Annotated in this window: 39 protein-coding genes; 36 read left to right on the plus strand and 3 right to left on the minus strand. The window is 37.9% G+C overall.

What is annotated here, in order from left to right:
* Positions 1 to 912: 912 nt before the first annotated feature.
* The 3 genes from MMU05_RS21245 to MMU05_RS21255 all read left to right on the plus strand — a co-directional run bounded on the left by MMU05_RS21245 (position 913) and on the right by MMU05_RS21255 (position 4,773).
* Positions 913 to 1,416 (plus strand): winged helix-turn-helix domain-containing protein, encoded by a 504-nt coding sequence (locus MMU05_RS21245; RefSeq protein WP_241143667.1) that lies wholly within the window; start codon positions 913 to 915, stop codon positions 1,414 to 1,416.
* A gap of 351 nt (positions 1,417 to 1,767) precedes the next feature.
* The gene (locus MMU05_RS21250) at positions 1,768 to 3,225 is read left to right on the plus strand and encodes a hypothetical protein (RefSeq protein WP_241143668.1); all 1,458 of its coding nucleotides are present in this window, start codon (positions 1,768 to 1,770) and stop codon (positions 3,223 to 3,225) included.
* Positions 3,226 to 3,849: 624 nt separating this feature from the next.
* Positions 3,850 to 4,773 carry a hypothetical protein gene (locus MMU05_RS21255; RefSeq protein WP_241143669.1) on the plus strand — a complete coding sequence of 308 codons (924 nt, stop codon included), beginning with the start codon at positions 3,850 to 3,852 and terminating at the stop codon, positions 4,771 to 4,773.
* 107 nt (positions 4,774 to 4,880) lie between these two features.
* Here MMU05_RS21255 and MMU05_RS21260 read toward each other — a convergent pair whose 3' ends face one another.
* Together MMU05_RS21260 and MMU05_RS21265 are read right to left on the minus strand one after the other, a co-directional pair.
* The gene (locus MMU05_RS21260; protein WP_241143670.1) at positions 4,881 to 5,231 is read right to left on the minus strand and encodes a four helix bundle protein; all 351 of its coding nucleotides are present in this window, start codon (positions 5,229 to 5,231) and stop codon (positions 4,881 to 4,883) included.
* Between the two features lie 157 nt (positions 5,232 to 5,388).
* Entirely contained in the window at positions 5,389 to 6,081 is a 693-nt protein-coding gene (locus MMU05_RS21265) for a hypothetical protein (protein ID WP_241143671.1), read from the minus strand.
* 1,462 nt (positions 6,082 to 7,543) lie between these two features.
* Here MMU05_RS21265 and MMU05_RS21270 point away from each other — a divergent pair.
* The 26 genes from MMU05_RS21270 (at position 7,544) to MMU05_RS21395 (ending at position 34,769) form a co-directional block, all read left to right on the plus strand.
* On the plus strand, positions 7,544 to 8,464 hold the full coding sequence (locus MMU05_RS21270) for a hypothetical protein (RefSeq protein ID WP_241143672.1): 921 nt from the start codon (positions 7,544 to 7,546) through the stop codon (positions 8,462 to 8,464).
* Between the two features lie 184 nt (positions 8,465 to 8,648).
* Positions 8,649 to 9,719: a hypothetical protein gene (locus MMU05_RS21275; RefSeq protein WP_241143673.1), complete on the plus strand. Its 1,071-nt coding sequence runs from the start codon at positions 8,649 to 8,651 to the stop codon at positions 9,717 to 9,719.
* A 21-nt stretch (positions 9,720 to 9,740) separates the two neighbouring features.
* On the plus strand, positions 9,741 to 10,583 hold the full coding sequence (locus MMU05_RS21280; RefSeq protein WP_241143674.1) for an FkbM family methyltransferase: 843 nt from the start codon (positions 9,741 to 9,743) through the stop codon (positions 10,581 to 10,583).
* 11 nt (positions 10,584 to 10,594) lie between these two features.
* On the plus strand, positions 10,595 to 11,548 hold the full coding sequence (locus MMU05_RS21285; RefSeq protein ID WP_262917721.1) for a GDP-L-fucose synthase family protein: 954 nt from the start codon (positions 10,595 to 10,597) through the stop codon (positions 11,546 to 11,548).
* A 7-nt stretch (positions 11,549 to 11,555) separates the two neighbouring features.
* Positions 11,556 to 12,671, plus strand: coding sequence for a GDP-mannose 4,6-dehydratase (gene gmd / locus MMU05_RS21290; protein WP_241143675.1), 1,116 nt, complete (start codon positions 11,556 to 11,558; stop codon positions 12,669 to 12,671).
* 162 nt (positions 12,672 to 12,833) lie between these two features.
* Positions 12,834 to 13,754 carry a glycosyltransferase family 2 protein gene (locus MMU05_RS21295; protein WP_241143676.1) on the plus strand — a complete coding sequence of 307 codons (921 nt, stop codon included), beginning with the start codon at positions 12,834 to 12,836 and terminating at the stop codon, positions 13,752 to 13,754.
* Positions 13,754 to 14,434 (plus strand): GNAT family N-acetyltransferase, encoded by a 681-nt coding sequence (locus tag MMU05_RS21300; protein ID WP_241143677.1) that lies wholly within the window; start codon positions 13,754 to 13,756, stop codon positions 14,432 to 14,434. Before MMU05_RS21295 ends, MMU05_RS21300 begins: the two co-directional genes overlap by 1 nt.
* A gap of 8 nt (positions 14,435 to 14,442) precedes the next feature.
* Positions 14,443 to 15,582 (plus strand): dTDP-4-amino-4,6-dideoxygalactose transaminase, encoded by a 1,140-nt coding sequence (gene rffA / locus MMU05_RS21305; protein ID WP_241143678.1) that lies wholly within the window; start codon positions 14,443 to 14,445, stop codon positions 15,580 to 15,582.
* Positions 15,542 to 17,182, plus strand: coding sequence for a hypothetical protein (locus MMU05_RS21310; protein WP_241143679.1), 1,641 nt, complete (start codon positions 15,542 to 15,544; stop codon positions 17,180 to 17,182). The genes rffA and MMU05_RS21310 overlap by 41 nt, the downstream gene beginning before the upstream one ends.
* Positions 17,183 to 17,190: 8 nt before the next feature.
* Positions 17,191 to 18,087, plus strand: a complete 897-nt coding sequence (locus tag MMU05_RS21315) for an O-fucosyltransferase family protein (RefSeq protein WP_241143680.1) — start codon at positions 17,191 to 17,193, stop codon at positions 18,085 to 18,087.
* Between the two features lie 99 nt (positions 18,088 to 18,186).
* Positions 18,187 to 19,158: a glycosyltransferase gene (locus tag MMU05_RS21320; RefSeq protein WP_241143681.1), complete on the plus strand. Its 972-nt coding sequence runs from the start codon at positions 18,187 to 18,189 to the stop codon at positions 19,156 to 19,158.
* 2 nt (positions 19,159 to 19,160) lie between these two features.
* Complete coding sequence (locus MMU05_RS21325) at positions 19,161 to 19,748, plus strand: serine O-acetyltransferase (protein ID WP_241143682.1); 588 nt, start codon at positions 19,161 to 19,163, stop codon at positions 19,746 to 19,748.
* A gap of 12 nt (positions 19,749 to 19,760) precedes the next feature.
* Positions 19,761 to 20,657, plus strand: coding sequence for a glycosyltransferase family 2 protein (locus MMU05_RS21330; RefSeq protein WP_241143683.1), 897 nt, complete (start codon positions 19,761 to 19,763; stop codon positions 20,655 to 20,657).
* Positions 20,654 to 21,805: a glycosyltransferase family 4 protein gene (locus MMU05_RS21335; protein WP_262917722.1), complete on the plus strand. Its 1,152-nt coding sequence runs from the start codon at positions 20,654 to 20,656 to the stop codon at positions 21,803 to 21,805. The genes MMU05_RS21330 and MMU05_RS21335 overlap by 4 nt, the downstream gene beginning before the upstream one ends.
* Positions 21,786 to 22,700 carry an ABC transporter permease gene (locus MMU05_RS21340; protein ID WP_241143685.1) on the plus strand — a complete coding sequence of 305 codons (915 nt, stop codon included), beginning with the start codon at positions 21,786 to 21,788 and terminating at the stop codon, positions 22,698 to 22,700. Before MMU05_RS21335 ends, MMU05_RS21340 begins: the two co-directional genes overlap by 20 nt.
* Positions 22,700 to 23,914, plus strand: a complete 1,215-nt coding sequence (locus MMU05_RS21345; RefSeq protein ID WP_241143686.1) for an ABC transporter ATP-binding protein — start codon at positions 22,700 to 22,702, stop codon at positions 23,912 to 23,914. Before MMU05_RS21340 ends, MMU05_RS21345 begins: the two co-directional genes overlap by 1 nt.
* A gap of 32 nt (positions 23,915 to 23,946) precedes the next feature.
* Positions 23,947 to 25,734: an asparagine synthase (glutamine-hydrolyzing) gene (gene asnB, locus MMU05_RS21350; protein ID WP_241143687.1), complete on the plus strand. Its 1,788-nt coding sequence runs from the start codon at positions 23,947 to 23,949 to the stop codon at positions 25,732 to 25,734.
* The gene (locus MMU05_RS21355; RefSeq protein ID WP_241143688.1) at positions 25,725 to 26,624 is read left to right on the plus strand and encodes a class I SAM-dependent methyltransferase; all 900 of its coding nucleotides are present in this window, start codon (positions 25,725 to 25,727) and stop codon (positions 26,622 to 26,624) included. The genes asnB and MMU05_RS21355 overlap by 10 nt, the downstream gene beginning before the upstream one ends.
* A gap of 3 nt (positions 26,625 to 26,627) precedes the next feature.
* Positions 26,628 to 27,290, plus strand: a complete 663-nt coding sequence (locus MMU05_RS21360) for a hypothetical protein (protein WP_241143689.1) — start codon at positions 26,628 to 26,630, stop codon at positions 27,288 to 27,290.
* Complete coding sequence (locus tag MMU05_RS21365; protein ID WP_241143690.1) at positions 27,287 to 28,258, plus strand: hypothetical protein; 972 nt, start codon at positions 27,287 to 27,289, stop codon at positions 28,256 to 28,258. Before MMU05_RS21360 ends, MMU05_RS21365 begins: the two co-directional genes overlap by 4 nt.
* A gap of 11 nt (positions 28,259 to 28,269) precedes the next feature.
* Positions 28,270 to 29,520: a glycosyltransferase family 4 protein gene (locus tag MMU05_RS21370; RefSeq protein ID WP_241143691.1), complete on the plus strand. Its 1,251-nt coding sequence runs from the start codon at positions 28,270 to 28,272 to the stop codon at positions 29,518 to 29,520.
* A 2-nt stretch (positions 29,521 to 29,522) separates the two neighbouring features.
* Entirely contained in the window at positions 29,523 to 30,230 is a 708-nt protein-coding gene (locus MMU05_RS21375) for a class I SAM-dependent methyltransferase (protein ID WP_241143692.1), read from the plus strand.
* On the plus strand, positions 30,227 to 31,336 hold the full coding sequence (locus tag MMU05_RS21380; RefSeq protein WP_241143693.1) for a glycosyltransferase family 4 protein: 1,110 nt from the start codon (positions 30,227 to 30,229) through the stop codon (positions 31,334 to 31,336). Before MMU05_RS21375 ends, MMU05_RS21380 begins: the two co-directional genes overlap by 4 nt.
* On the plus strand, positions 31,333 to 32,403 hold the full coding sequence (locus MMU05_RS21385; RefSeq protein ID WP_241143694.1) for a glycosyltransferase family 2 protein: 1,071 nt from the start codon (positions 31,333 to 31,335) through the stop codon (positions 32,401 to 32,403). Before MMU05_RS21380 ends, MMU05_RS21385 begins: the two co-directional genes overlap by 4 nt.
* Positions 32,400 to 33,503, plus strand: coding sequence for a glycosyltransferase (locus MMU05_RS21390; protein WP_241143695.1), 1,104 nt, complete (start codon positions 32,400 to 32,402; stop codon positions 33,501 to 33,503). Before MMU05_RS21385 ends, MMU05_RS21390 begins: the two co-directional genes overlap by 4 nt.
* Before the next feature lie 18 nt (positions 33,504 to 33,521).
* Positions 33,522 to 34,769: a hypothetical protein gene (locus MMU05_RS21395; protein ID WP_241143696.1), complete on the plus strand. Its 1,248-nt coding sequence runs from the start codon at positions 33,522 to 33,524 to the stop codon at positions 34,767 to 34,769.
* A gap of 590 nt (positions 34,770 to 35,359) precedes the next feature.
* On the opposite strand, the gene MMU05_RS21400 is transcribed toward MMU05_RS21395, so the two are convergent.
* A complete protein-coding gene (locus MMU05_RS21400) occupies positions 35,360 to 35,758 on the minus strand; it encodes an endonuclease domain-containing protein (protein WP_241143697.1) in 399 nt (132 codons plus the stop codon).
* Between the two features lie 95 nt (positions 35,759 to 35,853).
* Here MMU05_RS21400 and MMU05_RS21405 point away from each other — a divergent pair, with 95 nt between their 5' ends.
* From MMU05_RS21405 to kdsB, 7 genes are all read left to right on the plus strand, one after another.
* Positions 35,854 to 36,924, plus strand: coding sequence for a glycosyltransferase family 4 protein (locus tag MMU05_RS21405; protein ID WP_241143698.1), 1,071 nt, complete (start codon positions 35,854 to 35,856; stop codon positions 36,922 to 36,924).
* Between the two features lie 338 nt (positions 36,925 to 37,262).
* Entirely contained in the window at positions 37,263 to 38,483 is a 1,221-nt protein-coding gene (locus MMU05_RS21410; RefSeq protein ID WP_241143699.1) for a glycosyltransferase family protein, read from the plus strand.
* A 25-nt stretch (positions 38,484 to 38,508) separates the two neighbouring features.
* Positions 38,509 to 39,705: a hypothetical protein gene (locus MMU05_RS21415; RefSeq protein WP_241143700.1), complete on the plus strand. Its 1,197-nt coding sequence runs from the start codon at positions 38,509 to 38,511 to the stop codon at positions 39,703 to 39,705.
* Positions 39,706 to 40,146: 441 nt separating this feature from the next.
* Positions 40,147 to 41,127 carry a polysaccharide deacetylase family protein gene (locus tag MMU05_RS21420; RefSeq protein ID WP_241143701.1) on the plus strand — a complete coding sequence of 327 codons (981 nt, stop codon included), beginning with the start codon at positions 40,147 to 40,149 and terminating at the stop codon, positions 41,125 to 41,127.
* 1,596 nt (positions 41,128 to 42,723) lie between these two features.
* Complete coding sequence (locus tag MMU05_RS21425; protein ID WP_241143702.1) at positions 42,724 to 43,539, plus strand: polysaccharide biosynthesis/export family protein; 816 nt, start codon at positions 42,724 to 42,726, stop codon at positions 43,537 to 43,539.
* Positions 43,536 to 45,992 carry a GumC family protein gene (locus MMU05_RS21430; RefSeq protein ID WP_241143703.1) on the plus strand — a complete coding sequence of 819 codons (2,457 nt, stop codon included), beginning with the start codon at positions 43,536 to 43,538 and terminating at the stop codon, positions 45,990 to 45,992. Before MMU05_RS21425 ends, MMU05_RS21430 begins: the two co-directional genes overlap by 4 nt.
* 567 nt (positions 45,993 to 46,559) lie before the next feature.
* Positions 46,560 to 47,291 (plus strand): 3-deoxy-manno-octulosonate cytidylyltransferase, encoded by a 732-nt coding sequence (gene kdsB, locus MMU05_RS21435; protein WP_241143704.1) that lies wholly within the window; start codon positions 46,560 to 46,562, stop codon positions 47,289 to 47,291.
* Positions 47,292 to 47,570 lie beyond the last annotated feature (279 nt).

Genomic DNA, 47,570 nt, shown 5'->3' on the forward strand with positions numbered 1-47,570 from the left:
TGGAAAATGTGTGACAAACTCGAAGATGTTCATGGCTTTATGTATTTTTATCCAAGAAACATCATCGAATCCACTCACAAAAACCTTTGACACCAGTTGACAAACTATATTTGGATACGTGTAGGATTCCGAAGAGTCAGAATTTTTTTTTAGTTTACGATTGAATGTGCTTTCTAAAATTAACTTTATTGATGTTCTCAAGGCTTCAGGAAATCGATCATTCATTTTAACAGCTACTTTTTTTCTTGGCAAAAAAAGTAGCCAAAAAAGTCAAGACGGCAGAATCCTATCCACTCACAAGGCCCATGCCGGCCCGGTCCGCCGTCATTCCTCCCCGCTTCGTAAATATTGGATTCAGTTGTAATTATAAAATTTCGAAAACAGACGTACAGATACAACAATAAAGATGCTCATCTTATTTATAGCAGTTATCGTCAAAGACAATAGGCGCTGGAATTGACCTTCATCATTGATGGATGACAAGCTTTATTAATTTGCCAAAAAATTACATTCTTTGGTTGGTTTAGATTAATGAAAAAGGGAATCAATCTGATTCCCTTTATTTTTTTTTAATATTTTTTATTGATCGGGTTTTGAGACCAAATCCATTTATTTCAGGCTGAATTTCATTTTTTATTTCATTTAACTATTCATTTATAAAATATTATTTATCAGTGACTTATGATGGTTTGATAAATCTTTTGCTGGCACTTGTTTTTTTATTTTCCCCGAGTAATTTTGTTACTCATGAGTAAAATATTTACTCGGTTTTGCAAGGTCTTTTGCTGGGACTGAAAGGGCGAAGCTGGGTTGTTTTGGCTAATAGCTAATGGTTATTGGTTACTAAAAACCTTGAACAGTTTCATTTTTAAATAGTGGCATTGTTGCCCTTAACATTATTTTATCAACAAAATGCTTGACTCACTCGTCACCTCCAAAACACGCGTCAAACTTCTTCTGAAGTTTTTTTCACACAACAATTCGAGTTACCTGCGTTCTCTTGCCAAGGAGTTTGATGAATCCACCAATGCTGTCCGTGTGGAACTTAACCGGCTGACAGATGCCGGATTGCTGACTTCTGGGGATGAGGGAAAAACCAAAATGTACCGGGCCAACAATGCGCATCCTTTCTCTCAGGAAATCAGAAACATGGTATCGAAATTCCTGGGATTGGATCAATTGCTGGAACAGGTCGTACAAAGGCTGGGCAATGTGGAGAAAGCATATATCATCGGGGATTATGCGAAGGGGATTGATTCGGGAACCATAGAATTGATCTTGATCGGCAGGGATATAGACTTGGAATACCTTGATTTTCTTGTGAACAAAACTTACGATAAAGTAAAAAGGAGGATTAAGGTTTCTGTATTGGAAGAGGAAATAGAAGAGGTGGGGGGATTGCTGGTGTTTGGGTAAAAAATAGATATTTGTGGATATTGGATATTGATTGATATTAATTCGACAGTGGATACTTGTGGATATTGGATATTTATTGATATTAATTTGAAATTGGATATTTGTTGATATTGGATATTCGTGGATATTGGTTGATATTAATTTGAAAGTGGATATTGGTTGAAATTGGATATTGATTGATATTAACTTGAAAAGGGATATTAGTGGATACTGGATATTCATGGATATTATTGGGAAGGGGAACGGACAACAGAATTGAAAAAATAAACTGGATTTGGAATTCAGGCCTATATGGGTCATTATTGCAAAGCCCAAATTCAAAGATTACGACCAAAATAACCCAAGCATAACTTGATAAGATTTACGCTGATTGCAGTTCTGGCCACGATTGTCGTGTTTCAGATTACCGGAGAAAAAGTACCTGTCAACGAAGGAGCGATGGGAGATGGGGTGTTTTTCAGGGAAGTGGCAAGAAACTTTCTGGAAGACGTAGAGGAAGGGGGTTACAATGTTTTTCAGATGCAAAGGGTAATGCCTTTTGCTTTTGTCAATGTCTTGTTTGGTGCCCTGGAAATCCTCAAAAGCAATGACAACCTCATGCGTGGCATGTTGGTGTTGCATTTTGTGTTTTTAGGTTTTGGGGTATATTGGTACTTCTCTTTGGCCAGCAAACTCCGGCTTGGAGATGGCCTTACTATCCTGGGGTTTGTATTGGTTTTTGCAAACTTTGCCGTGCTTAAGGATCCTTGGTACAACCCTTTTTCCACCGATTTGGCCACTTTGGTACTTGGTATAGCCCAAGCCAATTATTTCATCAAGTTTAACAGACAAAAACTCTTTTTGGTCTCCATCATTGCAGGATTTGTATGGCCCACGATGATGCTGACAGGCTTGTTGCTGATCTTTTTACCAAGTGATCCGCTGGTGGTTTTCATTAAGGAAAGGCCAAAGTCTTTCTTTCCTGTGCTTGCCTCGCTCGTCATGCTGGTGTTTTTGGCAGTTGTCAGCGTGATAACAGGGAGGTTTGATTGGGAGAATACTTGGGTTACACTCTTGCATGTTGCTTCGATCTTCACGCTTGTGTTCTTTGTTTTTGCCATTATGGTCAGGAATCCGATCGACTGGTCGAAGAGTTATACCCTGGTTTTGCAAAAAATAAAATCCCAAAAAATGTGGCGGTTTGCAGGGATACTATTTATGTATCTCCTTGTAGTTTTCCTATTGTCAGGGAGCAATGGTTCTTTGAACATGGTGGCGATGGTGCAGTCCCTGGTCAAGGATACGTTGCGGTTTCCGGGGGATTTTCTGTTTGGCCACATGATGTTCTATGGATTTTTGATTCCTCTGTCTCTTGCGTTTTTTCCGAGGATGATAAAGGAAGCCGCGAAGTTGGGGATGGGGATGATGGCGGTGAGTATCCTGATGTTGTTATTCTTTGTTCATCCAGAGTCGAGGCTTTTGCTGGCTTTTTTACCATTTATGGTGGTACTGTTATTGAAGTCGGTCAGGCGGTATAGGATTGTGAACAAGGATGTGATTGTCATCAGTGTGGTCAATATTTTGATGTCGGCTTTTTGGCTGCCGCTGAATGTGGCCGGAATGGAGGAAGCTTTGGGGCTCGGCCACCAAGAAATGTATGATTTTCCCGCCCAAAGGTATTGGATGCATTTTGGGAATATGATGTCTTTTGAAGTGTATGTAGTGGCAGGTCTGGTTTTTGTGGGGCTGCTGATATTGGCTTATAGGGGCAAAGTCAGGTATAAGCGAGAGGAATATGTGAGGGGACGGTCGGTTGCTGCTAAAATTTAAGGCCACAGAGGTGAATTCCTGAGAACTCGCAAAAAGTTTCTCACAAAGACACAAAGGCACAAAGGGTAATTTCTCGCAAAGACGCGAAGGCGCAAAAAGTATCTCACAAAGACACAAAGGATTGTTTCTCGCAAAGACGCAAAGACGCAAAAAGTATCTCACAAAGACACAAAGGCACAAAGGGTAATTTCTCGCAAAGACGCTAGAAGTAATTTTCCCGCAAAGGCACAAAGACGCAAAAAGTATCTCATAAAGGAGCAAAGAGTAATAAAATGAAATGTATGTACACAATTATGCCAGTAGATTGGATATCCATTTAAATTTTTGTCTGAAGACTGAAATATCCGGTACATCCCTGCCCGATGACAGGCGGGGGTCTTCCGACTTCCGTCTTCCGTCTTCCGTCCCCATGAAGAAGAAAATAGGGTTACTGGCAAAGAAGCGTATATCCATGTAAATTGAACCACAAAGGAACAAAAACTAAAAGTTCTGATTTTTTTAGCTGAACCACTTGAATTTAATCATCATCTCGCAATCGCAGCAACCGGACTTCACCTGTCCTGAATGCTGATTTTCATCAATACCCTTATGCAAAGCCATTTCCATTCTAAATCCCCCATTACATTGTTAGAAATAAAAACATATACCCCATCAGATTTTGATGCCTGGAATGAGCTGGTTGAAAACAGTTCCAATGGGGTATTTCTTCATTCCAGAAACTTTATGGATTACCATAAAGACCGATTCACGGATGTTTCTCTTATGGTCTACCAAGGAGGGGAACTTCGCGCTGTACTTCCCGGCAATCGCCATGAAAAGAATTTCTTGTCCCATCAGGGGCTGACATTCGGCGGTTGGATATTCCAAAGAGGAATTGGTCCCACTATCCAAGAGGAGATCATCCAAATATCCTTAAATTACCTGTTTGAACAGGGATTTACCCGGGTTCGGGTCAAGCCTGTACCGGAATTTTACCATGCCGAAAAGCTTGACAACGATGCCCTGATGCTCTCTGCAGGAGGGGCCTTGGTCGATGAGGATCCCAACTATGCCATCGAATTGCCCAAGGTTATCTCTGACCGGGGCAAAAGATGGGGAGTCCAAAAGGCCATGAACAAAGGCATCCACATCGAGGAGGATGACGGATTTGTGACTTTCTGGGATGAAATCCTGATGCCATACCACAGGCAGGTTTTGGGTTATGAACCTGTCCATACTTTGGCCGAAATAGAATACCTGGCTACGAATAATCCCACCAAGATCCGGCAGTTCAATGCTTATCACAAAGGCGAGATACTTGCCGGTGTAACCGTTTTTGTCCATCCTGAGGTGGCACGCACCCAATACATCGCCTCTACTGATGAAGGCCGTAAAAATAGGGCTGTGGATCTGCTGATAGGGTATCTGATGCGCAATATCGGTGAAAAATACATTGACCTCGGTGGCGTGACCGACCCAAAAACAGGCTTACCAAAAGAAAGCCTCGTGCAATGGAAAGAAAGTTTTGGCGGGGAGTTGTATGTGGGGAAGGTTTGGGAATTTTGTTAATTCAGAATTATGAATTATGAATGTAGAATTATCAGTGAAGAATGAATAATAAGGAATTAGGAATGAAGAATGCAGAAAGCAGAATTATGAATTAATAATGAAGGGGATTAGCGGTTGTTTTTGGAGGAAATGAGGATTGAGTTCAGAATCTTGATGATCTCTTCAATTTCAGATTGCAAAAAGATGAAGTCTGGATGGTCACGGATTAATTCTTTCCGATTTAGTAATTTAATCCAATAGGCTGTTTCCCGTGCTTCCTTGGAGGCAATAGAGATTTTTGAAATAAAGTCATTTTTTGATTGCGCGGCTTGGGCTTCCACCACATTTGCACCAATGGAAGTACCTGAACCAACAATTTGGTCCGCTAACCTGTTATGGTTTTTTTCGCGAAGGAAGAAATATATATTCAGTATTTTTTCAGCAAAAATAAAGCTTTTGTCAACGATAGGATTTTTCATATTAGGAAGTTATCCCACTAAAATAATAAACGCACAATCAAGCATTGATCAATTAAACGTTTAAAATCGGATAATATCATTCCTCATTCTGAATTTATCACTCATCATTCTTAATTGATCACTCTTCATTCATCATTCTGAATTCATCATTCTTGATTCACCTAAGTTCCATATTAATCTCATCCCCCTTATGGATTTCGGCGGCGAGTTTGAAGTAGAGGTGGCGGTTGTATTTGTCGTTGATGAGGATGCTGTCTTCCACTTTTTGGGCATTTTCCAGGTCGTCAATGGACAGGGTGTCGAGCCATTTGGAGGCATTGATTTCAAAAATGATGGAAGGATTGATGGTCCTGTCGGAGGTGAAGGAAAGCATAGGCGAATTGTCAGTGTTCATTTCCAAGTCGAATCTTGGCTTTGCTCCGAAAAGTTCGATCGTCACAGGAATCAGTTCACAGGTGCTGCTGTAGTAAGAGGCGGTGATGTAGACGGATGGGTTGTCAAGATGGTCTGACAAGTGGATGCCAAATCCCAACCTGTCGTAATTGCCTTCGGGGATATTGAGAAAAAAATCCTCTGTGTCATCGGATTTGTCGAAATACACTTTTTTGACTTCATTGAATTCAATCTCCAGGTTCTTTTTGAATTTACTGGTTTCATTCTCCCCGCCCACATTGAGTTCTAATTTTTTGATGCAGATAAACCCTTCATGGATGATGATTTTGGGTTTGTGCGGTGGAAAAACATCCAAATCTCCCTCATACTTGTCTGTCAAGACAAAGGCTAGGCCTATAAAGCTTTCGTCAAGCTGGTGCTGAAAGTAATCGTGGGCACGGTACTGGATTATGAGCATATTAGGGGAATTAAGTCGGAATTACGATTTACGAAGTAGGATTTACGAATTACGAAGTGGTAGGTAAGAAGTAAAAGGTGAGAGGTGGGGAGTCCGATGACGGATGACCGATGTGACGGAGCGCATATCTAGGGTTTCCGAAAAGGAATTAGGAAGTTGGAAGTCAGAGGTAAGAAGTAAAAGTTGAGAGGTGGAGAGTCCGATGACGGATGAAACAGAGGTCTTAAAATCGAGGATGTCGGAAAAGGGATGCGTGTGTGAAGTGCGGTCATAGCTTTGCGAGATGAGGGTAATGGATTCATAATTATCTTCCTGCGAATACAACTCTATAACAACGAAGGGAAAACATTATTCGCATAAAACTTCGAATTTAAAAGTTCAATTTTGGTGCCAAGAAATAGTAATTATCTCACATTTAATAATTGGAATTGACCTGTAAGCAATTCTGAAAGGCATTTTTGGGAATGGGGTTTTTGGACAAAAAAATATTCAATAAAAGTCTGAAAAATAATTGATTATATAATTTTTGATAAAAATCCATTTAATGGTGTGAAATACATTTTAGAAATATCCACTCGCATTTTATTTAGGACAAAGATTTTATCAAAAAAATGGGCCTGATGGCAGGTATTTTTTCAGCGGCGAAAATGTTTTTTGAGGGTTTGCAAATCCCGATTGCCCGAGTAATTTTGTTACTCATGAGTAATTTTTGTACTCAGTCGGATGTCCTTGGATGGGATTGAAGGGGCGAAGCTGTGTTTAAGGGGAATCTTGTGAGGTAGGGGAATCCGTTGGGGGGTTGTAATTGTTGTCGGGTTGTCAAGTTGTCTGCTTCGCGTTGTCAGGTTGTCGGGTTGTAGCGTCACCCTGAGGTACGAAGGGTCTCCTTCCAGTGGTTGTAATTGTTCTAGTTGTTGTAATGGTTGTCGCGTTGTCAGGTTGTCAAGTTATCGGCTTGGTACTTGGTACATGATACTTAGTACTAACTGTTGTCGGGTTGTCGGGCGTCACCCTGAGGAACGAAGGGTCTCTTGGAGGTGGTTGTAATGGTTCTAGTTGTTGTAGTGGTTGTAATGGTTATAGGGTTGGGGCTTGGTACTTGGTACATAATACTTGGTTCTAATTGCCCTTTTTTCTCGCTTTTAGACACCCTTTTAAGATTCTTAGAAAAGTGATACGTTTTCTAGGAAATTGGTCGAAAGGTAACGAATGGGTAAGGAGGGGGTAACGTATGGGTAGGGGAAGGGTAGGAGAAGGGTAACGGAACATTCCCGAAAAAGGCCAGATTTGGCGAAAAAAATATGGTTATTTATAAAAAAGTATGATTTTTTAAATTTAGGGAATTTTGAAAATCTAATAGAAAATTTATAAAAAGAAGTCTTTTTACCCTGATAAACCTAGCTTGTTTAAATTTTGTTGATGAAAGCCGATAGAACACTTTTCTGAACTGAAAGATATTCAAATGGCAAAAAGATCCTCCATAGATAACAACAGGTTAGAGTTATTAAAATCTAAAGATATTGTTTATTTGATTACCTGTTTTCAATCTGAATACTATTGCGAAGACCACCATGAAGGCAGATGCCAGAGAGGTTTCTTTTCACTTTTTCTTCAGGCAGTATATGGAATTCAGTTTGCAAAGAGGTTGAATCTAGACTATTATATAGATTTTGGTAATTTGAATTATAGCTACAGTGAGGCTGAAAAATTTAACGGCAATCAAAATTTTTGGGAGTATTATTTTAAACAGGCTCCTAAGAATCCAACTTCGGAGGGTATTTTTAATTTGAGATTTGAAAATTACCCTTTGAGAGTTTGGAATAAGTCTTTTTTCCGGGAGCTTCATCAGGTTGTGATTTCGAATCTTCAATTCCGCAATGAAATTCAGGAAACAATTGATGCAACAAAGGAGCGTTTCAATAAACTTAGGGTTCTTGGAATCCATTTTCGAAAAACAGACCATTACGTAGAAGTGAAACCCGTCAAAGATTCATTATTCCTAAAATTGGTTGATAAACAAATAGCTTCCTTTGATAGACTTTTTTTGGCAACTGACGATGCGCAGATTCTTGAACTTTTTGAGAATAGGTATGGTGATAAACTCATGTACAATTCTTTTGTTCGGTCATCAGGAAAAGTTGCAATTCATAAAATTGGTGACTGTTCCAATGGATATGAAATAGGTAAAGAAGCACTTTTGGATTGCTTATCCCTGTCCTTATGTGACCATGCAATCCTATCACCCTCCAACCTTTCTTATTGTGCTTTGGTATTCAATCCTGAATTACCTTATCAGATTGCGGAAAGCAGTTCGGCAAAGCGGTACAGGTTAAAAACTTTGGGAGCATATTATCTTAATAAATGGGGCATTAGAAAATGGTGAGACATTGATAGCAATCAAGCCGAAACCGGATTTTCATGTTGACTGTCCTAAGTGTTCCTCAACCCAATCAAAAGCAGATGCTTGGTTTTTTCAAGGCATGCATTTTTTGGCTGAGGTTGCTTGCCTGAATTGTGGTTTTGAATTTTACCAAACCTTGCCAATTGGCCATGACTTACTGTTTCCCATGCAAATATCAAAAGACGGGAAACAAAGTTTTATTCCCTCAAGGGCAAAAGGATGGCTTGCTGAACCATTGATTCAATCCTTAATTCAAAAAGATGCAAAGGTATTTAAAATTGAAAAACAGGTAAATAGAGAGTTTGATAAAGTAGTCATTGTAAACTGTCTTGATAGCTGCTTTGGTCATATTTTTTCAAAAGTTTGGAATACCTATACCTTAATTGAAAATAAGCCAGACTGGGGTATCATTGCCATCATCCCGGAGAGATGTAAGTGGTTATTGCCTGAAGATATTGCAGAGGTGTGGTCAGTATCTATCGGATTGAAACAATGTGATCAAACGATAGGCGGACTGGATGAATTTGTCAAAGACCAACTCAGCAGATTTGAAAAGATATCCTTTAGCCGTACCTACACCCATCTGGACCATACCAAGTATATTGATATGGGAAAAGTTCTTAAAATCCCCCGTTTTAATTTAGGTAATTTCCTGACTACAGCTCCGCAGATCACTTTTGTGTTAAGGGAAGATCGTTTTTGGCTTAATAGCCATCTTATGGATTTCCTGTATAAAGCTTCCCGCAAATTTAAAGTTGAGAAATTGATTTTTCCATTACTTCTTTGGCGTCAGAGACAATTGGTCAATCAAACAGGAAAAATGATTTTTGATAGTGTTCCCAATGCCAAATTATCTTGTACTGGACTTGGGACTTCTGGGAAATTTTTAGACCTGATGGATGACCACAGAGTAGACCATATTTTGTCTGAGACAGAAATTCGATGGAATGCTATTTATTCCAAGAGTCATCTCGTAATTGGGGTACATGGTTCTCATATGTTGATTCCCAGTGCATTGGCAGCCGGTTTTGTAAATATTGTGCCAAGGTATAAGATTGAACATTTGGTGGAGGATACTGTGCTTCCTTATACCAATAGGATGTTGCAATTTCTTGGAAGGTTTCTGGATGAGTTTTCGTCCCCAAAGTTGGTATCAAAACATATCAGCAGTATGGTCAAGGATTTTGACTATGTGAACAGAAATCTGGAACAGGAACCGGAGGGGAAATATTATTAAAATTTCGGTATATCCATCATTGTGATAAAATCTCTCCTTCGCTTTATCAAGATGGCTATAGGGTATGCAGGGATGGCGATGAGGCATTCAAGGATAAAAGGGAAAAAAGCACGATTTGAGATTTTCAAAACATTGGTACTTCTAACTTATAAATCCAAGTATCATCCCGAATCAGAAGTAATGCAAGAATTTTTTGGGTTTAAAGTATCTGCAAATTCACCCCAAACACTATTGTCGCTCTATAGAGAAATATTTGTCGATGAGGTATATTATTTTGATTCAAATCATGCAAGTCCTAAAATCATTGATTGCGGTGCCAACATGGGGATTAGCATGCTTTATTTTAAACATTTATTTCCCAATGCTCAAATAATTGCCATCGAACCCAATCCCATGGCATTGCAATACTTGGAAAAAAACATCAAACAAAACTTCCTAGAAGATGTCCATGTGGAAAAGGCCTGCGTCTCGGATAAGGTTGGAAAGGAAAAGTTCTATTATTCCAACAAGATAAATATTGCGAATGCATCTTTGTTTCCTGAGATAGGGAAACATTATCTTATGGAAGTGGATTCCTTGCAATTGTCCGATTACTTGTCTAAAGATATTTACGACTTGGTAAAAGTCGATGTGGAGGGAGCAGAACGTCAGGTATTAAAGGAATTGAAGACCTCAGGTCAATTGCAAAAATCCAAGCGTTATATCATCGAATACCACCATGCCCCTGAATACTTGGAAGATACCCTACAAGAAATCCTAGAGACTTTCTCAGAGGCTGGGTTTAGCTTTAGTATTAGCGGAGATGAGGGGGATAAAGTATTGAATTTTGAGTATTCACCCAATTTCAGGGAAAAAAATCCCTAAATCTTTCAATATTGAAAAATCAAGATCTTAAGATATTTATAGCAGGCCATAAAGGAATGGTAGGGTCAGCTATCTGGAGACATTTAGAAAAAAAAGGATACACCAATTTAATTGGCAGGTCAAGTCATGAACTGGATTTGAGAAATCAAGGTGCAGTAATTCGATTTTTTGAGCTTGAAAAACCTGAAATTGTAATCGATGCAGCTGCAAAAGTCGGAGGTATATGGGCAAATCAAGAGCATCCCTATACCTTTCTGATGGAAAATTTACAAATCCAAAACAACCTTATAGAAGCATCTCACCGATTTGAATGTAAAAAATTCATATTTCTAGGGTCTTCCTGTATATACCCTAAAATGGCCCCACAGCCGATCAAGGAGGAGTATTTATTGACAGGAGCTTTGGAACCAAGTAATGAAGGATATGCTATTGCAAAAATCGCCGGTGTCAAAGCCTGTGAAGCCATAAGGAAGCAGTTTGGCAAGGATTTTATTTCCTTGATGCCTTCTAACTTATATGGTTCTTATGACAACTTTGATTTGGAATCATCACACGTATTACCTGCCATGATTCGCAAGTTTCATGATGCAAAGGAAAGTCATAGACCGGTACAATTATGGGGGACTGGAAGTCCTTTAAGAGAGTTCCTGCATGTGGAGGACCTTGCAGATGCGGTTTATTTTACAATGAATAGCGACATGGAAGGTCATTTATACAATGTTGGATCTGCCACTGAAATCAGCATCAAAAATCTGGCAGAATTAATCCAATGGATTGTGGGCCATCAAGGAGAGATATTATGGGACTCAAGTAAACCTGATGGGACTCCCAGGAAATTGATGGATTCCTCTCGGTTTTTTGAATTGGGATGGAAGCCAAAAATCGATTTGGAAACCGGGATAACCAATACTTACAAATGGTTTTTGAGTAATAGAGACCAATTAAAGGAAGTAAAATTCAAATAACATTGCTTTGAAAAAAACCGCATTGATTACCGGGATTACCGGTCAAGATGGTGCCTATCTGGCAGAACTCCTCTTAGAAAAGGGATATACTGTCCATGGTATCAAAAGAAGATCTTCTTCATTGAATACTGATCGGATAGACCATTTGTATCAAGATCCACATGACCCTAAGGCAAGACTTTTTCTCCATTATGGAGACCTTACTGACTCCATGAATATCACCCGAATTATTCAAGAGACCCAGCCTGATGAAATCTACAATCTTGGGGCGATGTCCCATGTGAAGGTGAGTTTTGAAACTCCTGAATATACAGCCAATGCCGATGGGATAGGGGCGCTAAGGATTTTAGAGGCTATAAGGCTTTTGGGACTGGAGAAAAAAACGAAGTTTTACCAAGCATCCACCTCTGAATTGTATGGGATGGTGCAGGAAGTCCCCCAAACGGAAAATACACCTTTTTATCCAAGGTCACCTTATGGGGTGGCTAAGTTGTATGCCTATTGGATCACTGTCAATTATAGGGAAGCTTATGGAATATATGCCTGCAACGGAATCCTCTTCAATCATGAGTCCCCCCGAAGAGGAGAGACTTTTCTTTCGAGAAAAGTTACCCAAGCTGTTGCCCGCATTGCTATGGGTTATCAGGATAAACTTTTTGTTGGAAATCTTGATGCAGAAAGAGATTGGGGACATGCCAAAGATTATGTCGAGGCCATGTGGCTGATGATGCAACAAGACCATGCGGAAGATTTTGTGATTGCCACAGGAAAGACCACCAAAGTCAGGGACTTTATTCAGATGGCTTTTGGAGAAGTAGGAATGAAAATACAGTGGGAAGGAAAATCAATCCGCGAAGTTGGAGTTTTGGTTGAGATTGATGGAAAGCAATTTGAAAATGCAGTGGGATTTGGATTGGAAAATTCAAAAGTAAATATGATACTTAATCAACCTATTATTTTGATTGATGCTAATTATTTCCGACCGACAGAAGTAGATTTATTGATAGGAAATCCTGCCAAAGCCAAAGCTAAACTAGGGTGGAAGCCTTCCATTACTTTGGAAAAGTTGGTCAATGAGATGGTTTTCAGCGATATCTATGAACTTAAATCTAGAAACCTTTAAAAATTAACGGTATCATTTATTCACACCGCCTTTTTCGATACCAAAAACTTTTAGAAAATTCTTTGGATCGGATCAAAATAAGGAGGAAGGAAACCACTCCAATCATTTTTTTAAGAAGTTTAATTAAAGTTTGGAATAAATTTTATTGAGAAATAAAAAATTATGTTGTTATCAATAGTTTCTCCTGTATATAGGGCAGAATTCCAATTGGAAGAATTGGTAGAAAGGATCAAGACTTCTGTGGAAAGCATTCAATTGGATTTTGAAATCATTTTAGTGAATGACCATAGTCCTGATCAATCATGGACAAAAATTGTGGAACTCAGTAGAAAACACCCGTTTGTGAAGGGCGTTAAACTAAGCCGAAACTTTGGACAGCACTACGCAATTACTGCTGGATTGGATCAGGCAAAAGGGGATTGGGTTATAGTGATGGATTGTGATTTGCAGGACAGGCCTGAAGAAATCCCGAACTTATTTCATAAAGCGCAGGAAGGTTTTCATGTAGTTTTGGCAAGGAGAGTAATAAGGAAGGATGGTTTTTTTAAAAAACTTGGTTCTAAAATATTTTACAGGACGCTCGCATACTTGACAGGTTCAAAGCAGGATGAATCTATTGCTAATTTTGGGATTTATCATCAGGATGTGGTCCGTGAAATTTGTGCAATGAGAGAAAGTATCAGGTATTTTCCCACTATGGTTAAATGGGTTGGATTCAAACAGACTGCCATTGATGTTGACCATGCCTCCCGGGAAATAGGTCAATCCTCTTACAATTTTAAGAAGCTATTTAATCTTGCCTTGGATATCATGTTGGCATTTAGTGATAAGCCTATTCGGTTGACAGTGAAGTTAGGGTTATTGGTCGCTCTGACAGGGTTTTGTTTTGCGATTTACACCCTTATCAGGTACTTCCAAGGCGACATCATAGTCGCAGGTTATGCAAGCATGATCATTTCTTTGTGGATGTTGTCAGGATTTATTTTGATCACTTTAGGAATGGTTGGGCTTTACGTTGGGAAAACTTTTGAGGGGGTCAAAAATAGACCCATTTACATAGTCGAAGAGAAACTCAATTTTTAATGAGAATTAATGACTTACAGTGGGATTCACAACTTTTCGGTTATTCGGTTGGTAAAATTGAAATTGATAATTCTGAATTTGATCCTTTAAGGTTTTTGGAATTTTCTGCAAATTATAAACTTGTCTATCTTTTTTCTTCGAAACCGATTGACACTTTGCCAGAAAATACAATTCTTGTGGATACTAAGGTTACACTTGTCAAGGAATTGGGAGGCATACAAGATTGGGATGATGTTGAATTTTTTGAAGGAAAGCTTTCCGAAAGCTTAATCTCATTGGGATTTCAAAGCGGAGAACTTTCAAGGTTTAAAATTGATAAGAGGTTATCAAAGAATGAATTTGAGAAACTGTATATCAAGTGGCTAGAACGGGACTTGAATTCTGGAAAAATTATTATCCAAAAAATTGAAAGGAAGATGGCAGGATTGATTACGCTAAGGTTTAGCGGTGATCAAAGTTCTATTGGTTTGTTTGCTGTAGACAATGCTTATCGTGGAAAAGGGATAGGATATAAACTTTTACAAGCCGCACAATATATTTCCGTGAAGAACGGAATAAAGAAAATTAGTGTACAAACACAGTTTCAAAATAAAAGGGCTATCAGCCTCTATGAAAAATTTGGATTTGTGCAACAGAATAAAAAATACATTTATCATTATGTCAATCCAAAAAACACTTAACATCTTTCATGTCGGTACCCAACATCCGCATTCCTTTTAATAAACCTTTTCTTACAGGTAATGAACTCCATTACATTGAACAGGCTGTAAAAACAGGTAAAATTTCCGGTAATGGCATTTTTACCCAAAAATGCCATCATTTTTTTGAATCGAAGTATGGTTTTAAAAAATGTCTTTTAACCACTTCCTGTACAGATGCCTTGGAAATGGCGGCCATTTTATTAAACATTCAGCCTGGGGATGAGGTGATTATGCCTTCCTATACTTTTGTATCCACAGCCAATGCCTTTGTATTGCGGGGCGCCAAAATTGTATTTGTTGATAGTCGTCAAGACCACCCTGGGATGGATGAAAACAAAGTAGAAGAACTGATTACCTCCAAGACCAAAGCGATCGTGGTAGTGCATTATGCAGGGGTGGCCTGTGACATGGATATCATCATGGATATTGCATCGAGGAACCAACTCTTCGTGGTGGAGGATGCGGCACAAGCCATAGATTCTTATTATAAAGGCAAGGCATTGGGAAGTATCGGGCATTTGGCAGCATTTAGTTTTCATGAAACCAAAAACATCCAATGTGGTGAAGGGGGGATGTTGGTCATCAATGACCCACAATTTGAAAAACGAGCTGAGATTATCTGGGAAAAAGGCACCAACAGGTCTGCATTTTTCAGGGGTGAGATAGATAAATATGGTTGGGTAGATATAGGTTCTTCGTTTCTTCCTTCTGAGGTTACAGCAGCATTTTTATGGGCACAATTAGAAAATTTAGATGAAATTCAGTTAAAAAGAAATAAAATATGGAATGAATACTTTTTACAATTAAGTTCGGAAAATGGTGAGCGCTTTTTCCGTTTACCCATAATACCTGAATATGCATGTAATAATGCCCATATGTTTTACTTGGTTTTTGAAAAGTCCGCGGACAGGGAAATTTGTATTCAAAATTTAAAAGCTAATGGGATTTTATCTGTGTTCCACTACCTTTCTCTCCATAGAAGTTCCTTTTATAAGAATTTAAATAATTCCAAGAATGAGCTATCTCATTCAGACTTTTATTCTGATTGTTTGCTAAGACTACCTCTTTATTTTCAATTAAATCCAGATGAAGTTAGATTCATTACATCAATTATCAAAAAACATTAGTATCTCTTTGGATCTACTATATAAAAGTAGTACTGCAAGGATTGGTTTCATTTTATCGGTGCTAGTCATGCTTGCATTGATTATCTGGAGTTTGGACAAAGGCCTTATTTTTTTAGATGAGGCTTTTTATTTACTGCATTTAAGGGATGGTAGTAATCCTTTGGCGTTAAGTAACTGGTTTGTAATTTTTCAAAAAACTAATATAACAAACCTCAATCATATCAGATTACTGATATTTGCTTCAATGGTTTCCTCCTCATTTTTTCTTGGATATGCTTTTTCATTTTTTTATTTCAGAATTTGGCCAGCTTGGTTTGTGGGTTGTGTTGCTGTTTTTTTTACTTTTTTACTTCCTATACCAGTTCAATTTGTACCAAATAACTTCACGTTGAACTTAGTTTTCATTTATATCAGTATAGCATTTCTGTTCTTGGGTTTAGGCAATAAGACTAAGCTTTCCAAAAATTCATTGATGTATTTTTCAGGTCTATTATTTGGGCCTGTTCCGTTTATTATGATAACAAATCTTCCCCTGATCGGAGCTATATTTTTGTTCGTTATTTTGATTGAGAAAAAGACAGCTTTTCAGCTATTGGTTTTTTGGATACTGGGTTTTTTAAGTACCCTAATTGTTTTTTTTCAATTTTTTCAATCCTTTGAAGAATTTATAACCAAGTTTCAAGATGCGGTTGAATTTTCGAGTTTTATAAGTTCACATGGTATCAAACCCTTATTAAAATGGCATTATAATACCATTATTTACTACTTGGGATTACCACTTAATCTTTTGGTTCTTATGTTGTGTTTTTTCTATTTGAAAAATTCGGTTAATACCAGGTTGAAAATAATTTCATTTATTTCATTTGTCATTATATTTTCAATTCAATTCGGATTTGACATCACCAACCCGTTAGCAATCTTTCCTTCAACTTTATTTCTTATAATTTTTTTCTATTTGTTTTTTGTTAATTGGTTAGATAATATCCTCAGCACTAATGACACTCTGGTTGCAATTTTTTTAGTTTCAATCCTTTATTTTGCAACATTGGGAACTGATGTCCCTTTCCGGTATCGTTCTTCTACTTATCTCTCAGGATTAGTTCTAGCCATCCTGATTATGGCAAAGAATAATAAATTCGGTTTTCTGGTTTTTGCAGCATTAACATTTTTATGTTTTCTTAATTTTTTAACTTACCCCATTCAAAATGGATGGCATAGATATAAAATGGTCGAACAGAAGCACGAAGTCAAAATCCCAAATGGAGAGGGTTATGTTAAACTTGATCAATTAACCAAAAACACAGTTGAAAAATTGATCCCTATCCTAGCAAATAGAGAAAATGTATTGATATCTGATGGAAAATTATGGGGATATATATATTTAACCAATGCGCAGGCACCTTATCTCAGCTTCTGGGAAAATGAAGCTTATTTTCAGTTTTATAGAAAGAAGAGGGAATTAGGTTTAGAGGATTTTACGTTTTTTGAAGGAAAATACCGGAAATTTTCTCCCGGTTTAATTGAGGAAATTGTTGATTCCAATTTATTTGAGATGGTTGAGGTAGAAGATTTCCGTCTCTTCATTCCAAAACAAAATTAGTACCCACTATGCTTTCCAACATTTCAGAAATGATTTATATAGAGCCTTTCGGCGGAATCTGCAATAGGCTAAGAGCCATTGCATCAGCAGTTTGGCTTAGTAAACAGTTAAATAAGCCGCTAACTGTAATTTGGCAAGTTAATGAGGATTTAAATACATCTTTTGAATCATTGTTTCAACTCCCAGGTGAGTTTAGAGTTGTCGAAAATTCAAGAAGTTTTCAGAACATAAAAAACAGTAAACAAAATAATGCCCTTAAAGCCGGTCTAAGTAGCATTATTAATAAATTTTATGGGGTGGATTTCTGTATAAAGGAAATAGAGATTAAGAACTACAGTAATTCCTACTTTACCGAGTTGAAAAAATATAAGAATATTTACATCAACACATGTGAACAGTTTGGTGAGCCATCAGCTTATTTTTCGTTATTTAAGCCCGTACCCAAAATCCAAAAACAAATAAATGAAATTTCTGGCCATTTCGATAGTTATACAGTCGGACTTCATATTCGAAGAACAGATAATGCAATGGCGATTTCAAATAGTCCGATTGAACTGTTTTTTGGGAAGATGGATGAAGAAATTAACGACAATCCATTAGCAAATTTTTTCTTGGCGACAGATGATCAAGAGATAGAAGAAGAGTTGAAAAAAAAATACCCTGGGAAAATAAGGTTTCTCGAAAGTAAAGAAGGTAGAATTTCGAAAATTGGGTTGGAACAGGCGGTGGTAGATTTATTTTGCTTGGGAAATACCGGGAAGATTTTTGGCTCATTTTATAGTTCATTTTCTTTCGTTGCTTCCAAATTGAATGGTAATCAACTATTAATATTAAAAACAGATACCTTAAATGTTCCAATAAAATATAAGAAAATGGCTAAAGATTCAATTGAAAAGTATTTGTAACATTGTTTTAGAATTCAAATATTCATTCATGTTTCTTTGTAGAAAAAGGAGGATTGTCAAAAATATTGGATTTAGTTTAAATCTTTTTAAAAAATAAGGGTGAAGGGTGTCTCTATTATAATTTGTACTTTCAACGGTTGCTCTAAACTTCAAACCACATTAGAATATATTTCGAAATTAATTTTCGATGGACCATGGGAATTATTAGTTATTGATAACAACAGTACAGATGGAACTTTTGAATTTCTTCAAGAGCAATCCAAAAAACTCTGTTTCGACCATACAATTTTAAGTTGCCCTATTCCAGGAAAAATGTTTGCTTTTTGGGAAGGGATTCACCATTCTAAGTATGACTTTATTTTGGATTGTGATGATGATAATTGGCTTGAAATTGATTATTTGAAAATTGGATTTTCCGTAATGGAGCAAAATCCAAAAATTGGAGCTCTAGGGGGCAAAGGGCAACCTGTTTCGACAATAGATTTACCCAATTGGTTTCAGCAATATTTCAAAGTGTATGCTGTTGGCGCTCAAGGAAAGAGTATAGGTGATCTTGGTATTTCGGGGGAATTGTATGGGGCAGGAACTTTTTTTCGGAAGAAACCTCTTCTCGAATGGAACTTTACAGGTTTAACCAATTTTCTCACTTGCAGAAAGGGGGACACATTATCTTCCGGTGGTGATACCGAACTTTGTGAAATCCTAAAATTAAAAGAATATGAGATATGGTATTCCGATGATCTAAAATTCAAACATTTTATTGCTCCTGAAAAACTCACTATTCAATATTTATTGAGGTTAAAAAAGGGAATTGCCACATCATTCCCTATCCTAGAAGCTTACCGTAGGCAAAGCAAAAAAACTACTTTGAATTTTCATCTTTCTTTGTTCAGACTTTTTGCGATTACAGCTAAATCTGCAGCACTCTCTAATATCGTTTATTTAGTCAAAAGAAATTACAAAAACAAAATTTTTAAGACAACCTACAATACCATGATTTTTTCCTTTATTAAAAATTATCCTTATACGCTGAGGGTTTACAAAGAATTAAAAAGCATAAAGCAAAAATAAATATGGTTAAACAGTTTTTTTTCTTATTAGGACATTTTCGTTGTTTTCCTCATTGGTTACTCTTTGGGATTTCTAAAAATAAATCAATTATTGAGTCCGATATCAAGCGTTGGATGGAATTTGAGGGTATTCTAAAAAAAAATTTAGTCCAAGGATTAATTTATTTACTTGTATTCTATCCTGAATTTAGAAATTTATTTTACCATAGGATAGGAAGTAGCTCTGTTTTTATTAACTGGCTATGTAGGAAAAAATCGAACTTGTATCTGCCAACACCGAAAATTGGTCCGGGTCTTTTCATTCAGCATGGAGATTCTTCCATTATCGGGGCTAAATCAATTGGTTCCAATTGTTGGATTAATCAAGAAGTTTCTGTCGGATATTCTGATAAGGGAAAAACCCCTGTTGTCGGGAATAATGTCACATTTGGTCCGGGATCTAAAGTCTTTGGAGACATTACCATAGGAAATAATGTGATCATAGGGGCAAATGCGGTAGTATTGAAAAATGTACCGGATAATTGTATCGTTGTTGGAGTTCCTGCCTACATTGTGAAAAGAGATGGGATAAAGGTAAGAGAAGAGCTTTAAAAATTTTTAATCTTGATTTCAATCATTATCCCCACCTTTCAAAGGGCCCATATCTTGGAACGGGCATACCTTTCGGTAGCCAATCAGACATTTACAGATTGGGAGCTATTGATCATAGATGACGGATCCAATGATGGAACAGAAGAGTTGGTCAAAAAATGGCAGGAAGAGGATTCAAGGATTTTCTTTTTCAAAAGACCCATAGATAGGATCAAAGGGGCGAGTACTTGCCGGAATATCGGTATTGAAAAAGCAAAAGGTACTTATGTGGCTTTCTTGGACTCTGATGATATTTGGAAGTCAGAAAGGTTGGAGAAAATCTGGGTTTTTATTCGTGAAAATATAGCTGACGGTGTTTATTCCGGAGCTGTAGTAAACGGTACTAAAGGGGAGTTTTTAAGAAAGTCAAGAGTTATTTCTGAAGGCGAGAGCCTTTTTGATTTTATTCTGAAACCTGATACCTTTTCACAGACCTCTACATTAGTAGTCAAGAAAGAAGTTGCTCTTAAGGTAAAATTTAATGAATCACTTACCCATCATGAAGATTATGATTTTTTTATTCGCGTAGGAAAATTTATCAATTGGAAATTTTATAGTGGCTTTGATGTAATTGTGGATTGGAAAGATAATGCTTCAAGAAAGCTTAATTATGATAACTGCCTTTGGTTTTACAATCGATATAAATCTGAAAGTAACGAACAAGGTGTAAGGGTCCAATATTTGAAATATATGGTTGATGACATGGTAACACGATCTAATTTCTCAAAGAGGTATTTTTATGAGTATAAGGAATTATTGATGGATGAGAAAGTTAATTTTAGCAAAAGACAGAAGTTTTTGTTTCATTATCCCGTGATATTCGGAATGTTCAATAAAATCAAGCGAGGAGTTAAAGGAATGATCAGATGAAAAAAATCCTGTTTGTTATTGATACTGTGTCATTTGGAGGAGCGGAATTGTCGGTGTTGGAAGTTGCCAAAAACCTTAAACAATTTCAACCCATGGTTGTAGTTGTATATGAAGCTCCCAATGGGCTGAGAGAAAGTTTTGAACAGGCCGGTATTCCATTAGTCTTTTTTGGAATAACCAAGAGATTTGGTTTTGGAGAAGGGATCAAAAAACTAAAAACTTTAATTAGAAAAGAGAAACCCTCCATCGTGCATGCTACAAATTTTAAATCTGAAATTATCTCAAGATTTGCGGTTCCTTCCTTTGGTATTCCTTTAGTAGGATCTATCATCAATGATACTTATGGAAAAGAAAGATATTCTTTGGTAAGTCAAAGAGAGAAGGTAAAACTTGAACTTTACCGTGCTCTCAATAGATGGACCTCCCATAAGATGGATAAATACATTTCTGTTGCCGAATGTATTATTCAACCTAATTGCAAGTATTTGAAGATACCTGCAGAAAAAATGGTCGTTGTCCAAAATGGAAGAGATCTGAAAAAATATTTGCCTGCAATTCCGTTGGAAAAGACCAAAATCAATCCTGATTATCTAGAAGGAGATATCTTGTTGGTTTCCAATTCGCGGGTAGTAAGGCACAAAGGTTTTGAAGAGATGTTTGGTGCTTTTGATATTTTATCTGAAAGATATCCAAGGTTGTTCTTAGTGGTAGTTGGTAATGGGTTTGATTGGGAGAAGTACCAAGAAAGAGCAAAAAATATGAAAAATGGTGGGAGGATAATTTTTCTGGGACCTAGGCTAGACATGCCAAACATCCTTAAGGCCTGTGATATTTTCTGGTTTCCATCTTATTATGAAGGTTCACCTGGAGTAGTAATAGAAGCGATGCTTTGTAAAATCCCTATAATTGGAAGCAATATTCCATCTATTTTAGAAAATATCGAAGACGGGGAAAACGGAATTATCTGCGAAAAGGGAAGCATAGCCTCCTTAATTGAAAAAACAGAATATCTAATTAAAAACCCTGAATTAGGAAAGCTTTTGGCAGAACAGGCATACCAATTAGGAACAGAGAAGTTTGACATTGAAAAACTAACTGCCAAACAGGAAATTGTTTATTTGGAGTTGATTGAAAAAAGTAAAACTTAAATGTTTTAAAAATAGGGAAGCAGTTAGCTCCAAGAATAATTTAACAAAAGTAATTTTGAAAACTACAATATATACCTCTGATAATAAATACTCTCTAAAGAAAATAGCGGTTGAGATTTGGGAGGGATTTCTAGAAGGCCAGGGTTTGGCGTATCAGCTATTTAAAAGAGACTTAAAAGCAAGCTATCAAAAATCTCTGTTGGGAGTTTTGTGGCTATTTATCCCTCCATTTTTTACAGCTGGTATTTGGATTTTTTTGAATGATCAGGGAATTGTGGCAATACAAGACACTCCAATGAGATATGCGGCCTTTGCACTTTGTGGGTCTATTCTATGGAGTCTATTTGCAGAAGCAATGAATAAGCCTATGGTTAGGTTTCAAACTGCCATGAGTATGTTATCCAAGTTAAATTTCCCCCGAGAGGCACTAATTCTTAATGCATTTTATGAACAGCTTTTTAGTTTGTTTTTAAAATTGCTGGTACTTATCCCCGTTTTGATGTTTTTGGGCTATTATCCCAATTGGACTTGGGTTTGGGGATTGCTTGGAATATTAGGTCTTATATTGGTGGGCTTTACTTTTGGATTATTGATTTGCCCCTTGGGCTTACTATATATGGATATTGGTAAAGCCTTACCCTTGGTATTGCCTTTTGCCATGTATTTAAGTCCTGTAATATATCCTTTAAGATCGGATGGGGTTTTGTTGAAACTTCAAAACTATAATCCTGTAACTCCATTTTTGGAACTAGCCAGAAGCAGCTTTGGAGAATATGATTTTGTTATGTGGGATGCTGTAGGTATTTGGACAATAGTTTTGCTTTTTGGATTTGGATTATCTCTTGTAATTATGAAAATATCAATGCCTGTAATTGTTGAAAGGAGCGGGTTCTAATGGAAAAATCAGAAGAAGTATTGATTAGGGTGGAGGGAGTATCCAAGAGGTTTTGCAAGAGTCTTAAAAGAAGCTTGGCTTACGGTATGATGGATATTACCAAAAGTGTTCTTGGTATTCCTTTATCCAAACAACTGCGCAAACAAGAATTCTGGGCGGTAAAAGATGTTTCATTTGAGCTTCGAAGGGGAGAGTGTATGGGGATAATAGGGCATAACGGCGCGGGAAAAAGTACCCTTTTAAAGATGATCAATGGTTTGATCAAACCAGATGAAGGCAGGATTGAACTAAAAGGAAAAATTGGAGCTTTAATTGAGCTTGGTGCAGGGTTTAGTCCCGTTCTCACAGGTAGAGAGAACATTTATAATAATGGCGCAGTTTTAGGATTTTCAAAAGCTGAAATTGACAAAAAGCTTAACGAAATTATTGCTTTTTCTGAACTCGAGGAATTTATTGATATGCCGGTGCAAAATTATAGTTCAGGTATGAAGGTAAGATTGGGTTTTGCAATTGCTGCACAGTTGGAACCAGATGTTTTGATCTTGGATGAAGTGTTAGCTGTGGGAGATGCTACATTTAGAATGAAATGCTTTAATAGAATTTCAGAAATGTTGAAAAATACTGCTGTCATTTTTGTTTCCCACTCAATGGCTCAAGTAGCAAGAATTTGCGATAGAGTAATTCTACTGAAAAAGGGAGAAATGATTTCTGCAAAAAGCTCTAATTTAGCCATTACTGATTATCTCTCAAGTATCAAACTTTCAATAGATACCCGATCTCAGGAATCAAGCATGATTTCAATATTGAAAGGTTATTTGGCAGATGAAAGTGGGAATGAGTTAAGGGATATTGTCAGTGGGCAAACATTTCAATGTGTTATTCATTTTGATGTAAAAAATTTTCAAGAATTAGACAGGGCAAGATTTATGGCTGTTTTCGTTGACTATGAATTGAATAGTGCCATTCAAGTTGATCAGGATTTAGCATTTGATTCTAATGGGATTTTTGAATTAAAGTTAAATTTTGAAGACTTGTGTTTGAAATCAGGGAAATTTTACATCAATACAGTAATCTTAAATGGTGCAAGAGGGGAGTTTATCGCTGCAAAGGATAATTTAATAAATTTCACATGCACTCATAAAAAGGATGGATATGCTCCTGTCTTTGTAAACCCGATAGCAAGTTGGTCTAAATCCATAGAAGTAGGTAATTAGTAATTTCTCACCTTGAATTTAAGGTTGTATATATGTGTGGAATTGTAGCTTATATAAGCAATAAGGAGTCAGTCTCAATAGATGAATTTAATAATGCTAGAGATACTTTATCACATAGAGGTCCTGACGGAGTAGGTTCTGACTTTTTTGAATATAATAAAATAGCTTTAGGGCACAGAAGGTTGTCTATTATAGATTTGTCTGAAACAGGAAGGCAACCGATGACAAATGAAGACGGTAGTATCTGGATAACTTTTAACGGAGAAATTTACAACTATCAATCCATCAAGCAGTCACTTCAAAAATTAGGACATTCTTTCAAATCTAATTCAGACACAGAAATTCTTATTCACGGGTATGAAGAATATGGACCTAAAATTCTTGATAGGCTCAAAGGCATGTTTGCTTTTGTTCTTTATGATAAACAAAAAAATAAAATTTTTGCAGCGAGAGATAGGTTTGGAATAAAGCCACTTTATATGCATCAGGATGAAACCAGAATTGTATTTGGATCTGAATTGAAAGCTATTGTTAACTTTTCCTGGTTTAAAAAAGACGTAAACCCATCAGCTTTACGAGATTTTTTTACTTATGCTTATATTCCAAATCCAAAATCAATTTGGAAAAGTGTTAGGAAAATTAGACCAGCAGAATATGTAATAATTGATATCAATAACCTTAATTGTTCTTTTAACACTTATTGGAGCTTACCTGAAAGTAAGAATTTAAAAATTGATTTTAATTCTGCCTTAGAAGAATCTAACAGGCTTTTAAATACTGCTGTTTCTGAGCATCTTGTTAGTGACGTTTCTGTAGGTCTATTTTTGAGTGGAGGCTTAGACTCAGGCACAATTTGTAAGGAAATGGCACTTCAGAAATATCTCATTAATTCCTTTTCAATTGGGTTTAAGGATTGGGAAAAATCAGAACACGCTCAGGCTCAAAGTATCGCAACTACCTTTGGAGCGAATCATACAACAAACCTTATTGAGAGTATCGACGGAGAAGTTTTTGATGTGCTAAGTTTTTATTATGATGAGCCTTTTGCCTATACTTCAATGATTCCTTATTATGAAGTTTCAAAATTAGCCGCCAAGCAAAATAAAGTTGCAATGGTTGGAGATGGTGGGGATGAAGTATATGGCGGTTACCGCTGGTATTATAATTTGGAGAACCATTTCAAAGAAGTTAAATCTCGAAAAAATTTAACATCAATTAAAAAGAGAATTCTGGGTTTTAATAAAAGAGATGTAATCAATTATTACGGAAATTTTATGCCTGACGGAATTAGAAGCAATTTTTCTTTAGATAAGATTTTTTCGCATGATATCTTAAAAGGAATGGATGACGAGGACATTTTCTGGTTTTATGAAAAATATCTCCCTAACGATAAGCCATCAGTCAAATCATTACAGTATATGGACTTCAATACGTTTTTGCCAGAACCAGCACTAACCAGAGCAGATAGGTCTAGTATGGCGTGCTCTCTTGAAGTTAGGGTGCCATTTTTAGATCACGAATTAGTAGAATGGGCATGGAATCTAAATGAATCTGTATATATGCATAAGGGTGTTAAAAAGCCTCTGCTTTATTATGAGCTAAAAAAGTATGTAGATAGCAATGTGTATGATATGCCAAAGCGGGGATTTAGTATGCCATTTACACACATAATTGATTTTCATCGTTTTTCAAGGGAGATTGCAAATTCAAAAATAGTGACCTCGGGAATTATTAATAAGGAAATTGAGATTAATGGCATGTCAGACCAAATGAAATTATCACTATATGTTTTGGAAAAATGGGCGATAAAGTGGCTATAGATAAATTGAGTGAATATACTTTGAAAAGAAACTGTCCTGTTTGTGAATCAACAAATTTCATGCAATTAGGATCACTGAAAATAACAACGTTATTAAAAAGCAATCCTGGGTACAATAAAGAGTGGTTTAATCATCACCCAAATTTATTGAATGCTTCATTTCCATTTGTCAAGTGTAATGAATGCTACTTTGTTTATTCTCAGTATAAATTAAGTGATGACTTAACATTCGATTATTATAATGAAGGAGTAGACGCTGTATTTAGTGAGGCCAAAATATATAATGGTGGAAAAAGGAATCAATTAGTATTTTTTTGGCATAAATTACTGGACAATAGTAAATTAGAAAGCCCAATTAAGGTATTAGATTACGGTGCGGGCTGGGGAGATTTTTTGGCAGTTGCTAAATGCATTGGAGTAGATGTGTTTGGGCTTGAGTTTGATCATAGAAAAATCGATTTTGCTCTACGAAATGGTATCCAATGTGGTGATTTTGCCTTTATCGAAAAAAATGCCCCTTACGATATATTTATGTGTAATCAGGTATTGGAGCATTTGGACAAGCCAATAGATGCCTTGTTTAAACTGAGGAGCTTATTAAAAAAAGGTGCTATTGGTTATGTTTCAGTTCCTAATTTCCCTATCGATAGAGTAAATGAGCAAATAAGACTTATTGAGCAAGGTAAACTTCCCTCTAAGGATTTCGATCCACTTGGTCATTTAAATTATTTTGATGTTTCTAGTTTTAGAAGGGTCCTTAATGACACAGGTTTTGAAGAAATAATTAGACCAAAACCAAAAAATATTAGAGGGAAATTAAGCAATTTATTAAACACGATTAGAGGAAAAGACATTCAAGAAAGACCTAGTCTTTATGTAAAAGCAATATAATTTATGCAAAAAATCGATAGAAAATTTAGGCTTGCTAGAATTTGGTCGAATGATGAGCTAAAGAAATATGCTCATTTATTTGAAGGTAATGTTATTAATGTTTCTGCTGGAGAAAATATAGATAAGCAGGGCAAAACCTACGACCAATATTTTATTAATGCCTCAAAATTTTCCTTATCTAATTATAGTCCTGGGTCATTTAGAGGCTATGAAGGCAGACCTAATGAACATTTAATTGATCTTGAAAAACCGTTGATGGAGGAGCTCAAAAGACAGTTTGATGTAGTGTTTAATCACACCACGTTAGAACACGTTTTTGATGTTTTTACCGCTTTTAAAAATCTATGTGATCTCAGTAACGATGTTGTAATACTAGTTGTTCCATTCGCCCAAGAGCAACATGAGACAACAGATTTTTTTGACTACTGGCGTCTCACCCCAACTTGCATTCGCGAGCTTTTTAAGCGTAATGGTTTTTCAGTAATCTATGAATCAAGTAATAATGACTTTAATGCATGCACTTATTTATTTTCTATAGGATCAAGGAAACCTGAAAAATGGGTTGAGAAATTTCCTTTGATTGAACCTGAGAGGAACGCTGCTAATTGGATAGGATCAAATCCTGAAAAGAAGTCATTTTTTGGGAAAATTTTAAACAAACTATGAATCTCAGCAATGTAATAGTTGTTGTTCGTTCTGCTGGGGAAAGAACAATTGAACCTTGCAGGAATTTATTACTTGAGTTATTTCCAACATCAGATGTGCAGCTTATATCTGAAGTTCCTTTTTCAAAAGCAGTTGAAAAATCTTTTAAATTGGGAATTAATTCAGGTAAAGAATGGCTGGCTTGCATCGATGCTGACGTCTTAATTTCAAAAGAGCAAACTATTAAGTTTTTTGAATTTGCTTTTAATTCTCCCCCTGATTTATTCTGTATACAAAGCTTAATTTTGGATAAGTTTTTTCCAATCAAAAGACCATCTGGCATTCATTTGTATAGAACAAAGCTATGTGAAAAAGCAATTAAGTTTATTCCTAAAGAAGGTTTATCCTTACGCCCTGAATCATTTTTGAAAAGGGAAATGGCAATTTTGGGCTACCCCACTCAGCAATCAAATGTGGTGGTCGGAATTCATGATTTTGAGCAATATTATGCTGATATATATAGAAAGTGTTTCTTGCAAGCACATAAACACAAATCATATATAAAACCGGCATTAGAAATTTGGAGAAGTAGGAAAGAATTTGATATGGATTATCAGATTGCTATTTATGGTGCTACCGCAGGGAGTTTGTATGCAGATGAAGTGCTTGTAGATAAGCGATTTTTAGAAGATGAAGCAGTAGAAATTTTGAATCTAAAAGGAATTGAGGAAAAGGAGGCCCTTGATCCAATAACAAATGATGAAATCTCAAATATCATTCATAATTCAGGTATAAATAGGGATTTGCAGGGATTAATGTTTCCCGAATCAATGCTAAATATCCTATATGACAAAAGATATTTTGAAAGAAAACAGGGTAAAAAAGAAGTAAAATGGCGGGAGGAATTACTATTTAAGTTAATTAGAAAAATTGGTTCAGCCCTTATAAAATGTGGCAAATTGCTACATGAATTTGCCATAAAAAAGTAAATTATTTTTTAATGAGTAAAAAAATAAAGCTATTATTTTTAATGCATGATAGGCCTAAATACCCAAGCGGTCCAATTATTAATTATTTGCGCCTTTTGCCTAGACTTGTTGAAAAACAATATGAGGTCCACCTTTTAGCAATCTATCATCAAGATTGCCCAAATGCCAGAGAATTAAGTAAAATGGGAGTTCATCTTTATTCTACTCCTTACACATATTCGGAGATACTTGTACAATGGATTCTTCAAACTGCAGAGCTTATACAACCGGATATTTTCATCCCTGATGTTTCAACCCAAGGATGTTTTGCAGGTAAATGGTTATTAGAGGCGGGTATTCCTGTCATAAATACCCATCGTAGCGATGATGAATTGAACTGGGGCAAAGCAATATATTTTTCTGACCCAAGTTATAATTGGCTCTTGTCTGGTATTGTAAGTGTCAGCAGTTATTTGCAAAATGAGTTAAAGAATAGAATAGGATCAAGTTCAATATTACATGAAGTAATTCCTTCAGGAGTTGAAGTCTATTCCAATAAAATACTACATACATCGCAAAGAATAAATATTGTATTTTCAGGGCGCTTAGTAGAAAAGCAAAAGCGAATATTGTCTACCATTTCAGCCTTTAATTCTTTATGCAATAACCATAAAGAGATATATTTTACAATTATTGGCGATGGACCTGAAAGGATAAATTGCGAAAAATCAGTTTCTTCTGAAGGAAATAGTGACCGGTTTCAATTTACTGGGAGGCTTTTAGGAAGAAAATATAAAGAAGCTCTCTCCAATAATCATATTATAGTTTTGTTATCAGATTATGAGGGAACTCCAGGGGCTTTATTAGATGGAATGTCATGTGGGTTAATTCCCGTAGCGCTGCGATATAATGGAATTGATGAATTGATAGAGCATGAAATTAATGGGATCATCGTAGAAGACCGTTGTAATTCATTTATTAATGCTATAGCTAAATTGATTGATAACATCGAATTGAGAACAAGACTATCAAACTCGGCAAGATTAACAATAGAGCAAAGATACTCCATAGAAGTAATAGTCGATAAATGGGTACTATTATTCAGTCAAGTACTTCAATTGAAAAACCTTAAAAAAAAGAAATTTGTAGCTCCAGGAAAAATTATTTTGCCTAAACATAACCCTATATTACTGGAAGACAATAGATTACCGAATAAATCAATAATGAGAATTTTATTTGATTTGATTCCATATAGTAATAACCTTAGAAAAATGCTTAAATAAGAATGGCAGATAATTTTATTGATATTCCATTTGAGAAAAGTAATCTTGACAGATATATTGTTCGAACCTCAATATTACAGGCAATAACTGAAAGATTACCTATTTTGAATGGTAAATTACTCGATGCAGGCTGTGGTAAAATGCCATATAAAGAGTTTATTCTATCTAAAAGTAATGTTGAGCAATATGTTGGACTTGATATAGATTCTGCACTTGTTTACGATTCAGAAATTGGTCCGGATATTACATGGGATGGAAAAATAATGCCCTTTGATAATAACTCTTTTAATAGCTGTATGGCCACAGAAGTATTGGAGCATTGTCCAGAGCCGGAAGTATTTTTAAAAGAAGTACATAGAGTTTTGATGCCGGGAGGGATAATCTTTTTTACAGTACCATTTTTGTGGCCACTTCATGAAGTTCCCCATGATGAATACCGATATACTCCATTTTCCTTACAGAGGCATTTAGAGAATTCCGGTTTTACTCAAATTGAAATTTCCTCACTTGGAGGTTGGAATGCGAGTTTGGCCCAAATGATGGGATTGTGGGTAAGAAGGTCACCCATGTCTTCAAAAAAAAGAAGTATTTTGAGTAAATTATTTTTGCCAGTAATTAAGCATTTGCTTAAAACAGACCTCATACCTGAACATCATTCCGAGAGGAATATGGTTACCGGATTTGCTGGAGTTGCCTATAAACCTCAATGAAAAAAAACTTAGCTATTGTCAGTCCCAATCAGAATGCAGTTTCTGAAACCTTTATTCAGGCCCATAGAAATCTTGATGCCAAGGTTTATTTTTATTTTGGGGGATTTTTTCCTAGCGAATTGGAAAACAGTAATGATCTGAGGTTCAAAAAATGGAAATATTTAAAGTATTTCATCAAATCAAAAACAGGGATTATAAGGAATATTGGTTTTACAGAATATCAACTAGCCGAAAGTTTCAAACAGAATAAAATACAGGTTGTATTGGCAGAATACGGCCCAACTGGAGTAAAGATTCTTTCAGTTTGTAGGCGCTTGGGAATTCCTATGATTGTTCACTTTCACGGTTTCGATGCCACCGAAAAAAATATATTGAATAAATACAGTGAACAATATAGGCTGTTGTTTGACTATGCTATTAAAACCATAGCAGTTTCCAATTACATGAAAAATAGCCTGTTGCAATTGGGATGTTCAGAGGAAAAGATATTACTAAATATCTATGGGCCCCATCATGATTTTTATAAGGTACAGCCTTTGTACAATACCCAGCAGTTGGTGTCAGTTGGGAGGTTTGTAGAAAAAAAAGCACCTCATCTTACTATTTTGGCCTTTTCAAAAGTTGTTTATGAGTTTCCCAATGCTAAAATGCTCATGATAGGTGAAGGTCCCTTGTTGGGTCCTTGCATGGATTTGGTTAAATACCTGAAAATCGAAAACAATGTAGAATTCTTGGGTGTACAGGACAGAAATATTATAATAAAGCATTTTTCAAATTCTTTGGCTTACGTACAACACTCCAAAAAAGATATGAACGGCGATATGGAGGGGACACCTGTATCCATTTTAGAGGCCTCAGCAGCAGGATTGCCTGTAATCTCCACGTTTCATGCGGGTATTCCGGATGTAATTAAGAATGAAAAAACAGGATTATTGGTTGATGAAGAAAACGTTGAAGGGATGAGCGAATGTATGTTGCAATTACTTCGTAATCCGCAACAAGCAAAGAAATTGGGAACTGACGGGAAAAGATACATCCTGGAAAATCACACTTTGGAACAGCATCTTAATGAGATAAACAATCTAATCAATCAAATCAAAAATTGATCGGTTTAGTTTCTATATTGATACCCAATTTTAATAAAGAGACGTTCATTAGAAGAACATTAAAGTCCATTTTAAATCAATCATATACTTATTGGGAATGTATTATTGTTGATGATGGAAGTACAGATGATTCTTGGGAAATATTGAAATCTTTTGAGACGAAAGATAATAGATTTAAAATTTTCAAAAGACCGGATTATTTTAAGAAGGGGGCCAATAGTTGTAGGAATTTTGCTTTGGAAATAGCCTCTGGAGATTACATTGTTTGGTTTGACTCTGATGATTTGATGCTCGAAAATGCGCTATCCAATAGGTTAGCATTAATAAAAGGAAATGATTTTATAGCATTCCAAGGGCTTCAGTGGGATCTTAAAAGCAATTTTGGGTTAGTTATAAATAATATTGGAGGTACCAATACTTATTTTTCTTTTTTATTTTTTTTTCCGAAATGGTTGACTCCAAGCACTATTATAAAAAAATCCTTTTTAATAGAGAATAATATTTTCTGGGACAAAGATATCCCCTTTTACCAAGATATTTTTTATAATTTATCTCTGCTGTCTAATGCAAAAAAATTCGAATTCTTTCAAGACAAACCGGACTGGATTTGGGTAGATGCCCAAGAAAGTATGGGCAAGCAAATCAAAAAAGATCATGGAATTGCTTCACAGATTATTTTCATTGGGGCCCTAAAAATAATTATGGATAAGTTGAATATTGATCCAAAAGATCAAAAGCTTGTTCTATTAAAAAGAATGTATGCAGTTTTTTCACAAATGCAGGAAAATGGAAATTTTTTAAATCAGGAACCTGTGAATATTTATCTGGAATATATGAGTGAAAAGCGTTTACTTAAAAAGATTGAATATTTCTTTCTTAAAGCGCATTTAAAGTTAGGATTTACTTCATTGAAAAAAGGGAATCTGGTGTTAAAATTTCTCTTTTATAGAATCATTGACTGGAAAGTTTCTAAAAATGTAAAAAAATATAAGGAGAGTTTCCTCAAGGATTCAGTATTAATAAAGGATATTTTTTCCCAAGATTTTCAAAACAATATTTTGGGATGAAAATTATCAGGATTGTTCCGTATTTAGATTTTGGTGGAGTTGAGAAAAGGCTGGAACTGACAGCAAAAGGTTTTTTGAAAAAGAAGAAGCATGAACTGATTATAATAGTATTATCTACAATTGGGTCTACCGGTGAAAAAATTAGCGATATGGGGTTTGATGTTATATCCCTTGACCGAAACCCTAAAATCCCCAATATTGGAATTATTCGTAAACTTTATGCCATTTTCAAATCCCTTCAGCCGGATGTGATTCATTGTTCAGGATCTGAGGCTAACTTTCATGGGTTGATAGCGGCTTATTTAGCGGGGGTTCCTGTTAGGATTGGAGAGGAAATAGGATTTCCGAACCATGACTGGAAATGGAGATTGATTTTTCGTCTTACATTTAACCTAGCCCATCAGGTTATAGGAATATCAGAAGCAGTGAAGCAGAGGATTGTTGACTTGGGAGAAGTAAATGGTGACAAAGTGAGAGTGGTTTATAATCCCGTTGCAATCAAGGAAGGTGTGGGCCGAAGTTATAGCAGTAGGAACATTAAATCAGTCATCACAAAGTCATTTGTACTTGTGACTACAGGAAGATTGGTTCAAATAAAGAATCAGGATCTATTGATCAAAGTTTTTTCGCGTTTGATTATAAATAATCCAGATAAGAAATTGGAGTTGTGGATAGTAGGCGAGGGGCCTGAAAGGGAAAGCTTGCAGGCAACTATCCAAGATTTGGGTGTAGTGGATAAGGTAATGCTGTACGGTTATCAGGAGAATGTATTTCCATATTTGAATCAAGCCGATGCATTTATATTGCCCTCTTTTTCAGAAGGTTTTTCCATTTCTTTGGTGGAAGCTATGTCCAGCGGTTTGCCTTGTATAGCCACCAAGATTGGAGGGCCTTCAGAAATTATCACTTCAGGTACCGGGTATTTAATTGATCCAAAAGATTCCAATGATATACTTGATAAAATACAGAAAGTCATAGATTTGCCTGAAAATGAAAGGATCGAACTAGGTCGGAGGGCAAAAGAGGATGTTGAAAAAAGATTTTCAGTCGAAAAATACGTGCAGGATCTTATGAATTGCTATCTAGCTTCAAAGAATTGAAATAAATGAAATTGCGCCTTGCTTGATATATTAGTCCTATTTATTTGCCTCATTGCCCTGGTCAATACCAATCAAAGTATTGCGAAAAAACATGGATTGCCTGCAAAATATATCAATCAGCTTCATATATTATTGGCGTTTCACATTTTTTTCAGTGTAGTATTCACCGTTTACATATTGAATCTCGGTGGAGATTCTTATGGGTATTGGAAATACCTGATGGAGCAGGTACCTGTCCATTATCAAACCATGGGTGAGTTTTTCGGGACAAGTACGACGTTTATTCTTTGGATGAATTTTTATCCAAGCAAAGTCTTGGGCTTGGAATATATTACAGGAAATATCCTATATGGGTTTTTGGGTTTTATGGGCATGCGATACCTTTTTGTAATGGTAGCAGAATTATGGCCCACAAATTACAGTATTTTAGGTTTGCCTCTTTTTCCAACCATATTTTTTTTCCCTAATTTTCATTTTTGGACAGGAGGAGTAGGTAAGGATGTAGTTTGTTTTTGGGGAATTGCCTGGTTTATGTATGCAGTTCAAAACTATAGGAAAAGGTGGTGGCAGGGCTTGATTGCGCTGTTTTTTGTCTATATGGCAAGGCCACATATGGGATTAAGTGTAATTATGGCCGCGACATTGGCCATTTTGCTTGGCTCAGAAATCAAAGCCACATACAAAGCAGGTCTTTTGGTAATTGCAGTTTTAGGTTCTTTGTATTTATCAGTAGGTGCACTTGAATTTTTGGAAATTGAGGATTTTTCATTTGAGACTTTGGATGCACTCGCCACTAAAAAATCCGGTTATTTGAGTGTTGCAGGTTCATCTGTAGATACTTCAGGGTATAATATATTCATGAAGATTTTTACTTACATGTACCGGCCGTTGTTTATTGATGCTCATAATATCATGGCTTTTGTAAGTGGGTTTGAAAATATCCTCTATCTGTATCTTAGCTTTTTTATTTTCAGAAATTGGACACCCGAAGCCATCCGTGACATGCCTGTATTTATTAAAGCAGGGATGATTGCCTTTATTCCTATCACGATCGCTTTTGCAAGCTCACTCAGTAACTTGGGTATCATCATGCGGATGAAGAACATGACGATGATTTACTTCGTGCTTTTTGTATTTTTTTTAATTTCCTACAATAAGAATTTGAGATTCCTTAAAATGAAGGAGAAGATCAGGTATTATCAGAAGAGGGAGGAGATTATCAGGAAGAAGGCGGAGACTGCCACCCCACCCCCTTTGTCCCCCTGAAGACTTTACCCCCTGTATCCCCCTGAAGGGGAGATTGCTGACGCGCTGTTCCTTCTACCCCCTTTGTCCCCCTGAAGGGGGAGTTAGAGGTAATGATTAAGGATATTGGGAAAGTATGGGGAATGAATCCGTTAAGTTTCGGATGTGCCATATTGGTTTGCATTCTCCCTCCCACTTGGGGGAGGGTCGGGGAAAAATACCCCCTGTGTCCCCCTAGAGGGGGAATATGTTGAAATGAATTAAAATACTGGGAAAGTATGGGGAATGAATCCGTTAAGTTTCGGATTTGCCATATTGGTTTGGATACTCCCTCCCTTTTTGGGGAGGGTCGGGGTGGGGGTGTCATGGCTTGTGTGAAACTAGCTCCTTATTTTGCGGGAAAGATTTTGCCCATTGGGCTGTCCAAGATGGGAATTGGATTCTGGGAAATTTTGCACCCTGCGTCCTCCTGCCCCCTGTGTCCCCCTGAAGGGGGATTTGGCGGTATTTTAAAGGATTGGTTTAAGAGGAAAATTCTATTTCCAACTTTAGAAGAATCATTATAGCTTAAGATTCTCCCTCCCACTTGGGGGAGGGTCGGGGTGGGGATGTTATCCCCCTGAAGGGTGAGGTTTGATCCTAGAGATTTTATCAAGGATCTTGAAGGAGACAGCATCTATATCATCCCACAGCTCTTCATTTGTAATTCTCATTACTTCAATTCCAAGCTGATTGAGTTCGAAGGTCCTTCCGAGGTCGTATTCTGCTTGTTCAGGATTGAGGTGAATGCCTCCGTCGAGTTCTATGATCAGTCTGAGTTCATGGCAATAAAAATCAGCGATGAATTTATGAACTGGATGTTGTCGTCTGAATTTGTATCCCTCAAATTGTTTTTTTCTTAGTAAAGTCCAAAGGTTGTTTTCTGAAGGGGTTATATTTTTTCTCAATTCCCTTGCCCTTCTGAAAATTTCAGGGCTTGCTCCATAAAACAGGTTTTCTTTGTAAGACATAGGGTAAATTTACAAAGTCCTATATTTTCATAATCAAAATAAACGTTTAAGATCGTTTAAACTTCCCATAAGAAGTATTTATCTTGAATAAATCAGTGTCTAAAAAAATCCTTTTTCTTCCCAAGTATCCCAGGATGGGGGCGAGCAGCCGGCTGCGGACTTATCAATTTTTACCTTCTTGGAAAAAGGCAGGTTATGAGGTCAAAGTTTCCCCTTTTTTCAATGAATTCTACCTTAAAGAAAAATACATCGGACAGGGGGTTACCAAAAGCAATGTGTTGGCAAGCTACCTGAACAGGTTTTGGATATTGATGGGTTTTTGGAAGTATGATTTGATTTGGGTTGAAAAGGAACTGTTTCCCTTTTTTCCAGCATGGGCAGAGTGGGTATTGTCAAAGTTGGGCAAAGGTTATGTGGTGGATTATGATGATGCGGTGTTTCACCGTTATGACATGGCAAGGCGTCAGATAGTGAGGAAATGGTTGGGAAAAAAAATAGATGGGGTGATGCGCCATGCCAATATTGTTTGGGCAGGGAATTCTTATTTGGGAAATTGGGCGACAAAGGCAGGGGCAAAAAGAGTAGTGATTTTACCTACTGTCATAGATCCTGAAAGGTATTCCATGAAGGAATACACTTCTTCATATCCAGTTGTGGTAGGATGGATAGGTTCGCCTACCACCCTGAAGTATCTCAATGAGATCAGGCCTATCTTGGAGAAATTAAGCAAAGAATTGGATGTGTTGATTCAAGTGGTGGGGGGAAATAGGGATTGGAAGTTTGATGGGAAATTGAATTTGATCCCATGGACAGAAGAAGGGGAGGTATCTGCTATCCAAGGGATGGATATCGGTGTGATGCCATTACCGGATGATCCATGGGAGAAAGGGAAATGTGCTTACAAGCTGATCCAATATATGGCTTGTGGCTTGCCTGTCGTGGCATCTCCTGTTGGGATGAATGTGGATGTAGTTGTTCATGGCGAAAATGGATTTTTGGCCAAGACACAGGAAGAGTGGTATGGCTATCTCAAAATGTTAATTTTGGATGGGGAGTTGAGAAGGGAAATGGGAGGGAAGGGGTTTGAGTTGGTTAAGGAGCGGTTTACTGTGGAGGGGAATTTTGAATTGATTTTAAAAGAATTAAGAATTTTGAATGAAGAGTGATTTTAGGCAGTGGAAGTAGACAGTGGTTTGAGAACCGAGAAACGAGAAACGAGAGCCGAGAAACGAGAAACGAGAATAAGTCCGCAGTCTCAGGTAATAGTAGTGCCAAGTATTATGTACCAAGTACCAAGTACCAAGAAACGAGAGCCGAGAAACGATAATAAGTCGGCGAGTCTCAGTTTTCAGTCAACAGCTCCGAAAACAATTACAACAACTAGAACAATTACAACAACTAGAACAATTATAACCACTAGAACAATTACAACCACTTGAAAGAGACCCTTCGTTCCTCAGGGTGACGCCGATAAACAAATCACCAAATAACCATTTAACCCACATTGAATAAGTCAAAGAACCTTCTTTTTGTAACCTGGGATTCGGAAAGTACGAATTACCTGGAATCCTTGTTTTTTCCGATTTTTAAGGGATTGCAGGAAAAAGGGGGTATCCGTGTGCATGTAATGCAATTTTCCTGGGCAAGTCAAATAGAAGTTCAGCGGCTGACTGATTTGGCTGCTTCCCTTGATATCACTTATATCCAACACCCGATCCACCGCAAACCGGTGGCTTCCATCGGGGCGTTTTGGTCAATTTATCAGGGTACTTTTTACATCAAGCGGTATATTCAAGAGCATCAAATCGAAATCTTGATGCCCCGGTCGACTATGCCTGCGATGATGGTCAATAGACTTTGGGCTTGGCTTCGCAGACAACCTATTTCTTTGGTTTTTGATGCAGACGGTTTTCCTTTAGAGGAGCGGGTGGACTATGTGGGATTGGATCCCATGGGAAGACAGTACCGGTTTTTAAAAAATGAAGAGAAGAAGATTCTCCACCGTTCACATAAAGTGTTGACAAGATCAAAAAGGGCAATGGAAATCCATTTGGCAAACATTGGTATTTCACAGCGTGATAAATTTTGTGTAGTAGGAAATGGGCGTGACAGCAAGATTTTTCAACCCGACCTTGAAAGCCGGTTGAGGATCCGTCAGGAGTTGGGGATTATGGATAAGGACTTGTTGTGGGTTTATACCGGAACTGTTGGTCCCCAATATATGGTAGATGAGATGTTGAGGTTGTTTGAAAAACACCATTTGGCTCATCCAAACTCAAAATTTCTGATTTTGACACGGAATCCCGGTTATGTGGAAGAAAGGATTCCCAGCAACCTCCAAAATTTTGTTGTCATCAAGAATGGGGCGTATTCAGAAATTCCATTTTACCTGTCTGCAGCTGACTTGGGTCTGAGTTTAAGGAAATCTGCACCTAGTCTTGCAGGGATTGCTCCTATCAAGCTTGGAGAATATTTTTTGTGTGGTTTGCCTGTCATTGCCTCATCAGGAGTGGGCGACACGGAGGAAATGCTGAAGGATAAGGATTTTTGTTTTCTTATGGATTCCTCCGGCGATGAGTTGTTTACGGTTCGGTTTCAGGAATGGATTGGGGGATTGACCAAGTTGGATAAAGGGAAAATCAGGGATTTTGGGATGGAGAGGTTTAGTCTTGAGAAGAGTGTGGAGAGTTATTTGGTAATGTTGAATGATAAAAAAAGAATGTAGAATTCTGAATTCTTAATGCAGAATAATGGGAATTGAGGTGATGGGGGTGGAAATGGTATTAATTTTTGGGCTACTCGTATTGTTGCTTTGGGTGAATGTGAGGCTGGGTAGAAAGATCGGTTTTTCCAAAATGCAGATGAATATTCTGCAGGTCCTTTGCATTTATCATTTTCTGTTTTCCTTTGTTTTTAACTATTACCTTCAGAAAAACGGCGGTGATGCCATACGTTATTGGGAACTGACTGCTGACATATCCCAAAACCCCGTTTCTTGGATGGACTATTGGGGAAGCAGGACTTTTTTTATCCAATGGCTCAACTATATCCCTTCCAAGGTTTTGGGGTTGGGATTTTTGTTTGGCAATGTCCTTTATGCATTTATTTCCTTTTTGGGGATTAGGGAGATCTATCTGGTAGCGGTAAAATATTGTCCTGAAACCTCTTCCAAATGGATACAGATTGGTTGGTTGGGTTTGTTTTTCCTTCCCAATCTTCATTTTTGGTCAGCAGGAGTTGGCAAGGAAGCCCTATTGGTATTGGGGATGGGATGGGCTGTGAAAGGCATGGGGGATTTGCCGAGGCACTGGATATTTTTGGCGTTGGGGGTGCTGCTTTCTTTTTGGGTACGTCCTATTGCAGGAGTGGTTTTGGGTGGAGTGGCGTGGGTTTATTTATTGTCTCAACCCGGGATATCCTTTCCAGCAAAGTCAGCTGTCAGTATTTTGGTAGTGGCGGTTGGAATTTTGGCATTGAACAGGGTATTCATCTCCATGCATTTGGAGGAATATTCTTTAGAGGCGGTTGTGCAATTTATTGCCGGGCAACAGGAGTTTTTGAGGGGATTTGGGGCCGGTTCGGAGGTCAACATGGAGGAATATGGCTGGGGACAAAAGTTATGGACGTTTTTTTTCAGGCCTTTCTGGCATGAAGTCAGGGATTTTTGGGATTTGGCGGCAGTGGTGGAAAACAGCTTGGCCTTAGTTTTATTGATTGGGTTGGTTTTGGGTCAGGTGTATGCCTGGTATAAGAAAATAAGGTTATCTATCCCGGGGGTGTTTTATGCAGGGTTGGCTGTGATGGTGTTGATGGGGGTGGTGTATGCCTTGACGCTGAATAATCTGGGGATAATGGTGAGGATGAAGAGTACGTATATGGTTTTTCTTTATCTTTTTTCAATTTATGGCTTGGGAACTTTCAAAGTTCAATCGGTAAAAAGTAACTAGGTTCTCTGGAAAACACGAATGCTTTGAATAGTAATTATTAATCTCATTCCAAGTTTTGACGCTTTAAAGGTTTATCAAAAGTCTTTTATATAGCTACTTTTTTTCTTGACAAAAAAAGTAGCCAAAAAAGTCAAGACGGCAGAATCCTATCCACGCACAAGGCCTGTGCCGGCCCGGTCCGCCGTCATTCCTCCCCACCTCAAACATAGGAGATTCTGTTTTAATTATATTATTTCGCGTTTTGTCAGTTATGTGCAACAATGTCTGTATGCATATTCATAGATATTGTTTCAGAAATTTAAGTTTTGTCTCGCGATTCTGGGTTTGGGGGAAAAGTTTGAGAAACATTATGGATATGGTGAGGATACATAAATATTAATGAATAAATCCTATCATTGTAATCTTTAAGAATAAGCGGTAATTAATAAAATTTCTTTGCTTTTGGAAGGGCCTATTTTTACTATTTCGTTGGATTTTGAACTCCACTGGGGCAGGTTTGATAAATATCCTGTGGAGAAGTACCTTTCCTATTATTCGGAGACTAGAAAAGTCATTCCCAAAATCCTTGAGCTGTTTGAAAAATATGGGGTGCACGCCACTTGGGCAGCCGTGGGTGGATTGATGGCTGAAAATGTAGAAGAATGGAGGCATTATTCGCCCAAGGTTTTGCCGTCCTACGAGGACAAGGGATTTTCGGCCTACTCCTGGTTGGATTCCCAAAAAGAGATTTTTCCTGAAACATTGTTTGCACCCCAATTGGTCAAGGAAATTTTGCTTACCAAAGGACAGGAATTGGGTTGCCATACCTATGCCCATTATTATACCTGCGAAAAGGGTCAAGAATTAGCACAGTTTAGGGCGGATTTGAAGGCTGCCCAAAATCTGGCCGAACAAAAATTCAATACGAAGCTAGAGAGTCTGGTTTTTCCAAGAAACCAATATGACCCGCAAGTGCTGCAGGTGGCTTGGGAGGAGGGTTTTAAAACCTTGCGTTCCAATCCGGCAGACTGGTTTTGGAAACATACTGAGGAAAGGAGTTTTGTGAAAAGGTTGTTCCGGACAGGGGATACCTTGATCCCGTTGGGAAAGGATAGTTTTTATCCTTTGCCTGAGGCAAATGCTGATGAAGGGCCTGTTTTGCTCCCTACCTCAAGGTTGCTCCGTCCTTATGTAGGCAACAGGATAAGTCACCTGCAGCGGTTTTCACGGATCAAATCGGAGATGCAAAGAACTGCCGAAAAGGGGATGGTGTATCACTTGTGGTGGCATCCGCACAATTTTGGTCACTTTCCCGAACAAAATCTGCAGTACTTGGAGGAATTGTTGGTTTTCTTTGAGGGGCTTAGAGAAGAGTATGGGATGAAATCATTGAATATGAAGGAAACGGCGGAATTGGTGAGGGGATTTGGAATGGAGAGGTAATAATGAAGAGTGTTTGTAAGTGGTAAGAGGGTTTGGAATGGTGAATTAATAATGATGAATGATTGGGAATGGTAAATGGTAAGAGGGTTTGGAATGGTGAATTAATAATGATGAATGTTTTGAAAGTGGTAAGAGGTGGAAGGTTTTGGAATGCTGAATTATGAATTAATAATGAAGGGGTATTTGAAGAAATTGGGGTTGAGGTTGAATGGGTGAGCGGTAATTAATCCGAAGGTAACATTGGGATAACATGAGATGGATATTTGTTAATAGGGATTGTTTTATTGAATATTGAAAAAATCATATAAGTAGAAAAATAGGTCTGAAATAAAGAAATATATTAATGGAATTTAAAAAAATACCCTGATCAGGGTATTTTTTTTTGTTTGGTCTTTATTTACTTTTGGTTCGGGTGATTAAGCGATTTTTAGCATTGATTTTTTATCGAAAGATTTCTAAACTAGGTAGGGATTGTCAAAAGAAGATTTTTTAGCCCTACTTTATTTTTCTTTTACCGCCAAGGGCGCGAAGGTTTCGCAAAGGGGAGCAATTAACTTACCACAGAGGGCACAGGGGGCGCAGAGAAGACATTCTGAGAGCCTCTACGCGTGAGGAATTTTTTCTTTAACCGCAATAGACGCTAAGGTTTCGCAAAGGGGCGCAAGGAGAGAATTCTCATTCAACCTTCATCCTTTTTTGTTTCTCCTTTTTCTCTATGGTGATTAATTTATTCGTTTGATTACCACTGAGGGCACAGAGGGCACAGAGTTTTTGTTATTTATTGGTTAGAGCCCTGAAGGGGCGGGATATCAAAGGGATGGGAGAAGCCCATCCATAGAAGTGTGGTGGATTCTCTCGAGCCCTGAAGGGGCGGGATAATTTCTTCGTCAAGTTTCGCCCTTTCAGGGCTGATTGGAACTCACCGCAATGGACGCTAAGGGGAGCAATTAACTTACCACTGAGGGCACAGGGGGCACGGAGAAAAGATCCGAAGGCCAACCGATCCCGTTATCCTGCTTCTCCAGAAGCTGGATCTAATTTTTTTACCACCGAGCTCACCGCCGGCACAGAGAAATGATTCATCATCCTTCATCCTTTTTTGTTTCTCCTTTTTCTCTGCGGCTCTGCGTGAGGTGATTTTTTTTACCGCAATGGGCGCTAAGGTTTCGCAAAGGGACGCAAAGTGAGGTCAATGATATTACCACAGAGGGCACAGGGGGCACGGAGAAAAGATCCGAAGGCCAACCGGTCCCGTTATCCTGCTTCTCCAGAAGCTGGATCTAATTATTTGCCACCGAGGGCACAGAGAAAAGATTCATCATCCTTCATCCTTTTTCCTTCATCCTTTTTTGTTTCTCCTTTTTCTCTGCGGCTCAGCGTGAGATGATTTTTTTTTTACCGCAATGGGCGCTAGTGTTTCGCAAAGGGATTGATAATTCACCACAGAGCACACAGAGGGCACAGAGGGCAAAATTCATTCAGCATTCTTAGAGGGAACAGCGTCCATTCAGCATTTTGAATTCATAATTTTTCATTTGTCTAATATTTACTTTATTTATTTATATTTGAAGCCTTATCGACACCCGCTTAGTATTTATGAAGCAACTTACCCTCTGGATTGTTTTTTTACTTTTAGCAGTTTCCTGTATCAGCAACAAAAGGATCACCTACCTCCAAAATCTTCCTGAGAATGAACCCATTGAATTGGATCAGTTTATTCCCTTTGCAGAAGTGGAGTACAGGTATATCCTACAGCCCTTTGATATTGTAGACATTGATTTTGCTTCTTCCAATGAGGAGCTGACCAAGGCATTTGAATTTCAGGGATCGAGGAATATGAGGGGCGGCGGAGGAGGAATGGGCGGTGGGGCCGGAGATATCTTTTACTTTACAGGGTATTCTCTCGATCAGGAGGGATATATTCTTTTGCCGAAGATCGGGAGGTTGAAAATAGCAGGACTGAGTGAGGAAGAGGCAAGGGTCAAGGTTCAGGAGGAAATCAGGGCCTATTTCAAAGAAGAGGTTTTTGTGAAGCTCAGAATAGGAGGGATCCGTTTTACTGCCATGGGAGAATTCAATGGTGGAGGTCCCATGGTGATTATGAAAAACAGGGCCACCATTTTTGACGCCATTTCCATGGCCGGTGAATCCAATATCCTGGCGAGAAAGAACAAACTGTTTTTGATCAGGCAATATGATGGGGGAACCAAAATCCATCAGATCAATCTGAATGACCGGGCTTTGTTGGCCTCCCCGTTTTATTTTATCCAACCCAATGACATCCTCTATTTGGAGCCTATGAAAATCAGGCAATATGGTAATGCAAACAACTTGTCTGCCTCTTTGGGATTGATCATTTCAGTAACTTCCTCCATCATTTTGATTTTCGCATTAATCAGAGGCAATATATGATTGACGGCAAAATAGATATTTCGAAGTTTGAGCAGGAAGCGAAGCCGATTGACATCAAATATTACCTGATCAAATACTCACGGTATTGGCCATTGTATGCTACCTGCATTTTTATTGCGATGGTTTTGGTGTTCCTTTTTCACCGCTATACCGTGGAAGAATATCAGGTGCAGGGAAGTGTATTGATCAAACCCAAAAATTCTCCTGAAGTACGGATATTGGACAGGTCCAATATATTTTCCGGAAGCAACAACCTCGAAAATGACATTCTTTTATTCACTTCCAAAAATCTGGCTGAGGAAGCTTTGAAAAAAGTGCATTTTGAGGTGAGTTATTATGCTTCCACCAATATCAAGGAGGTAGAATTATATGATAAATCACCTGTTAAGGTTTTGGTTGATTGGTCTGTCCATCAGGCAGAAGGAGGTACTGTACACCTCACCAAGGTTTCAGAGACGGAGTTTACCCTGACACAGGAGGATAAGACCTTTTTTGACTTTTTCAATTCCAAAAACAACAGGCCATTGGATGAGGCCATTTTGAACAAGACCTATAAATTTGGAGAAGTCATTCTGTCGGACAGGTCTAAGTTTGTCGTCCAAAAGGTAAAGGACATGGCCATAGGTGACATGATCTATTTTATCATCCACAGTCCAGTGGATATTTTGGATCGTTATTCCAAAGCTGTGACCGTGAGGCCTATCAATAATCTGGGAACGGTATTGCAGGTGACCATGGTGTCGCAGGTGGTGGAGAAAGGACGGGATTATGTCAATGCCCTGATGGATTCCTACATTGAGTTTGACCTGCGGGAAAAGAACCGGATTACTGAAAACACCCTGAGGTTTATAGATGACCAAATGCATATCCTGGAAGATACCCTGAAGATGGTGGAAAGCTCCATGCTGAACTTCAAGGTGGATAATAAGCTGATGGATGTCAATTCGGAATTTGGAGGCGTTTTGGGGAATATACAATCCCTGGAAGGGATGATCCAAAACATAGATTTTGAGCTGAGTTATTATGAATCCCTTCAGACCTATCTCAGTACCAAAACCATGGATTATGGGGATATTATCGCCCCGTCGATAGTGGGATTGAGTGACGGTTTTTTGAATAGCCTGATCCAAAGTTTGGTTGGAGTGTCCATGGAAAGGAGGAAACTTTTGGCTGTAGTCAACGATAACCACCCCAATGTGGTGGTGTTGGATGAACAGATCAGCAAGTTGCGGGAAAATATTTTTGAAAATATCAACAACCTTGTTTCCAATACAGAAAGGCGAAAGGCCGAAGCACAGAAAAAGCTTTCGCAATTGGATGATAAATTTGCACAATTGCCACAAACTGAATCGGATTATACCAAAATCCTGCGGCAGTATAAACTCAGGGAAAATCTATACAATTACCTTTTGGAAAAAAGGGCAGAGGCAGGCATTGCCAAAGCTTCCAATGTTTCGGACAATGCCGTTCTTGATTATGCACGCAGGGGAAGTCTGATTTTCCCTAAGAAAACACAGAATTACGGATTGGCTTTTGGGTTGGGTTTTTTCATTCCTTTGTTGGTATTGTTTGCCTACCATTATCTCAATAACAGGATTATGGATCAGATCCAACTAAAGAATTCAATTCGTATTCCTCTGTTGGGAACCATTGGTTTGAGTAATAAGGAAACCAATATGATTGTCGCTGAGCATCCCAAAGCTATGGTATCGGAGTCTTTCCGGTCTTTGCGGTCTGCTTTGTTTTATATTGCCAGTGAAAAAAAGTGTAAAAAGATATTGGTCACTTCCTCAGTTTCGGGTGAGGGCAAGACCTTCGTCAGTCTCAACCTTGCTGCTGCCATGGCATTGAGTGGCAAGAAGACAGTTCTGATCGGATTGGATTTAAGAAAGCCTAAAATAGCGGATTATGTAGGTGTGGGTAATAAGGTTGGTTTGTCTTCCTATTTGGTAGACAGGTCCACCAAAGAGGAGATTGTAATCCAAACCAAATACGATAACCTGTATATCGTCCCGTCCGGCCCTATCCCTCCAAACCCTGCGGAATTGTTGCTGAAGGATAAGATGGAAGAGTTTCTCACCTATCTGGAAGGAGAATTTGATGTGGTCGTCATGGATACACCACCTATCGGGTTGGTATCCGAGACCACTGACTTATTGCGTTTTTCGGATATAAACCTATATATCATCCGTCAGGATTACACCCACAAAAAGTACCTTTTGATGATCAATGACCTATATGCCAATGATCAGGTAAGGGATTTCTATGCGGTATTTAACGGTATCCGTGCGGGAGGTGACGTGTATGATTTTGGAGGCTATAATTACGGGTATGGCTACAATTATTCCTACATGAAGAAAAACAATGTCACCGGAAACTATTACGAAGATGCTGAAGGGGAAAAGAAGCCGACTTTCTGGGTTGATAAGTTTTTTGCGAAGTTTAGGGTGTAACGGAGCGTAATTCTGAGTGTTGCGAAGAATCTCAGGGGAGGTTGTAGTGGTTGTCTGCTTCGCGTTTTCGGGCGTCACCCTGAGGAACGAAGGGTCTCTGGTTGTAGTAGTTGTAATTGTTGTCAGCTGCGCGTTGTCGAGTTGTCGGGCGTCACCCTGAGTCTCAAACATTTTGTAAATGTTCAGAAAAGGAATGACATTGAAACTATTTTATTTCGGCCTCGGCAAGCTCGGCCACTGAGGTTGTTCTCGGGAGAGGGTGAGGAGGGAAAAGCGGCTAAGCCGCTTTTCCCTCCTCACCCTCCTAACACCGAATCTCCGATCCCTGAGCTTGTCGAAGGGGGAAATTCCATTTCTGTCATTGGTAGGAACGAAGGGTCTCTGGTTGTAGTAGTTGTAATTGTTCTAGTTGTTGTAATTGTTGTCGGGTTGTCAGCTTCGCGTTGTCAAGTTGTCGGGTTTGGTTCAGGCTTGATACTTGATACTTCGTACTTGATACTTGATACTTCGTACTTGATTCTTGATACTTCGTACTTGGTACTTGGTACTTAATACTTGATACTCAAAATGAAAAAAGTTGCTTTGATTCCTGCGCGGTATGCGTCTACAAGGTTTCCTGCCAAGTTGGTACAGGATCTATGTGGCATGTCGGTCATCCAGAGGACGTATTTGAGTACGGTCCAAACCGGGGTTTTTGATCAGGTGGTGGTCGTGACAGACCATCAGGCGATAGCGGACCAAATTATTGCTGTAGGAGGGGAGGTTTTTTTCAGTACAAGGGAATTTGAAAGCGGTTCGGATAGGATCGCTGAGGCAGCTAGGAACATAGATGCGGATATTTTTGTCAATGTGCAAGGGGACGAACCCTTTCAGGACAGGCAGTCTTTGGATGATCTGACCGCAGTATTTTCAAATTCTGAGGTGCAGGTGGCTTCTATGATGTTTTCCATTTCTGCTGCTGAAGCCCAAAATCCAAATGCTGTCAAGGTGGTTTTGGACAAGGATAGTTTTGCACTTTACTTTAGCAGAAGCCCCATACCCTATATTCGAGAAAAAGGGGTGGAGATTTCCTATTGGAAGCATGTGGGGATCTATGCCTACCGCAAAGAAGCCCTTTTGGCTTTTACAGGATTGCCCAAGTCGTTTTTGGAAACCACAGAGATGTTGGAGCAGTTGAGGTTGTTGGAAAATGGCGTTAATATCAAGATGGTACCGACCACCCATCAGGCTATTGCGGTTGACACCAAGGAGGATCTGGAAAGGGCAGTGGCGTGGTGCTTGGAAAATAAACTTTTCTAGATTTCTGTTTTTCCGATATTCAAGGAGTAGGATCATGGATATACGCTTCTTTGCCAGTAACCTCATATTCTTCTTCATAGGGACGGAAGACGGAAGTCGGAAGACCGATGTACCGGGTATTTCAGTCCGCAGACAAGAATTTAAATGGATATCCAATCTACTGGCACAATTACGTACATACTTTAGTAAGATTAATTAACCACAAAGATTCTGTGTTAAGAATCAAGATAAAATATAAAATTTTTATCTTTAACCATTAAATCAGCTTAAGCTAGATTC

Origin of the sequence: Cognataquiflexum rubidum (assembly GCF_022538115.1) — a bacterium.
GTDB lineage: Bacteria > Bacteroidota > Bacteroidia > Cytophagales > Cyclobacteriaceae > Cognataquiflexum > Cognataquiflexum rubidum.

Excerpts from the sequence above, each read along its gene's own strand:
- MMU05_RS21245 (WP_241143667.1), top strand. The coding sequence starts at position 913 with ATGCTTGACTCACTCGTCACCTCCAAAACACGCGTCAAACTTCTTCTG.
- MMU05_RS21260 (WP_241143670.1), bottom strand. The coding sequence starts at position 5,231 with ATGAAAAATCCTATCGTTGACAAAAGCTTTATTTTTGCTGAAAAAATA.
- MMU05_RS21265 (WP_241143671.1), bottom strand. The coding sequence starts at position 6,081 with ATGCTCATAATCCAGTACCGTGCCCACGATTACTTTCAGCACCAGCTT.
- MMU05_RS21270 (WP_241143672.1), top strand. The coding sequence starts at position 7,544 with ATGGCAAAAAGATCCTCCATAGATAACAACAGGTTAGAGTTATTAAAA.
- MMU05_RS21275 (WP_241143673.1), top strand. The coding sequence starts at position 8,649 with ATGCAAATATCAAAAGACGGGAAACAAAGTTTTATTCCCTCAAGGGCA.
- MMU05_RS21295 (WP_241143676.1), top strand. The coding sequence starts at position 12,834 with ATGTTGTTATCAATAGTTTCTCCTGTATATAGGGCAGAATTCCAATTG.
- MMU05_RS21300 (WP_241143677.1), top strand. The coding sequence starts at position 13,754 with ATGAGAATTAATGACTTACAGTGGGATTCACAACTTTTCGGTTATTCG.
- rffA (WP_241143678.1), top strand. The coding sequence starts at position 14,443 with ATGTCGGTACCCAACATCCGCATTCCTTTTAATAAACCTTTTCTTACA.
- MMU05_RS21310 (WP_241143679.1), top strand. The coding sequence starts at position 15,542 with ATGAAGTTAGATTCATTACATCAATTATCAAAAAACATTAGTATCTCT.
- MMU05_RS21315 (WP_241143680.1), top strand. The coding sequence starts at position 17,191 with ATGCTTTCCAACATTTCAGAAATGATTTATATAGAGCCTTTCGGCGGA.
- MMU05_RS21325 (WP_241143682.1), top strand. The coding sequence starts at position 19,161 with ATGGTTAAACAGTTTTTTTTCTTATTAGGACATTTTCGTTGTTTTCCT.
- MMU05_RS21335 (WP_262917722.1), top strand. The coding sequence starts at position 20,654 with ATGAAAAAAATCCTGTTTGTTATTGATACTGTGTCATTTGGAGGAGCG.
- MMU05_RS21345 (WP_241143686.1), top strand. The coding sequence starts at position 22,700 with ATGGAAAAATCAGAAGAAGTATTGATTAGGGTGGAGGGAGTATCCAAG.
- asnB (WP_241143687.1), top strand. The coding sequence starts at position 23,947 with ATGTGTGGAATTGTAGCTTATATAAGCAATAAGGAGTCAGTCTCAATA.
- MMU05_RS21360 (WP_241143689.1), top strand. The coding sequence starts at position 26,628 with ATGCAAAAAATCGATAGAAAATTTAGGCTTGCTAGAATTTGGTCGAAT.
- MMU05_RS21365 (WP_241143690.1), top strand. The coding sequence starts at position 27,287 with ATGAATCTCAGCAATGTAATAGTTGTTGTTCGTTCTGCTGGGGAAAGA.
- MMU05_RS21370 (WP_241143691.1), top strand. The coding sequence starts at position 28,270 with ATGAGTAAAAAAATAAAGCTATTATTTTTAATGCATGATAGGCCTAAA.
- MMU05_RS21375 (WP_241143692.1), top strand. The coding sequence starts at position 29,523 with ATGGCAGATAATTTTATTGATATTCCATTTGAGAAAAGTAATCTTGAC.
- MMU05_RS21380 (WP_241143693.1), top strand. The coding sequence starts at position 30,227 with ATGAAAAAAAACTTAGCTATTGTCAGTCCCAATCAGAATGCAGTTTCT.
- MMU05_RS21390 (WP_241143695.1), top strand. The coding sequence starts at position 32,400 with ATGAAAATTATCAGGATTGTTCCGTATTTAGATTTTGGTGGAGTTGAG.
- MMU05_RS21400 (WP_241143697.1), bottom strand. The coding sequence starts at position 35,758 with ATGTCTTACAAAGAAAACCTGTTTTATGGAGCAAGCCCTGAAATTTTC.
- MMU05_RS21415 (WP_241143700.1), top strand. The coding sequence starts at position 38,509 with ATGGGAATTGAGGTGATGGGGGTGGAAATGGTATTAATTTTTGGGCTA.
- MMU05_RS21425 (WP_241143702.1), top strand. The coding sequence starts at position 42,724 with ATGAAGCAACTTACCCTCTGGATTGTTTTTTTACTTTTAGCAGTTTCC.
- MMU05_RS21430 (WP_241143703.1), top strand. The coding sequence starts at position 43,536 with ATGATTGACGGCAAAATAGATATTTCGAAGTTTGAGCAGGAAGCGAAG.
- kdsB (WP_241143704.1), top strand. The coding sequence starts at position 46,560 with ATGAAAAAAGTTGCTTTGATTCCTGCGCGGTATGCGTCTACAAGGTTT.